Origin of the sequence: Croceicoccus hydrothermalis, from assembly GCF_022378335.1 — a bacterium.
Lineage (GTDB): Bacteria > Pseudomonadota > Alphaproteobacteria > Sphingomonadales > Sphingomonadaceae > Croceicoccus > Croceicoccus hydrothermalis.
The window spans coordinates 1-55802 of the sequence record NZ_JAIQCI010000016.1; the positions used below are offsets into that span (position 1 = coordinate 1).

The window sequence follows — 55802 nt, forward strand, 5'->3', positions numbered from 1 at the left end:
TTCCTTCGTCACTACGACGAGACCCAAATCCTCCTTAATCTACAACCGTAAATCTGTGCCATTGGTGCTGACGGCGAACAGCGCATTGAGGATCGCGCTTTCCAGAGAGTACTCGAGTCGATTGTTACGAAATCCGATGCCGACAGCCAAGCGCGTCTCGCCGCCGGGAAGAGTGATAACCGGGCCTTCCGCACCCATTTCCAGCGAGGTGATCTGATGCAGGTAGCTTCCCGTAGAGACGCGCGCCGGACCTGTCTCTGGAATGAAACTGGTCTGGAAGCGGGTTCGATCGCGCCCGAAGACACCCGCGAGATTGGCCTTCCAACTCGGCCCAAGGTCAAACTGCAGCGACGGCGCTACGGAAAAGGTCTCGAGGTCGGGCTCACGCCGAATGCGCTGGGCCGGCGTGCCATCAATGGTGGTTGATTCGCGATACGAATAGAGCGCGTCGAGATTGGCCTCCACGCCTTCTGACAAGCTCTGGTGCGCCGAAAATGTTACGGCGTGGCGCCGGTTTGAGGGATAAAGCAAGGTTTCCGGTAGCAGTGATCCTGCATAGGCGCGCTCCCTCGCCTCAATCCCGGAATTGTTCGCGAAGTCGTAGGCGAAGACGAAGCCGCCACTGTTCCAGATTGTGCCTGCGACTATGTCGGCCTGTTGGCGAAAGTTGCCTCCATCGGTGCTCGCTCCAATCTGGGCCGAGGTTGTCACGCCCTCAAAGTCGCGGCGCAGGATGACGTTCACAACGCCGCCAACCGCGTCCGAGCCATAGAGCGCTGAAGCTCCATCGGGGACGACCTCGAGCCGGTCGACAATGGCGAGCGGAATGGCGGAGATGTCGACGCCCTGGGACGCCGAGTTGTATGGAAGGCGATGACCGTTGAGCAATGTCAGCGTCGCATCGGGCCCAAGCCCGCGCAGATTGGGAGACGATGCTGAATTTACATTTTCATTGCCGATGCCGCCGCCCGAACCAACCCCAGGGTTCTGACCGCCCGAGAAATTCTGGGGTAGGTTGCGGATCGCTTCGCCGAGGTCCACCTGGCCCGTCTCGACGATCGTCTCGCGATCAAGCTCGATGACTTCACCTACGACCCGTGCGCCTCGGATACGCGTTCCCGTGACAACGATCGCGGAACTCTCTTCGTCCAAAGCTGTATCGCCAACCTCGGCAGCGTCATCTTGTGCCTGTTCGCCTGGACTGTCTTGGGCGAAAAGAGGAGGAGCGGCACCTGCAAATGCTGCCCCGGTTAGAAGGACGGAAAGTGTGCGAATTGTCGACGACATTGATATCTCCCTGTTTTGGCGCGGACCGGCCGCTACAGAAGATGACGCTCACTTTTGCGAGCACCTTAGTTTCAATTGAAATTAAATTTTGAGTGGTCCCTTTTGGCCGGATGCCTGCAGTCACCAACTGTGACCCAGCGCTTGACGCAAATGCGCAAGAGCTTTCATCATGTGATAGTCGACCGTCGGCAGTGCGATGCCGAGTTCGATATGTATCTCTCGGTAGGATTTCTTCTCGAAGCGGTTCATCGCGAAGATACGCGCGCACTTTTCGGGGAGCTCTGCGAGCGCGATTTCCAGCGCTTGCCGGGTTTCACGGACATGCACGGCATCTTCTTGCGCAGCACGGCTTGGCGCGTCTGCGTTCTCCAGAAGTGGCTGGGTCCTGACCCGGCACTTTTGCCGCCGCGCCTCGTCCACCATCAAGTTGAATGCAATCCGCCTCAGAAAGCCCGCCGGATTGACGAGTTCCGTCAGCTGCTTGCTGGTCGCCGCACGCAGGAACACGTCCTGTGCCAGGTCGCGGGCGCGTTCGGAGCCCACGCGGCGCGCAAGATAGGCGATCAGTCCAGCCCGTTCCTCGCGGTAGAGGGCATCGAGTGTGCGGCGGCGACCGACCGTTCGGCTTACCTTTGCAGCGCAATATGCGGGACCCACGCACTGGGGAGATTGGTGCCGAATTTCGGCGGCAATTTGAGTCATGCTTCGAACTTGGAGGCGACCGCAACCTGAGTTCGCCGTGGCGAACTGCGTGCGGGTTCCAGGTCTGTGCCGCCGTCCGGGGCCTAGTTTGTGCCCCTTGATCGGTCCGGCCGCCGGGCCTGCGATGGACCGGCGTGCATGATGTCCGGCGGAAAGATCCACGCGGATGGTGCCAGAATATCAATCCGCGCGCTGTCAATCTGCCCAACATAGAAATGGCTTGCAAGAGGTAAGTAGAGCCGTTTTGGACCCGCTTGTGGCGGCGGTCGTCGCCTTCCCTAAGAAAGCAACGGTCTCGGCGAGCGCCTGATCAAATATGCCCAATATTGGGGAGGCGGCCCCCTAGGTCATGGAATGTCGGCGCGGTGCTGGCGCCTCTAGCGAAATCGGCGAGAAAGGAGGTGCTTCATGGATCGACCATTTGACAGCAACGACCGGACAGGCGCATTCGACTATTCGGATTTCGCGCAGGAATTCCTGCGCCGCAATGCCGCGTACCGGCAACAATACGCACGGATCGCCAGCGAAAGCGGTTTCGACCCGCAATCCCCAGCTTGCCGCCGAATGGCGCGTTCATGGGGCCTTGAATTTCCCGATTGATCCCGACCTTTCAGCTCGCAGCCATCCGGCGATCTGGCAAGCCGAGGAAAACGCTCATGTGGTAATTCTTGGCGGTGGGCGCGCAGTCAAGGCGGCGCGCGCAACGTGCGACCTGATCTCCAAGCGAACCAGCAATGCGGGAGATCATCTGGTCCTCGCCGGTGGTGGCGCTCGCCATCGGCTGCTCGTTATGGCCTCCGCCCGGTTGGGTGGAGACAATTATCTGATCCCTCGGGACCAGTCGTTTCCGATCAGGCTGGCGGCGCTCGATGCGTTTCACTGCTGTGTAGATGGTTCCGCTGCTCCCAGCGTGCGAAACCAGTTGCAGCCCACTGCCTATCAGTCCCACCGCTTCCACTTGCTGCTCGCCATACTTGATGCTTTATCCCGGGCGCCTGAGGGTGTTATGCTAAAAGATATCGCTGGAACCATTGTTTATCGGGGATTGTCCGCGCAGCGCGCCATTGACTGGAAATCGTCATCGCAACGCCGCCAGACCCAGCGTCTCGTGGTTGAGGCGCGGCGAATGGCGTCGCACGGCTATCTCGGCTTGCTTCGCCAAAGCCGGCTCCGCTCTTTTCAAACGCACTGAATGCACTATGGTTTTTCGTGGGGCATGCTGCTGAATTTTGCGGCGCGCCCGGATTGGAACCGGACCTTGAGGGTCGCAACTGCAACTGCTGGAACAGGTGGAATGGAACCGTCTGATCCGGCACCGAGCAGGCGGTCAGGTGGCGGCGTGTTGGATTGCGTGCTGCCGATCGAACGGCAGGTCTATGTACGCATATCTCGCGGAGGAATTCGCAACTGAACTTATCAATGTCCGTTCGGACACTGAACTCGACGGTGCGCTTAAACAGGTTTCCCGGCGCCTTGGCTTCGACCACTTCGCGCTTAGCCTGGAGATGCGTTCGACATCGTGCGAGGCACCGGGCCTGCTATTGCACGACTATCCCGACGAATGGGCGAAAGTCTATATTGCCTTCGACCTCGCAGGGCAGGATCCGGTGCGAAGAGCCTGTGACAAGACCATCATCGGTTTCGCCTGGGACTGGATTGACGAACTCGTCCCTCTCACGCGCGGCGACCGTCAAATGCTCAATGTCGGCCGGGAATGCGGAATTGGCAATGGTTATACTGTTCCGCGGCATTTGCCCGGGATAGGGCACGGCACCTGCACCTTTGCTGTTCGACCCGAGCGAGAACTGCCCCGACGGCGCTTCGCCGTCGCGGAAATGATCGGGACGCTGGCTTTGAGCTGTGCGCTGGGCCTGAGTTCAGAAAAGTTCGATGAGAAGGTCCCTTCCCTGACCGATCGGCAGCGGGAGTGTCTGCTTTGGGTTGCAAGAGGGAAGACTGCAGCTGAAACGGCCATGATACTCGAAATCAGCACCGAAACCGTCATTCAGCATCTTAAGATGGCCCGCGAGCGCTACCAGGTCCATTGTAAACAGTCCCTCGTCGTCGCGGCGCTGTTCGACGGGTTGATCGGGTTTGCCGACATTATCCGTTGGCGGGACACAGGCTAGTTTTCGCGCCACTGCCTCTCAATCACTCGAACATGGCCGTACTGCCTATTTCGCAACCGTTCAGAAAGCAATTTGACTTCTCTCGGCATTTCGATATTTTAATAGTTATCGAATCATTGGAGTGAGCGATGCAAGCCGACCGCGTGATCCGAGCCCTATCTGCTCTGGCACAGGAGCATCGCCTCGCCGCATTCCGCCTGCTCGTGCAGGCCGGGGAGCAAGGCGTTGCCGCTGGGGTGCTAGCTGAGAAACTCCAAGTGCCTCCGTCTTCAATGAGCTTTCACCTTGCCCAACTGGGCAATGCGGGGCTGGTCACCCAGCGGCGCGAAAGCCGCTCGATCATCTATTCGGCGGACTATGCCGCGATGAATGGCCTGATGGGCTACCTCACCGAGAACTGCTGCGGCGGCATGTCCTGTTCCCAGGATACCGAATGCTTTCCTTCTCCTCAACGAAAGAGCGCCTGATGAAACGCTTTCACGTGCATGTCGGCGTGACCGACATCGACCACTCTATTGCCTTCTATTCAAGCCTGTTCGGTGCCGAGCCCGACGTGGTGAAGGCCGACTATGCCAAGTGGATGCTGGAAGATCCGCGCATCAACTTCGCGATTTCGATGCGCGAGGCTGCTGCCAAAGGCATCGAGCATGTCGGCTTGCAGGTCGAGGACAAGAGCGAACTCGAAGAGGTCTATGGCCGCCTCAAGGCTGCTGACCGCCCGGTGCTCGAAGAAGGCGCGACGACTTGCTGCTACGCGCAGTCGGAAAAGAGCTGGATCGCCGATCCAGATGGCGTCGTCTGGGAAGCTTTTCTGACCGATGGCGAGAGCACGACCTATGGCGGCAGTCCTGACCTCGACCAGCTCGCATCTGCCATTGCCACTTTGGGCGCCTGCTGCGCGCCGCAACTGGCACCTGCCAAGACGTCCTGCTGCTGAGGTAACTGATGTTAGATCAACCGCTGAACGTGCTGTTCCTGTGCACGGGCAATTCCGCTCGTTCGATCCTGGGTGAGGCAATCCTCAACCAAGACGGTGAGGGTCGATTCAAGGCCTACAGCGCCGGAAGCAATCCGATCGGCACAGTGAATCCCTGGGCGATCCATACGCTCAAGACACTGGGCTATCCGGCAGATGGCTATTCCTCAAAGAGCTGGAGCGAGTTTGCCGAAGGACCAGAATTCGATCTGATCTTCACCGTCTGCGACAGCGCGGCGGCCGAGACTTGCCCAGTATGGCCGGGTCGTCCGACTTCCGCGCACGGGGGCATTCCTGATCCGGCGGCGGTCGAGGGCAGCGATGCAGAGAAGGCAGCGGCCTTCCTCGATGCGTTTCGCATGCTGAAGCGCCGTATCGACCTGATGCTGGCGCTGCCGATTGCCAGCTTCGAGCAGATTGCCCTGCGCGAAAAGCTGCAAGCCATTGGCCACGAGGCGGATGAACAATGACCGCTGCAGCTGCTGACATGGACGCCCGCGCGGCGGGGCTAGGCCTGTTCGAGAAATGGCTTTCGGTCTGGGTCGGCGGCGCGATCCTCGCCGGGATTGCGCTCGGCAATGCAGCGCCAGAGCTATTCGCCTCGCTAGCGGGCATCGAATACGCCTCGGTCAATCTTGTCGTCGCAGTACTGATCTGGGCGATGATATTCCCGATGATGGTGGCGGTCGATTTCGGCGCGGTGCGTCGCGTCGGTGACAAGCCAAAGGGCCTGATCATCACGCTGGTAGTGAACTGGTTCATCAAGCCTTTCACGATGGCTGCACTTGGCGTGTTGTTCTTCGAGGTCGTCTTTGCCGACCTGATCGCGCCTGCCGATGCCCAGCAATACATCGCCGGGCTGATCCTGCTGGGTGCGGCCCCTTGCACCGCGATGGTCTTCGTATGGTCGCAGCTCGCCAGGGGCGATCCTGCCTATACGCTGGTGCAAGTCGCGGCGAATGATCTCATCATGATCGTGGCCTTCGCGCCCATTGTCGCGCTGCTGCTGGGCGTGACCGACATTGCGGTCCCGTGGGAGACGCTGCTGCTCTCGGTCGCGCTCTATGTGGTCGTGCCGCTCGCAGCCGGTGCCATTGTGCGGCATCGGCTTCTCGCGACCCATGGCGGCGATGAAGCGGCGGTGTCCGAATTCACGGGGCGCATGAAGCCGCTCTCGATCATCGGCCTGCTGCTGACGGTGTTGCTGCTGTTCGGCTTCCAGGCGGAAACCATTGTCGCCCGACCGCTGTTGATCGCGCTGATTGCAGCGCCCATTGTTGTCCAAAGCTACGGCATCTTCTTCATCGCTTATGGCTGGGCCAAAGCGTGGAAGGTCCCGCACGCAGTAGCCGCGCCCTGCGCTCTTATCGGCACGTCCAATTTTTTCGAACTGGCGGTGGCGGTTGCGATCGGCCTGTTCGGCCTAGGGAGCGGAGCTGCTTTGGCTACGGTGGTAGGCGTCCTCGTAGAAGTGCCTGTCATGTTGTCGCTGGTAGCGATCGCCAATCGGACGCGTGGTATATTCCATTTGGCTTGATGCGGATGTGCCTCATACCGGTCTGGGGGCGAGCAAGATGACGCCGGCGCCTACAAGGCAGATCGCCACGCCCAGAGTGTCCCACCGATCGGGCTTCACGCCTTCTGCGATCCAAAGCCACAAAAGCGCGGACAGAATGTAGACCCCGCCGTAGGCAGCATAAGTTCGACCTGCATGCTCGGCATCGACCAGCGTTAGCAAATAGGCAAAAAGGACGAGTGAAGCCACGCCCGGAACGAGCCACCAAGCCGACTTGTCCATACGCAACCACGCCCAGAAAGCGAAACAGCCCGCAATTTCAGCAATTGCAGCACCGAGATATGCGAGAAAGGTCATCATCTGACCTCTATCGAGATTTCGACTGTCGATCGCAAACGGGATTACCCGGTTGATGGCTTTACTGGACCAAGCGAGGCGCAACTACGATAGCATGGAGCCAAGATCGGAGCCCACGCTCGGATACACCGATACCATTTTCTTGAGATCGCTTGTTGTCAGTCCAAGTCGGATGGCCAAACCGAAGAAATTAATGATTTCGCCATATTCGGGTCCGAGCAGATGGGCGCCCAGGATAGTGTCGCTGTCCTTATCGATTATAACCTTGGTTGCAGCGCAGCTTTCGCCAACGCGAAGGTTGGAATACCAGTCGCCGGTGTCATTCTCGACGACGCGGATATCGTGCCCGGCCTCTCGTGCATCCTGTTCGAGCATGCCAACGCGGGTTAGCTCCGGTACGGTAAATACAGCGCTCGGAACTCCCGAATAATCCGGCTTGGTCCGGTTGCCCTTGAGCATATTGGACGCAGCTACCTTGCCCTCGAAAACCGCGACAGGCGTAAGCGGGGCACCCTGCGTATCGGCGGCATCCCCGGCAGCGTAGATTTTCGGGTTGGACGTGCTTTGCAGGTAGGCGTTGACCGCAACGCCCTTGTCACCTGCCTCGACATTGGCTGCGGCCAGATCGAGCTGATCAATTGCCGCGACGCGGCCCGCGCCTTGGACGACGAGATCGGCGCGCAAATCTTTCGTTTCGCTACCCGTTTCTACCGTGACAAGAAAGTCCGTCCCGTCCTTCTTGATGGATTTGAGTGACGTGCGCCGTCGCAGTTGGACGCCGACTTCCTCGCCTCGCGCGACGAGTCTTTCAACAAGATCGGCATCGAAACCTTTAAGCGGTCTCTCGCCGCGATCGATCATGCACACCTCGCTGCCGGCGCGTGCTGCGATATGGCCAAACTCGAACGAGATGAAGCCGCCGCCGATGAACAGGATGCGTTCGGGCAGCGCATCAAGCCGCATGAACTCGGTGCTGTCGGTAAGGTGTTCGGAGCCGGGAACATCTATCGTCTGCGGCTTGGCACCCGTTGCGATCAGGAAATGGTTTGCCTGAAACTGCCCCTCGCCGTCGATTTCGACGGTATCTTCGCCGACGAAGCGCGCTTTCCCGTGAAGGGTAGTGACGCCGTTGCTCTCCAGACCGTTTTCGATCCGACCGGGCATTTTGTCGGTGAACGTCTGCGTGAAGGCGACCAGATCGGGCCAGTTGATGGCGATGTCGTTCGGTTCGATGCCCTTGCCGTGCATGAGCCGCGCTGCGTCGATGATTTCCGCCCCGCGGCGGAGCATTTTCTTCGGATCGCAGCCGCGCAGGGCGCAGGTGCCGCCATAAGGCAGTGCGTCGACCACCGCGACCGACCAACCGGCTGAGGCGCATTTGTTGGCGGCATTTACGGCCGCCATACCAACACCCAGCACTATAAGATCGAAGTTTCGCGTACTCATCTCACCGCCCTCCGCAACATGTGGCGCCCTTGCGATCGGCACGCGTTTCCTGGATCGGCGGGCAGGGGATGGTGCCGAATGAGCAGAAGACACAGCAATCGCCCGCATTGGGGCGGAGTTTCACACCGCAACCATTGCAATCGTAGAAAAACCAGCAGGCATCCGTCGGCATTCTTTCGAGCTTTTTGTACCCGCAAGTAGGGCATGTGATCTCGGACTTCAGTTCGATCATAGCGCGCTCTCTGAAAGGATCGCCGGATATCCGGCCTCGGTCGACGCCGCGGCGATCGCGCTTGTGGTTGTTCGCTCAGGATCGAACTGCGCAGTCGCCGTCCTGGTCTCGTAATCGATAGTCACCTCGTGCACGCCTGCCACGCCTTCCATCGCGCGCCGAACCGTTATCGGGCAGGTCGCGCAGGTCATATTCTCGACCGCAAAACTTGCCGATTGCAGATGCGCGGAATTTTGTTGAACCCGTTCGTCGGAGTTTGGCGGAAACAAGGTCGCTGCCCAGATAGCCGCTCCGGCCAGTCCCAGTATCGCAACTGCGACGATCATCGTCTTCTTCATCTTTCGAACTCCTAGTAGAATTGCGGCGCCCACCACTCGACCGTGGACGAGGCAGCGACCAATACGGTCGCCAGCCACAGGGAGCTTTTGACGAGCAGGTTTGCTCCGGGCCGCGCGCAATATGTTCCGTCTTCGCAAGGTTCGGCTTGCCGAAAATAGACGTGCCGGAATCCAAGGGCCAAAAAGACAACCGCAATGGCGATAAATACCCATTTGTACGGTTCGAGCGCAGTGAGATTGCCGATCCACGCGCCGCTGATGCCAAGGCTCAGCAATAACAGCGGGGCAATACAGCAGGACGAGGCGAGTATCGCGCCGAGCGTCCCGCCGCTCGCCCATAAGAGCTGCGCGTTCTTGTGCATTTGATCGACCATGGAAACCAATGTACTCCCTGTAGTAACTACAGGTTCAAGCACTAATTGGCATATGGCTCATGACAGCATCGCAAGTGATCAAACGGGGAGAACTGGCCAGACGGTCGGGCTGCAACCTTGAGACAATCCGCTACTACGAGAACATCGGTCTGCTTCAGCCTCCCGAGCGTACGGCAAGCGGGCACAGGCTCTATCCACCCGGCGACCAGGCGCGGCTCGGCTTTATCTTGCGCGGCCGCGATCTGGGTTTTTCGATCGAGGAGCTCAAAAGCCTGCTCAGCCTCGTTGATTCGCACCCCTACAGCTGCGGCGAGGTTCGGGATCTGACCAATAACCATCTGGCCAGCGTGCGAGCTAAAATTGCTGATTTGACTAGGTTGGAGCGCACGCTAGCCGATGTATCAGCCCGCTGCGAAGGCAGTGATGTTCCGGAATGCCCCATCATAGATACGCTCTTTGGTCATGGTCCTGGCGCCCGATAGTGAAGCTATGCCGTCGGAACGGGTGCGCGTCTTGAAGCTATTTCGATCGAAGCCGGATGCGACGAGGCGAGGGAACGAATATGCGCCCTGTCCGTCCCCTCACTACAGAGCCTCGTCATTTAACTTTTGATAGCTTTCCATGCCGACCACCATTCTGATTGTCGAAGACGAATTCCTCATAGCTGTCGAAATGGAGGCGGTGGTTCACGATCTCGGTCATGAATCCGCAGGCATAGCCGACGACATGCAATCGGCATTGGCAAAGGCTTCAGACGCGATCGATGTGGCGCTCGTCGATGTCAATCTGGCCGATGGAGCCACTGGTCCGAGGATCGGCGAGAAGCTTGCTGCGGATTTCGGGATCGAGGTTATTTTCGTAACCGCCAATCCCGCACAACTCGGCGAAGGGGTGAGCGGAACGCTGGGCGCGCTGGAAAAACCGGTCGATCTTAGCATTCTCAAGCAGGTTCTCGACTATGTCATTGCGGTCCGGAAGGGCGAAAAAATCGATCCGCCAGCCCGTCTTAGGCTCTTCTTTAACTAGGCTCCTGCAACCTGCTTTTTCGGACATCCATGACGAGTTCAACGCCATCGTCATGCCAGGTTCTCTCGTAATTGCCTCCTAGCTGTTGCTTCACGGCCAACTCGATGAGGCGACTTCCGAAACCCGTTTGAGGCTCACTCGCCTTGTCGATGTGAGCTCCGTGTTCCCTCCAGCGGAAGCGGACCATCTCGTCCTCGGTTGAAAGGTCCAGCGAAATCCTTCCCTCGGGATTGGACAGAGCTCCGTACTTCATCGCGTTGGTAGCCAGCTCGTGGAACACCAATGCAACCGGCGTGGCGGCGCGGCTTTCGACCGCGATATCGGGGCCGGAAATAGCAATCCTTCTTTCGGAAAAGGCAGGATAGGTCTCGAAGATCGTCGCAAGCAGCGTGGCGAGGGTCACTTCCTTGCCCTCGGGCTGGGACTTTTCGCTGTGGGGCCGGACGAATTCGTGCGCGCGCCCCAGCGCGGAAATCCGGCCCAGCAGGTCGCGCGACGCTTCACCGAACGCTTCATTTGCGCGCGCTGTCAGGCTGATCAAACCGGAAACAATCGCGAAGATGTTCTTGATGCGATGGCTGAGCTCTTGACTCAGGATTTCGTTTTGGAGGGCGGTGCGCTTCTGCTCGTCGATATCCGTACAAGTGCCGATCCAGCGCTGGATCTCACCCTCCTCGTTGAGGATCGGCAGCGCACGACCGATCATCCAGCGATAATCGCCGCTGTGATGCCTCAGGCGATATTCAACCTCGTACGGTTCGCCGGTAGCGAGGCTGTGGTTCCATTTCTTCCATGCGTCGGCCTGGTCATCCTCATGGAACATCCCGGCCCATCCTTCGCCGTCGGTTGATCCGACAGGGACACCCGTGAATTCATACCAGCGCGCATTGTAATAATCGTGGGAGCCGTCGGGAAGAGTCGACCAAACCATCTGCGGCATGGTGTCGGCGAGCGCATGGAAAGCAGCTCCGGCGGATTGCAGCGCATGCTCTGTAGCCAGGGGCAAGACATCCGGCGCCGAGGAGGATTCGCGGCTGCCAAGCTGGAAATTCGTGATGACTTTTGCATTCATAGCCAGCTTGTGACCTTCTCGGGATGAACAGAATCGGACCGATAGGATACCTGTCGTATCTTGTTGATTTTCAAACGCTGAAGCTCATCGCACAGGTGGGGCGGTCAGTAAACTCGCCCTGTAGAGCGCCAGATGTGGCCCTCCCCAATTCTTGGTATGTCGCTGCCTATCCGGATTTGATGAGATGCGAGCAGTCATCAAGTTCACAGGTAATCTTCATGCAGCAAAGCAGCGGTATAAGTGGTGCAAGCCTGGTCGATCCGGCACTTCGCGCCATGTTCGAGGCGCGCAAGCGCGTGTTCGTGGATCTTCTTGGGTGGGACGTTCCGGTGCTCGACGAGACCTTTGAAATCGACCAGTTCGATACGCCCTCGGCCGCCTATCTCGTCCTCACCGGCGAAAATTGCGAGCATCGTGCATCGGCCCGGCTCCTGCGTTCTGATGGACCTCATATCTTGCGCGATCTCTTTCCACAGCTGTGCACCGGACCGGTTCCGCAGGATGAGACATTTCGCGAGATTACCCGTTTCTGTATCGATCCCACGTTGCCGCGCGCTGATCGCCGGGGTGTCCGCAACCAGCTCGTCTCCGCACTCGCCGATTTTGCGCTATCGGAAGGGATCTCTGGTTATTCGGCGGTCGCCCCGGTGCCCTGGTTCCGGCAGATCGCTCAGTTCGGCTGGCGCTGCCAGCAGCTGGGGCCGAACCTTTTCATCGATAGACAGGAGCTTGTCGCTCTTCGCATCGACATCGACCAGGATACACGCGCGCAACTCGCCAACGCAGGGATCTACTGCCGCAATCCTCAGCCGGAAGCCTATGGTGGTATGGAGCTGGCAGCATGACTGCGCCGAGCGAGGCGTATTGGCTCGATCAGCTGCAAGAGGATGGCTATTGCATCATTCCGCAGCTTGTCGCCGAGCAACAGATCGCCGCACTCGATGCCGACCTGGAAGCTGCGTTTGCGCAGGCGCCACTCGGCAAGGGAGACTTCTATGGGCATCGGACCAAACGGTTTGGAAGCCTCCTTCGCCGCTCGCAGGTCGCGGGCGATCTGGTCCTGCAGCCGCTAGTCCTATCGCTCGCCCGCGCAATTCTCGGCAGCGCCTGCGACCGGATACAGCTCAATGTCGCCCAGGCGATCGCGATCCATCCCGGCGAGATAGAACAGTTTCCGCATTGCGATCAGGATATGTGGGCAGGCCGCAAGGGCGATCACGAATATCTTCTCAACGTCATCTGGCCGCTGACCGAATTTACTCGCCTCAATGGCGCGACACGCATCTACCCCGGGACGCACAGGAAGCCTGTCGACAATCTCGAAAGTCTCGACGATCCCATAGTCGCAGTTTGCAAGCCCGGCGATGCCATCTGCTTTCTCGGCTCCACCGTCCATGGAGCGGGGCCAAACCAGACCGAGGATGTCCGCCGCGGTGTCGTAATCGGCTACAGTCTCGGCTGGCTCAAACCCTACGAGAATCTCTGGCTGGCCTATCCGCCAGCAGTAGCAAAAGAGTTCTCGCCCGAACTCGCCGAACTGGCCGGTTATGTGCAGCACCGCCCGAACCTGGGTAATTTCGAAGGGCAATGCCCGTCGGTTCTGCTGCGTGACGAGGTGCCCGAATTCCCGCAGGCAACCGATAGTCTGCGCCCCGACCAGAAAGAAGCGGTTCGTGAGTTCGCCGAGACGCGCCGCAGCGGGCGATGAGTCCCGCTCACGTCCTCGAGCCTACGTATAGGCGGCTTAAAAATGCATTGCTGGAAGGGCGCTTCCGGGCCGGTGCGAAGCTCGAGGCGATGCGACTGGCTGACGATTTCGGAGTAAGCATGACGCCGGTAAGAGACAGCCTGAACCAGCTTGTCGGCGAAGGGCTGGTCGACCTCACGCCCGGCGAAGGATTTCGCGTACCGCTGCTTACCGAACAGGCCTTGCGCGACATCCTGCAAGTCAACGCGCTGCTTTTGGAGCACACTTCCGACACCGACCGCAAATCACTGGAAATCGACGAAGGATCCAACGTCACTCAGGGTGCTTATGCCGACCGATTGGCGCATGTCTTCAGAGACATCGCGGCAAACTCAGGCAATCGGTTTCGCGTACATTTGGTCGAACGCATTAGCGACAGACTCCACCCGATACGTGAACTCGAGCCGGAGATTTGGCCTGGGGCGTCGCATGCCCTTGAGCAAATTGAGCGAACAGCTCAGCAGGGTTTCGATGGCTCAACCCGGGCGGTACGCGCATATCATCAACACATCGAGGCTCTGGTACCCGCTTTGGTCGGACGTTTGAACCAGCAGACCGCCTAGCCCTCGCCAATGAGTTAGGTGGTCTCTCCACTCTCGGACAGAACCGTCGCGAGGTGATCATTCCAGGCATCGAGTGCCTGGCGCTTCTCGTCCTTCCAATCGTGGCGCTGGTAGATGCCGGCGACTCCGGCACGAGATCCGCCGACGTGGTTGAGAACGGCTTCGGTGACTTCAAACCGAACGCCAAGCCGCTGAAAGTTCGTAGCGAGGGTTCGTCGTAGATCATGAAGGCGCCAGGCGTCGAGCGGCTCTTCGCGACGTTCCTCGATCAGGCTGTCGAGCTTCACCTTCCCCTTGGCGTATCCCGTAAAGCCCGCCCCACTAGCTGTCGCAAAGACGCGGCCTTTGCGTGGCCACTTCTCGCCGCGAGCCTCCCGGTCGAGCTCGGCGATTGCAAGATCGTTGAGCGGAATGGAGTTTGGTTCTCCGTTCTTGGTCCGAGATCCGGGCAGGGTCCACAATCTTTCGCTGCGACTGAGCTCCTGCCATTGCATCCCGGAGACTTCTTCACGGCGCTGTCCGGTCACGATCAGAAGTCTGACAATTGGACCAAAGCATCGATGACATTCCGGTGCCGCGTCCCAGATATGGCGGAGTTCGCCATCCTTGAGCCAGCGCTCTCGTGGCTTGACCGGAGGCGGCGTTTCCATGCCCTCCATCGGACTGCGATCGATATCTCCGCGACTCACGGCCCAGCGAAACAGGCGGCGCATAACGGCAAAGACATTTCGCCGGTTTGCCACCTGCTTGGGCGGCATCTGATCGAGAACCGATACGACGTCGATCTTCGTAATCGCTGGCAGCGCCTTCATTCCGAATGTGGGCTTGAGGTAGAGGCGAATGGATCGTTCCACGAGGCGACGCCATCCCTCGCGTTTGCAGGAGCGAGTGAAGAGGTCAGCGTAATTCGAGAAGGCGAGGTCGACAGCTTCCCGTCGGCGCTGCTTTTCCGCATCAACCGGATCAATGCCCTGCGCAACAATCACCAACAATCGCTCAGCCTCCAAGCGTGCAGTAGTCGGTGTCCAGGGCGATCCATGTGATCCGATCGTGAAACGACGGGTCTTCGCTTCTCGTCCGCCCATTCGGAACTGGATTATGTAACTGATTGATCCAGCAGCTGTAATCTTGACGCCAAAGCCCTTAAGATCGGTGTCCCAAAGATAGTTTTCCTTTGGTCCAACCGGGAGCGAATCGACCGTGCGCTTGCTGATTTTTCCTGTTGCCATGCGATACCTCGTGGCCTTTTTCTGGCAATCACCGGGTAATCACGCAAGCGGAAAAAGGGGCGAATTGGAGGCAATCCTGGCGTAGATGTTTTTGGCTAAGTCGTTGTTTTTACAACATCAGCGTAGTCTAGCGTCGCCTGAATCGAAAGTACCAGACCTCATGCCCCTGGCGCCGGGCCTTGGCCTCATATCGTGTTTCGGGCCAGCCGCCGGGCCGCACCTGAAAATCGGCGGGCGTCTCGCACAGCCATTCGAAGGCCGCGGCATGACGCTGCATCACCATCAATGCGTGGCGAAGATAGATCGGATGGTCCGTGCCGAACCGGAATTCGCCGCCCGGCCTCAGCTTGCGCGCGATGAGATCGACCGGGCCGTCGTTCATCATCCGGCGCTTCGCATGGCGCGCCTTCGGCCAAGGGTCGGGATGCAACAGATAGCAGAACGAGAGCGCGCCATCGGGAACCCGGTCGAGCACTTGCAACGCATCCCCCATGTGCAGCCGCACGTTCGGCAGCGACCGTTCGCGCACATGGAGCAGCGCGCCCACCACGCCGTTCACGAAGGGTTCCGCCCCGATGAAGCCATGGTCCGGAAGCATGTCGGCACGCCCGGCCATATGCTCGCCCGAACCGAAGCCGATCTCGAAATGCAGCGGGCGATCGCTTCCGAACAGGCCGGCTGCGGTGATCGGCCCGTCGTCCGGCACCGCGATCTGCGGGTAGAGTTCGTCGAGCAGCTCCTGCTGCCCGCTGCGCAGTTTCTTCCCCTTGGACCGGCCATAAAGCCGGTTGAGCGTGAGGGGGTCGCCTTCCTTGTTCGCCGTCATGCCGCGCCGATAGCGGGTGGCGCGGCCTGCGTCGAGATGCGACGGTGCGGGTTTTGCGCTCCGCCCGCCTTATCTTCGCCCGCTCCCTCCATCCCGCGTCGCGGTCGCGAAGGGAAGGGGGCGAGGGTCAGGCGGCCTCCGCCTCCTGCGCCGGATCGCGCAGGACATAGCCGCGGCCCCACACGGTCTCGATATAGTTTTCCCCATCGCACGCTATCGACAGCTTCTTGCGCAGCTTGCAGATGAACACGTCGATGATCTTCAACTCCGGCTCGTCCATGCCGTTGTACAGGTGGTTGAGGAACATTTCCTTCGTCAGCGTCGTGCCCTTGCGCAGCGACATCAGCTCCAGCATGGCATATTCCTTGCCGGTGAGATGCACGCGCGAGCCTGCCACCTCGACCGTCTTGGTATCGAGATTCACGGCCAGCTTGCCGGTCTTGATCACCGATTGCGAATGCCCCTTCGACCGGCGAACGACGGCATGGATGCGCGCGATCAATTCGTCCTTGTGAAAGGGCTTGGTCACGTAATCGTCCGCGCCGAAGCCGAAGCTGCGGATCTTCGAATCCATTTCGGCGATCCCCGAAAGGATGAGAACCGGCGTCTGTACCTTGGCCACGCGCAGTTTCTTGAGCACGTCGTAACCGTGCATGTCGGGCAGGTTGAGATCGAGCAGGATGATGTCGTAATCGTAGAGCCGCCCGAGATCGAGCCCCTCCTCCCCAAGATCGGTCTGATAGACATTGAAGCCTTCGCCGCCCAGCATGAGCTCGATTGCCTTTGCCGTGGTCGGTTCGTCTTCGATCAACAAAATCCGCATGATGTCGCTTCCCTGTTTCGTATCGCCCCGCCCGCGGCCACCGTAGTCCCCGGTCCGGAAGAGCCAGTGCCCCGAATTAACCATACAAATGATGGGCGACAAAGGTTAATAAGGTGTGAAATGGACCCAAGGCACTGAAGCCTAGGTGGATCGCGACTTCAGATCCGTTCCAGCCCCCCGAATTGCGCCGTTTGACGTCAGGTCCGAAACGGAGGAATGTGGCCGCGCGATGCGCCCTGCGAGGGGTGGATCACCCGCCGGCGGCGATGCGCTTGAGTCGGCGACGCTGTACCGAGGAGCCGATGCCGATGGCCTCCCGATATTTCGCGACCGTCCGCCGGGCGAGCGTATAGCCACGATCCTTCAGACATTCGACCAGCGCATCGTCCGACAGGATCTTCTTCGGGTCCTCCGCATCGCAAAGCTGGCGGATGGCGGCCTTTACGGCTTCGGCGGAGGCGCCACCCTCGCCGTCACTATGGGCGACCCCCGAACCGAAGAAATATTTGAGCTCGAACGTGCCCCGCTCGCAATGCAAAAACTTGTTCGATGTCACCCGGCTGATCGTCGATTCGTGCAGTTCGACCTTTTCCGCAACCTCGCGCAGGGTCAGCGGGACGAGCGCGGATACGCCGCGGCGGAAAAAACCGTCCTGCCTCCGCACGATTTCATGCGCGACCTTCAATATGGTGCGCTGCCTCTGATCCAGCGCGCGGGTGAGCCAGTTCGCGTCGGTCAGCTTTTCACCCAGCCAGCCTTGCGCGGCGCGGTCGCGGCAATGACGCTTCATCTGCACGTAATAGTCGCGATTGACGACCAGTCGCGGAAGCGTGCGCCTATTGATCGCCACGCCCCAACCGTCTTTTGCCCGGCGGATGAGGACATCGGGCACCACCGGCATCGCCGCCCCGCCGCCGAAACGATGGCCGGGTTTGGGATCGTAACGACGCAATTCGGCGATCATGTCGGCAAGGTCGTCGTCGTCGACGCGGCAAATGCGGCGCAGCTGCGCAAGATTGCCATGCGCGAGCAGGTCGAGATTGGCGAGCAGCGCCGCCATGCACGGGTCGTGACGATCGGCCTCCTTCGCCTGTAGCGCGAGACATTCGGACAGTGAGCGCGCACCCACCCCTGTCGGGTCGAGCGTTTGCAGCAGCATCAACGCCCGTTCCGCCTCGGTCAGATCGATGCCGAGCGAGACGGCGATGTCGGCAAGATCACCGACGAGATAGCCCGCCTCGTCGAGATGGTCGATCAGATGGCCGGCCACGAAGCGAAGCGCCGCCGTCCCGCCCGCGGCGCCGATCTGCGCGTGGAGATGCTGCGCCAGCGTGGCGGCATCCTCGGCGCGTTCGGCGATGTCATAATCGCCATCGGACGCGGCGCCCGCGCCCATGCTCCCCTCGCGCGCGCCGATCCCGTCGCCGGTGTCGAAATCGCGATCCGCCGCATCGGGCGCGATATCGAGTGCGTTGGCGCCGTCGGTGCTGCCCGCGTCGGGCAATTCGGCCTCGGCCGGAGCGGAAGCCGCAACCTCGCCCGTCTCGCCCAGTTCGAGCAGCGGATTATCCGCCACCGCGTCGGCAATGTGGCTTTCAAGCTCCAGGTTCGACAGCGTCAGCAGGCGGATCGCCTGCTGCAATTGCGGTGTCATCACCAGCGATTGCGATTGCCGTATGTCGAGGCGGGGGCCGATGGCCATGGATCGTCAGCCGCACGGATCCGGCAGGTGGGCGTGCGCCGACATCACAGGGTGAACCCCTCGCCAAGATAGAGCCGCCGCACGTTTTCATCGGCAACGAGCGCCTCCGGGCTGCCGGCAAAGAGGACCTGCCCGCCATAGATGATGCAGGCCCGATCGACGATTTCGAGCGTTTCGCGCACGTTGTGATCGGTGATGAGCACGCCGATGCCGCGCCCTTTCAGATCCTTCACCAGGTCGCGAATATCGCTGATCGAAAGGGGGTCGATGCCGGCAAACGGTTCGTCGAGCAGCATGATCGACGGTTTCGCCGCAAGCGCGCGGGCGATTTCGGCGCGGCGCCGTTCCCCGCCCGAAAGCGCCATCGCCGGGCTTTCGCGCAGCCGGGTCAGCCCGAATTCGTCGAGCAGCCGCTCCAGCTCGGCGGCGCGGACCTGTTTGTCCGGCTCCACCAGTTCGAGGACGCAATTGATGTTCTGTTCGACGCTCATCCCGCGAAAGATGCTGGTTTCCTGAGGGAGATAGCCGAGGCCCAGGATCGCGCGGCGATACATCGGCAGGTTGGTGATGTCGTTCCCGTCGAGCAACACCCGGCCCGAATCGGGCCGTGCGAGCCCCATGATCGAGTAGAAGCACGTCGTCTTGCCCGCGCCATTCGGGCCGAGCAGGCCGAGCACCTCGCCCTTCGCGACGGACAGCGATATGTCGGTAAGCACCGCCCGCTTGTCATAGCTCTTGGCGATGGACAGCACCTCCAGCCCGCCTTGCGGCACGGGGGGCGCGGCGGTCTCTTCGGGGTCTATGGCGGGGTCGAGAGCGATCTCGGTAGCGATGGCGTCAGATCCTTGGGTTGCGGCGGGGTATCGGTCACGATCGGTTTGCGACGCATATCATGGCCTGCAAACCATTAAAGCCTTCTCAACGCCGTCATGCAATCGGTTTGGCAGGATTCGTGCATGGGAAACCTTCCGTGAAATCAGGCTGCGCGCCCGGAACAGCCGCAAATGCAGCGGCATTGACCTTGGCTGCGAAACAAATGATACTCGAACCACGAATAAACGGGAAAGGATCGTGCGGCATGGCAGGATCGCAAACACGAATCGAACGCAGCGCCCGCTTGCATCGAAGGCGGGAACAACCGTCATCGCGGGTCAACGCGCCCCGCGGCTGGCCGAGGAAGATCAGCGACAATATCGCCTACGCGCTTCTGGTGTACACGGTCCTGCAGATCTTCGTCACGGTAAAGCAGCTCAAGGAATTTTCCGGCACCCTTCTGCCCTATATGGCGCTGGTCATTCTGGTGCTGGCGATCATCCCGATCTGTCTGAAGCTGGAGCGGCGATGGGCCGGGATGTCGGACACCGCGGCGCATGATCCGCAATATCGCGGGGCCTATCGCCGCGATCAATTGCTGATCTTGGCAGGGGCGATCGGGCTGCCGTTCGCGATCGCGGGGCTTGCGCGGATGTTCCAGGGGTGATGCGCACGACGGGTTGAACGCGGCGGCGGCGCTTGCCCAGCGTGCTTGCCCCGCTTGCCTGCAATGCCTATCCCGCCGGTTTCGAATTCAGGAGAAACCGGCATGTCGAGATCCAACCCGTGCTGAACGCCGAGCAGGCCGAGAGCCGATGCCACGATCTTATCGCCCGCGTGCGGCGGCTGGGCGCGGATGCGGCCGATGCCGTCTATCTCGGTGATTTGTCCGAAACCGTGCATGTCCGGCTCGGCGCTCTCGAAGAGGTGGAGCGTTCCGAATCCGAGCATTTCGGCCTGCGCGTCTTTATCGGGCAGAAAAGCGCCACCATCGGGTCGAGCGCCGCGGACGAGGCCGCGCTCGACGAATTGTCGCGCCGGGCCGTCGCCATGGCGGAGGCGGCACCCGCCGACCCCTATGCCGGGCTGGCGCCTGCCGACATGTTGATGGACGGAACGCCCCCCGCGCTCGATCTCCTGTCGCCGCCGCCGGGTCCGGACGCGCTGCGTGAAGCGGCGGAACGGACCGAGGCCGCCGGCCGCGCGCGATCCGGCATCACCAATAGCGACGGCGCCGCGGCAAGCTATGGCCGCGCCATCGCCGCGCTGGTGACCAGCCACGGTTTTGCAGGGCATTACGAGCAGGCGCGCCATTCGCGGTCGATCTCGCTCGTCGCGGGGAAGGGCGCGGGGATGGAGCGCGGCTATGCCGGGCGCAGCGCGCGCCACGGCGAGGACTTGCCGGACGAGGAGGAGATCGGGACGCTTGCGGCCGATCGCGCGCTCGAACGGCTCCACCCCGGCACGATGAAGAGCGGGCCTATGCCGATCGTCTTCGATCCGCGCGTGGGCGGGACGCTGCTCGGCCATCTCGCCGCGGCCATTTCGGGCCACAGCATCGCACGCCAGGCAAGCTTTCTCCTCGAATGTGAGGGGAAGCGCATATTCCCGTCCGCCATCACCGTGACCGACGATCCGCTGCGCCATCGCGGCCTGCGTTCGCGCCCCTTCGACGGGGAGGGATTGCCGACCGCGCCGTGCGATCTCGTGGCCGAAGGGCGGCTGACGGGCTGGCTGCTCGACAGCGCATCGGCGCGCAAGCTTGGCCGCCGTCCGACGGGCCATGCGGCGCGCAGTGGCGGCGGTTCGCCCGCCGTCGCGACCAGCAACGTGACCCTGAACGCCGGCGATGTGTCGCGCGATGCGCTCATCTCCGACATTCGTGACGGCGTGCTCGTGACCGAGCTGATCGGGCAGGGGGTCAATCTCGTGACCGGGGATTACAGCCGCGGCGCATCGGGCTTTCGCATCGTGAATGGCGCGATTGCCGGGCCGGTGTCGGGCTTTACCATCGCCGGCAATCTTCTGGACATGTTCGCGCAGATGACCGCCGCCGACGATCTCGACGATATTCGCGCCGTCAACGTGCCCAGCCTGCGCGTCGACGGCATGACCGTGGCGGGGGGATAACGACGATGCGCCGCATGATGCTTGCCGCCGCGCTGCTGCTTTTCGCCGCGCCTGTCCATGCCGCCCTGCCCGATCTTTCGAGCGGCGGCGCAGCCGAACCGGCGGCCCCCGCGCAGGAGATCGAGGCCGAACAGGGTGCGGAGCAGGACATTCGCATCGCCGCGCGCATCCGCAATATCTTCGCTGCGATCGAACCGCTCGCCAACGTGGGCGTCGAGGTGGAGCAGGGCGTCGTTACGCTCACCGGGAATGTCGCGCAGGCAGAGGCCGCGCAGCAGGCCGAGGACATCGCATCGCGCGTGACGGGCGTCGTCACCGTGTCGAACCGGATCGAGCGCGACCTTGCCGTCAACAGCAACCTTGCGCCCACGCTGGGCGGGATCGTGGACGAGGCGCGCGGCCTTGTCCGGATGTTGCCGCTGATCCTTGTCGCGACGGTGGTCGCGGTTCTGGTGGCGCTGCTGTTCGCGGCGATCTCGCGCATGCGCTGGCTGCTCGACAAGGTGACGCCGAATGCCTTCGTCACCGAATTGCTGTCGAGTGCGATCAAGTTCATCGGCGTGTTGTTCGGTCTTTACCTCGCGCTGAAAATCCTCGGCGCGACGGCATTGCTGGGCGCGGTGCTCGGCATCGGGGGCGTCATCGGCATCGCGGTGGGCTTTGCCGTGCGCGACACGATCGACAATTATATTTCGTCCGTGATGCTGTCGCTGCGGCAGCCGTTTCGTGCCAACGACCACGTGATGATCGAGGGGAATGAAGGCCGCGTCGTGCGCCTCACCAGCCGGGCCACCGTGTTGATGACGTTGAACGGCAACCATCTGCGCATTCCCAATTCGACCGTCTTCAAATCGGTCATCCTCAATTACACCCGCAATCCGCAGCGGCGTTTCGAATTCGATCTCGGCGTGGATGCGGACGACAATCCGGTGGACGGCATGGCCACGGGTATAGAGGCGCTGCGCGGTCTCGATTTCGTGCTCGACGAACCCGAGCCGACCGCCGTCATCCGCGAGGTTGGCGATTCCAATATCGTCATCAGCTTTCGCGGCTGGGTCGATCAGGAAGAGACCGATTTCCTTAAAGGACGGTCCATCGCGATCAAGGCGGCGAAGGACGCGCTGGAGGAGGCAGGCTTTGCCCTGCCTGAGCCGATCTACCGGCTGCGTTTCGATTCCGGCAGCCCGCTCGCATTGGGCGAAGGGGCCAGCATATCGCAGGTGCCGGGCCCGGCGCCCGCCGCGCCGCCCCCTGCCACGGCGCGCAAGCGGGCGAGCGGCGAAAGCGAGGCACAGGCGCGGAGCACGCGGCCCGAAAACCACATCGCGGAGCTGGTCGATCGTGAGCGCGCAGTCACCGGCGAGGCCGATCTGCTCGATTCCAGCCGTCCGGTCGAATGATCGCGCCGACACCGGGGGCACTCAATACGAAAAAGCCCGGCGGTTTTGATGCCGCCGGGCTTTTTCATGGGATGGGTGAGGGGCGCCTCAGCCCCTGATTTCAGCCCTTTTCGTTCTTCGCCTGCTTCTCGCGCTCGATCGCCTCGATCACGATGCGGCGCGCTTCCTCGGCGCCGCCCCAGGTGCCGACGCGGACCCATTTTTCCTTTTCCAAGTCTTTGTAATGGGTGAAGAAATGCTCGATCTGCTTGAACACGATTTCGGGCAGATCGTCCTTTTCCGATACCTTGGTGTAGTAGGGGAAGGTCGAATCCTCGGGCACGCAGACCAGCTTTTCATCGCCGCCATGCTCATCCTCGAGGTTGAGCACCGCGATGGGACGCGCGCGCACGACGCAACCGGGCACGAAAGGGCTGCGCGCCACGACGAGCGCGTCGAGCGGATCGCCATCGGGCGAGAGCGTGTGCGGCACGAACCCGTAATTGGCGGGATAGCGCATCGGCGTATGCAGGATGCGATCGACGAACAATGCGCCCGAATCCTTGTCGAATTCATATTTCACCGGTTCGCCGCCAACGGGAACCTCGATGACGACATTCAGGCTGTCGGGCGGGTTGGACCCCGTCGGGATCAAGTCGATACGCATGTGGGCTTTCGTCCTCTGTCTATCCGGCGCTGCGTTGCAGCATGTGACCCGGCAGGGCTGTAGCGCGGCATGCCGCCTGCGCCAAGAGCGCATTTCGCGCGCTCGCCCCGTCCCGGCTCACGCATCGCCGCGCCGGATTTTCAATTCTTGGTCGTGGGCTCGAGCAGGCGATCCAGCAATTGTTCGCCATCTTCCCCATCCACCGGTTCGAGCCAGGGGTAGCGCAGGCCCTCGTCATAGGCGAGCGGCACGGTGAGGTAACGGCCCCCCCGCTCGATCAGCAATTCGATCGGCCCGCCGCCATCGGCCGCGGCCGCGATGGCCCGCTTCATCGCGTCGCTGTCATAGGACTCGCCATTGACGGCGACGATATCCGCCCCGCCGACGATGCCCGCCTTGAACGCCGGACCGTCCCACAGGACCGAGGACACGGTGCCGTCATTGCCCACGTTGAGCCCAAGCGAATGCCACAGGTTGAGATATTTGGCGTTCGCCATCAACGCCTCGTCATAGGGGTTGGGCTCGGGCCGGAACGCCACGCGATATCCGGCAAGCTCCACCCCGCGCGTCGGCGCCGGCTGGTTCGGCAATTGCAGGCGCCGGCGCAGGAAATTCGCCCAGTCATAGGGATGAACCGCGTTGAGATCGGCGACGACATCCTCGAACTCATAGGTGACCTCGCCCCAGTCGCCGTCGCGCAGCCCGAAGAACCTCTTGTTGAAATCCTCGAGCGATTTCCGGCCGCCCGTCTCGCGCCGGATCAGCATGTCCGCCTCCAGCCAGGTGAGCGCACCCTCGCTGTAATATTCCTCGCCGCGGGCCTGGCTCGAAAACGGCTTGGCCTTGCGCGCGGCGAAGATGGGATCGTGTGTCGTATCCTCGACCGAGCGCCAGCTGCGCCCCGGCTGCGTCATGTAATTGGCGACGGTTCGCGCGATGTCGCCCTTGATCAGATCGGTCGTCTGCAATCCCGAACGTGCGGCCAGCACCATGTCCCAGTAGCTCGTCATCCCTTCATAGACCCAGAGCAGGTTGTCCTGCATCGGCTGACGATAGTCGGGGGTCCACAGGCGCGCAGGCCGGCGGAACTTGCCGTTCCAGCTATGCGTCATTTCATGGGGGAGCAGGCCGCGGCGGTATTCGGTCTTCTTCCACTCCGTAAACGTGTCGGGCGGAAGCGTGTTTTCCGAACTGCGATGATGTTCAAGGCCGATCCCGCCAAGCTTGTCGGTGAGGCCGAGCAGGAATTCGTAGTGATCGAACGGTTTCGAGCCGTAAAGCGCGATTGCCTCGTCCACGAGCCGGCGATGCGCGTCGATCTGCTCCTCGCTCGCCTCCAGATAGCGCGGCGCATCGGCAAACACCTCCAGATCGACATCCTGCCCCAGATCCCACGCACGGTGATGGGCGCCCGCGAAGATCGGCGAATCCACCAGCGTCTGATAATCCGTCGTCGCCCATCGCACGGTGTCGCCCGCGCGGCTCATACCGTCGAGCGCGGTCGCCACGGCCCATCCCTCGGGAAAGGTCACCGTCGGGCGGATCGCGACGCGGCGCACGTAATGCCCGGCGGGATAGAGGCTGACATCCTCGAACTTGAGGTTCATCATCTCGGGCGTCATGACGATGCGCCCCTCGTTCGGCTCCAGCGGGGAGGTATAGACGAGCTGCGCCACGACCTGCGCCGTGCCGGCGGGCACCTCGACATGAAAGGCGTAGACCTCAACCGGGTCGCGCGTCCATTTCAGATCCTGCCCATTGGCGGTGAAACGAATGCCGGTCAGCTCGGCCAGGAACCCGCGCGGCGCATGCTTGCCGGGAAGCCATTCGGGATAGAGCAGGGTCAGGCGGTCCGTCCCCGGCGCGAGCGGAATCGTTTCCGTCGTGCGGAATACGCCGCGCGTGATGTCGGTCGCATCGACGGCGAGGTCGATGGTGCCGCCCGGCCATGGCGTATCGACCGGATCGGGCACAGACGGCGAAATCGGCACGGCCTGGGGGAGCGAGCGCTGCTGCTCGGCCTGTGTCTGTGCCTGGGCGGGCATGGCGATGGCGCAAAGGGATACGGCGGCGAGAAGGGCACGGCCCGTGATGGTCTTTTTCATGCACGACGGTGTGCCGCGACCGCCGCCCATATGCAATACGCCTGTATGGGCAAGGGCGATGCTTTGCAGGAGCGGGCTTTGCGGGTAAAGGCCGCGCCATGACGGACAAGCGCATCGAGACACCGCAGGCCATTCGCGGAACGCAGGATATTTTCGGAGCGGAGGCGGAGGCCTTCGCCCATGTGGTCGAAACCTTCGAACGCATCCGCCGGCTTTACCGGTTTCGCCGGGTGGAAATGCCGGTGTTCGAAAAAACGACCGTGTTCTCGCGCAGCCTTGGCGAGACGACCGATGTCGTGTCGAAGGAGATGTACAGCTTCGAGGATCGCGGCGGCGAATCGCTCACCCTGCGTCCCGAATTTACCGCGGGGCTGACGCGGGCGTTCCTCACCAACGGGTGGCAGCAGCACGCGCCGCTGAAACTCGCCACGCACGGCCCGCTGTTCCGTTACGAGCGTCCGCAAAAGGGGCGCTATCGCCAGTTTCATCAGATCGACGCCGAAATCATCGGCGCCGCCGAACCGCAGGCGGACGTGGAATTGCTCGTCATGGCGGATCAGCTTTTGCGCGAGCTGGGCATTGCGGACGGCGTGACGTTGCAATTGAACACGCTGGGTGATGGGGAAAGCCGGGAGAACTGGCGCTGTGCCCTCGTCGAATATTTCGGCGACCACCGGGCGGAGCTTTCCGAGGATTCGCAGGACCGGCTCGATCGCAATCCGCTGCGCATCCTCGATTCCAAGGATCGCCGTGACCGTGCCTTTGTCGCCGAGGCGCCGCAGATCGACGCGTTTCTTTCACCCGAGGCGCAGGAATTTTTCGCCGCCGTCACCGCCGGGCTCGATGCCGCGGGCGTCGCGTGGAAACGGGCGCCGTCACTGGTCCGGGGGCTCGATTATTATCGCCACACCGCGTTCGAATTCGTGACCGACCGCCTGGGCGCGCAGGGGACCGTGCTGGGCGGTGGACGCTATGACGGGCTGGTCGAGGCGCTGGGCGGTCCGGCGACCCCGGCGGTGGGCTGGGCCGCGGGGATCGAGCGGCTGGCCATGCTGGTGGGGGAACGGGGGGAGCCTGCCGCCGACGTCGCGGTCGTGCCGATGGGCGCGGCGGCAGAGGCGGCGGCCGCGGGTATCGTCGCCGATCTGCGCCGCGCAGGGCTCACGGTCGACATGGCGTTCAAGGGCAATATGAAAAAGCGCATGAGCCGCGCCAACGACAGCGGCGCGCGTCATGCCGTAATCCTCGGCGACGAAGAACTCGCCGCGGGCGAGGCGACGGTCAAGACGCTCGCCACCGGGGCGCAGGCGCGTGTGCCGCTCGCCGGTCTTTTGCCCGTGCTGAAGGGCTGAAGCCTTGCGCGTGTCCGACGAACGCCTAGCGCAGATTGCCGGGCGCTTTGCCGAGCTTGAGGCGCGGCTGGCCAGCGGTACGCTGGAGGGGGAGGCTTTCGTCACCGCCAGCCGCGATTATGCCGAACTCGAACCCGTCGCGCGCGAGGCGGCCGGCGTGGCCGCCATGCGCGAAGAACTCGCCGAGGCCCGCGCGATGGTTACAGACCCCGAAATGCGCGCCATGGCAGAGGAAGAGATCGCCCGCATCGAGGGCGAATTGCCGAGCGCGGAGGACAGGCTCGCGCTCGCCCTGCTTCCTCGCGACAGCGCGGATGCGCGGCCCGCAATGCTCGAAATCCGGGCCGGTACCGGCGGGGACGAGGCGGCGTTGTTCGCAGGCGACCTCTACCGCATGTACGAACGTTTCGCGGCCGAGAATGGCTGGCGCATCGAGGCGATCAGCACCAGCGTATCCGATGTCGGTGGCTTCAAGGAAATCGTCGCCCATGTCACCGGCACCGGCGTGTTCGCGCGGATGAAGTTCGAAAGCGGCGTCCACCGCGTGCAGCGCGTGCCCGTCACCGAAAGCGGCGGACGCATCCATACCAGCGCGGCCACCGTCGCCGTTCTTCCCGAGCCGGACGAGGTCGACGTGCAGATTGCCGATGCGGATGTGAAGATCGACATCTACCGCGCATCGGGCGCCGGCGGACAGCATGTGAACACCACCGATTCCGCCGTCCGCCTGACCCATATCCCCAGCGGCATCGTCGTCATTCAGCAGGACGAACGCAGCCAGCACAAGAACCGCGCCAAGGCGATGCAGGTGCTGCGCGCCCGCGTCTACGAAATGGAACGCGCCAGGGCCCATGGCGAGGAAGCGGAGGCGCGCAAGGCGATGGTCGGGTCCGGCGACCGGTCCGAACGCATCCGCACCTATAATTTCCCTCAGGGACGCGTGACCGATCACCGCATCGGCCTGACCTTGCATAAGCTGCCCGAAATTCTCGAAGGGCCGGGGCTTGCCGAAATGATCGATGCGTTGATCGCGGAGGACCAGGCCAAACGCCTGGCCGCGCAGAATTCATGACGGCATATCAATTACCCGCGCCCGGACGAAACCGCGTGCCCAATGGAACGTTCGATGCATGACGATGGAAGACAACGCCCACGAAACCCGCACCGGTCCAAACGCCGAAAGCGCCGCCACCGGCCGAACCGTCGCCGAACGCACCATCGCCGGCGCATTGCGCGACGGGGCGGCGCGGCTTGCCCCGGTGTCGGACAATCCCCGGCTGGACGCCGAATGGCTCATGGCAGAAGCGATGGGTACCGACCGCTCCACGGTCTTGCTGCAATATATGGACCGGGTCGCGCCCGAACGTTTCGACGATCTGGTCGACCGGCGCGCGTCGGGCGAACCGCTGGCGCACATTACCGGGCGGCAGGAATTCTACGGGCTCGAACTCGCGGTGTCGCGCCATGTCCTGATTCCGCGGGCCGATAGCGAGGTGCTCATCAACGCGGCGCGCGACGTGCTTGCCGACAGGCCGCCCGCGCGTATTCTGGACATGGGGGTGGGGTCGGGCGCGCTCCTGCTCGCGGCGCTGTCGTCCTGGGACGAGGCGCGCGGCGTCGGGATCGACCGGTCGGGCGCGGCGCTCGCCATGGCGCAGCACAATGCGGAGCAGCTCGACCTTGCCGCGCGGACCGAGCTTCGCCTCGCCGACTGGACCGAAATCGGGTGGGAGAGCCGGGTAATGCCCGCCTACGACCTGGTGCTCGCCAATCCACCCTATGTCGCGACGCGCGATCCGGCGCTGGCCGACGATGTGCGCCGGTTCGAACCCGAAGGCGCGCTTTTCGCAGGGGAGGATGGGCTGGATGCCTATCGCACCCTGATCCCGCAATTGCCCGACCTCATGACGCCGGGCGGTGTGGCCATGGTTGAGATTGGTTTCAACCAGGCCGATGCGGTGATCGATATCGCCGCCCGTTCGGGCCTGCGCCACGCGCTGCATCACGATCTTTCGGGTCATCCGCGCGCGCTCGAACTGTGGGTCGAACAGTTTGGCGACGAGGAGCTGGGCTGACCCGCCCGGTGTGTCCGGGCCGCGATTTTCGGGCCTAATGCCGATAGCGATTCACCCGGCGGTGAAGCTGGCGCAGATCGTGGCCGTTCGCGAGCCGCGCCGTCGGGAGGGGCAGGCCGCGTGCACCGTTACCGGCCTGCTCGAAAACCAAGCTGCGGGACCGAGCCGGTTGCGCATTGACGCAGCGAGCGTCGCGCGGCGCGTATGGAGCGTCGCGTGCCGAAATCCGGGTCATGCCGCCATTGTGACGGGTAAAACATGGCCTGTTCGGCAAAAAGGCTTGGCAGGCGGGTCATTTGTCGATAGTCCTGCTGCGTGTCAGGGCATCGGACGACATGGCTTCCCGCTGCCCCGGCAATCCTGATCATCGCAGCATGTCGCGGGCCGAAAACGGCTTGCGGGCAGGATGCGAGATTGGCCCGGTCGCTTCGAAATGCGAGACAAGAGCGTCGCGGCCGACGGTTTGGCGAACCCGGGCAAGGTCCGGGGTGCTTCCGGAATGGTTTCGCGCGGCGGTGAAGAAAGCCGAACCGCGCCGGACAGAGGAACGGCTTCAATTGAACAATAATCGCGGAAACAATCGCCGGCGTGGCCGGAACAACAACCGTCAACAAGGTGGCGGCCAGTTCCAGAACCGTGTCGACAGCAGGGCGCGCGGCAATGCGCCGCAGCTTCTCGACAAGTACAAGAAACTCGCCGAGGATGCGGCCCGCAATGGCGACCGTGTGCAATCGGAATATTACCTGCAATTCGCGGACCATTATTTCCGCGTAATCGCCGACGGCAAGGCCCGTCAGGAAGAGCAGCGCGCCAAGCGCGACGACAATCGCGGCGATCAGGACGACGGCGACGCCAACGCGCCCCGCAATGCGCGCGGCCGCGACAACAATGATCGCGATTACGATGAGGAAAATCAGTCGTCGCGCGACACCGACACCGACGATGTCGGGGCGGGCAAGCCCGACGACAATGCCGAAGCCAACGCCGACACCGACGCGAAGCCCAAGCGCAAACCGCGCAAGACGCGCGGCGACGTTGACGGTCAGGAGGACGGCGCCCCCGCGGAGCCGCGCAAGCGAGCCCCCCGCCGGCGCAAGGCGGAGACCGAGGACGCCGTCGAAAATGGCGGCGCCCTCGATCCGCAGGCCTTGCCCCCCGCGATCGGTGCCGTCGATGCGGAGGAGAAGCCGAAACGCGTCCGCCGCCCGCGCAAGCCGAAGTCCGAGGACGGCGACAGCGACGAGATGAAGCAGGCGGTCGGCTGATCGCCCCGCTTCGGCGGAGCATTCGCGCCAACGGGCCCGCACCTCGACATGTTTCGCGTTTTCCATAAGATTCCGGCACCCCTGCTCGCGCTTGTCGCGGGCGGGACCGCGCCGCTCGGGTTTCAGCCGCTCGGTTGGTGGCCGTGTACGGTGGCGGGTTTTGCGGTGCTGTTGCATCTGCTGCACCGCGCCGATCGGATGCGCCGCGCGGCATTGATCGGGTGGCTCTTCGGGGTCGGGCTGTTCAGCGTCGGCAACAACTGGATCGCGACCGCTTTCACCTATCAGGCGGCCATGCCGGCGTGGCTCGGTTGGGTCGCGGTCGTGCTCCTCGCCTTCTATCTCGCGGTCTATCCGATGCTGGCCGGGCTTGCGGCATGGCGGCTGTCGGGCGGTCCGCGAGAGCAGGCGCCGGGGCGCGGTTTCGGCCTCGTCGCGATATTGGCCGCAAGCTGGACCGTTTGCGAGTGGTTGCGCGGATGGGTCTTCACCGGATTTGCATGGAATCCCGTCGGCATGGTCACGCTCGGCGGGTACGATGCGCCGGGGCTTGCCGGCATCGCGCCCTGGCTTGGAACCTATGCGCTGTCCGGGCTGGTGGTGATATTGGCGGGGTCGTGCTGGCTCGCCATGCGGGGCGGCGAAGGGCGTGGAGCAGCGGGCCGTGGCATGGTCGCACGCGCGACCATGGTGCTCGTGCCGATCCTGCTGTTCGTGGTGCCGTGGCCGGCGTGGCACGGCGGGGAGGGCGATCTTCGCTTCACCCTGGTGCAGCCCGACATTCGTCAGGACGTGCTGAACGATTCCGCCTGGTTCGAGCGTAATTTCCGCAAGACCGCGGCCCTGACGACGCGCCTCGCTGATCGTCCGTCCGGCGATGGCCCGCGGCTCGTGCTGTGGCCGGAATCGGGCGTGCCCGATTATCTGCGCGCGGGGTATCCGGAGCGCTATTACCGCATGACGACCTTTGCCGCCGATCCGCGGCTTGCCCGTGCGCGCATCGCGGATGTCATCGGGCCGGACAGCATGCTTTTGACAGGGGCCGTCGATCTGGTCATCGGTCCGGATGAGCGGGCAAGCGCGGTGCGCAACGTCGTCACCGCCATCGGCCCCGATGCGCGTATCCGGGGCAGCTATGCGAAGGCGCATCTTGTCCCCTACGGCGAATATCTGCCCATGCGCAACGTGCTGGAACCCATCGGCCTGTCGCGCCTCGTCGAAGGCGCGCTCGATTTCGAGGAGGGGCCGGGACCGCGCACGCTCGATCTCGGCGCATATGGCCGTGCGGGTATTCAGATCTGCTACGAAATCATCTTTCCCGGCGCGGTCGTGGACCGTTCCGACCGGCCCGATTACATCGTCAATCCGACCAATGACGGATGGTTCGGGGCGTGGGGCCCGCCGCAACATCTGGCGCAGGCGCGGATGCGCGCGATCGAGGAAGGGCTGCCCGTGCTGCGCCCGACGACCACGGGGATCAGCGCGGTGATCGACGCCGGCGGCACGGTGCGCGCGCATATCCCGCAATTTCGCGAAGGGCGGATCGACGCGGTGGTTCCTCCCGCCCGCGCACCGACATGGTTCGCAAGGGCGGGCAATGCTCTTTCGCTTGGCTGGGCCTTACTATTCCTTTTGGCGGGAATGGTTGCCACTCGCCGCCCTCGCGTATAACGATATAAAGAAACCTTTATACTGTTTTGAGGCCTTTAGACTTTTCGAAGGATCGCCATGCGCAACAATTATCTTTTCACGTCCGAAAGCGTATCCGAGGGCCATCCCGACAAGGTCGCGGACCAGATTTCCGACGCCATCGTGGATCTCATGCTGTCGAAGGACGCGGAGGCGCGCGTCGCGTGCGAGACCATGACCACGACGCAGCTTGTCGTGCTGTCGGGTGAAATCCGGTGCAAGCCGATGTACGACGAAAGCCAGAAGGACTGGGCCGCGAACGGTTACTGGGCGCCCGGCGCGCTCGAGGAAATCGAGCAGACAGTCCGCGATGTCGTGCGCGACATCGGATATGAGCAGGATGGCTTTCACTGGGAAAAGCTGCGCTTCGAAAACTTCCTCCACGGGCAATCGGCCGAAATCGCGCAGGGCGTCGATTCGCGCGATGACAAGGACGAAGGCGCCGGCGATCAGGGGATCATGTTCGGCTTCGCCTGCGACGAAACGCCCGACCTGATGCCGGCGACGCTCGATTACAGCCACAAGATCCTGCACCGCATGGCGCATGACCGCAAAACCGGCGCGGTCCCGTTTCTGGAGCCGGACACGAAGAGCCAGGTCACCTTGCGGTTCGAAAACGGCGTGCCGTCGGCCTGCACCGCGATCGTCGTGTCGACGCAGCACAAGCCCGGATACGATCAGGGCGAGCGCGAGGCCGAGCTCAAATCCTACGTCAAAAGCGTGGTCGCCGACATCTTGCCCGGCAATCTTCTGTCGGACGAAACGGTCTATCACATCAACCCAACCGGCAAGTTCGAGATCGGCGGCCCCGACGGGGACGCCGGGCTGACGGGGCGCAAGATCATCGTCGATACTTATGGCGGCGCGGCCCCGCACGGCGGCGGCGCGTTTTCGGGCAAGGACCCGACCAAGGTCGACCGTTCGGCGGCCTATATCGCGCGCTATCTGGCCAAGAATATCGTGGCGGGCGGTTTCGCCACGCGCTGCACGATACAGCTGTCCTATGCCATCGGCATTGCCGACCCTCTGTCGATCTATGTCGACACGCATGGCACGGCGACAGACGGCATTACCGACGAAGCGCTGGAGGATGCGATCCGCAGCATCGAATCGCTACGCCGGCTGACGCCGCGCGGCATTCGCACCCGTTTGAAACTGAACCGCCCGATCTATCGCACCAGTGCGGCCTATGGTCATTTCGGGCGGCGGCCGGAAGGCGACACCTTCCCGTGGGAAAAAACCGATCTGATCGAGGAACTCAAGGCCGCGCTCGGCCGCTGAGCGGCGCGCAGCTTTTATTTTCCTACATCGGCGGCGCCGGGCATGGACGGGCTTTCTTCATCGCAAGGGAGCCTGCCTCGCCATGTCCGAAATCTGCAAAACCTGCGGCAATGTCATCGCCGCCCCGTCCGTCGCTTCGGATTATGACCCGGCCGCACCGCATATCACCCCGCGCATCGCGGCCGAGCTGATTGCGCACGAAGGCATCGTGACGGAGGCCTATCGCGATTCGGTCGGCGTGTGGACGTGGAGCGTGGGGCTTACCGATGCGTGCGGCCACGGTGTCCGGCGGTATCGCGACAATCCGCAGGATCTCGACCATTGCATGGCGATCTATGCCTGGGCGCTGCGCGAACGCTACCTCCCCGCCGTGCTCGATGCGTTCGGGGACCATGAGCCGGCGGAGCATGAGCTTGGCGGTGCGCTTTCGTTTCACTGGAACACCGGGGCGATCCGCCGTGCCGAATGGATGCGCCGGTTCCGCGATGGCGATATCGCCGGCGCGCGCGATGCCATCATGAACTGGTGCCGGCCCGCGGTGCTGACGAAACGGCGGCGCTGCGAACAGGCGTTGTTCTTTGACGGGACGTGGACGAACGACGGCCATGCCACCGTGTACGACGTGGCGAAGCCGTCCTACCGCCCGACCGCGGGCCGGCGGGTGGAAATTCTGTCGCGGTTGGAGCAGCTCAGCCTCTGACTCCTGCGGTCGCTGAATATTCTTGCCAGAATTGCGGAACCGGTCATTAATCCGGATGCCGGTTTCGCGGCGGGATTGTTCAGGACACGGGGAAGAATATCCGGAAAAGCTGGGTCGCCACGGCGGCCATGGCCATTTGCGCGGTGCCGGGAACCGCGATGGCCGAACGACCCATCGCCGATTTTACGGAAGGCGACCCGGTCGGCTGGGTGCGGATGTCCCCCACCGGCAACAGGCTCGCCGCCGAAATGGACCGCGCCGGCGAACGGCAGATCGTGATCTTCTCGCTCGATGGTCAGCGTGAGCCCGTCATCATCGGCAAGCCCGCGAACACCGATGTCGGGGATGTCAGATGGGTCAACGACGACTGGTTGATCGCGACCGTCGGGCGCAAGGGCAATTACGAGCTTCACGAGGTTTACGTCTCGCGCACCATGGCATTCCGGGCCGACGGCACCGCAATGCACATGCTGGAGCCGCGCAATGGCAATCTCGCCGATTCGGGCGGCGACGTGGTCTGGATCGCGCGGGACGGCACGCCGCGCATCCTGCTATCCTATCGCGAAACGATCTTCATCGGCGAGCCGGGCTTCTTCCCCAAGGTCGCGATGGTCGATGTCGCGCAGAACAAGTTCGCGCGCGTGACCTCCGAAATGGAGGGGGTGTGGAACTGGTATGCGGATGGCAATGGCGATGTCCGGCTCGGCGTGGGTGACGAGCAGCAGGGCGTGAAACGCCGCCTCGTCTACCGCGAGGGCGGCAGCGGCCTGTTCAAGGAGGTCGCCAGCGCGACCGGTGACGAGGAGCTGATCGCGCCGGTCCTGTTCATGCAGGATGGCAAGGCGCTCACCATCAGCAATGTCGATGGTTTCGATGCGCTCTACGAACTCGATCTCGGCACGATGCGCCGCGGCGCGAAAGTGTTCGGCATCGCGGGCGCCGACGTGTCGGGCGTCATCAGCGATTCGAAAAATCAGGAATTGCGCGGCGTCACCTGGGAGGGGCAACGCCGGCAGGTGCAATGGCTCGACCCGCAATATCGCGAGATTCAGGCGCTGCTCAACGCCACCCTGCCCGGGCAGAACCCGGTGATCCTGTCCAGCAATCTCGATGGCACGAAGCATGTCGTCCATGCGGGCGGGACGGGGCCGGTGACGGGGTATCTGATCTTCGATTCGGCGGCGAAGAAGATGACCGTGCTGTCGCGCACGCGCAACGAGGCGAGCTGACCGGCCGCGCGCACCTATCGCTACACCGCGCGGGACGGGCTGGAGATGGAGGCGATCGTCACCGTGCCGCAGGACCGCGAGGCGAAGAACCTGCCGGTGATCGTGATGCCGCGCGGCGGTCCGCGCGCCCGCGATTACGAAGGCTGGGACAGCTGGGAGCAATTCTTCGCCGACCGCGGCTATGCGGTGATTCAGCCCAATTTCCGGGGATCGACCGGCTATGGCGTCGCGTTCGAGCGGGCCGGCCTCGGGCAATGGGGGCTCAGGATGCAGGACGATGTCGACGATGCGCTTGCGTGGGCCGCGGCCAAGGGGATGGTCGATCCCGCCCGCGCCTGTATCGTGGGCGGATCGTATGGCGGATATGTCGCGATGCGGGCCGCGGAGCGCAATCCGGAGCTTTACCGCTGCGCCATCAGCTTTGCCGGCGTCGCCGATCTCGGGAAGATGATGAGCCATGACAGCGCATCCTATTTCGGGCGCGGGTTGCGGGCATATTGGAAAGGGCAGGTGTCGGACCTTGCCGGCGTATCACCGATCAACAATGTGCAGGGGTTCGGCATCCCGGTGCTGCTCGTGCATGGCAAGGATGACGTGCGCGTGCCCGTGGATCAATCGCGCGACATGGCAAAGAAGCTGCGCGCGGCGGGCAAGGACGTCACCTATATCGAACAGGCAAAGGGCGACCATCATTTCTCCCGCGATGAGGATCTGGTCGAATTTCTGAAGGCTGCGGAGCAGTTTCTCGACACGCACAACCCGGCCTGATCGGCACATGAAAAAGGGCGGCCGCGCGGACAATGCGCGGCCGCCCCCTATTTGAAGCCAGGCGGGGATCAGGCGTCTATCGCGCTTTCGATCAGCCCGGTCAGTTCGGCATCGTCGGGCGCGGTGGAGGGGGCGAACCGCGCCAGCACCGCACCATCGCGCCCGACCAGGAACTTCTCGAAATTCCAGAGCACCTCGGGGTCGTTGTTGGGGATCATGCCCGCCCGTTCCAGCCGCGCGCGAAAAACATCGGAATCGCCGCGCTTGTTCGGAACGGCGGCGACGAGCTCCTTGTATAGCGCCTGCTTCTCCGGCCCGACGACGCTGGCTTTTTCGAAGACCGGGAAATTCACCCCGTATTCGGTTTCGCAGAATTGCGCGATCTCGTCGTCGGAGCCCGGTTCCTGTGCACCGAAATCATTGGCGGGAAAGGCCAGCACCTCGAACCCCTTGTCGCCATATCGTTCCTGAAGCGCCTTGAGCCCGGCATATTGCGGCGTCAGCCCGCATTGCGAGGCGGTGTTGACGATCAGCAGGACCTTGCCCCGGTGGGCGCCGATGCTGTCGGCGCTGCCGTCGTTGCGGGTGAGCGGGATATCGGAAAGCGTCGTGGCCATGGTTTTGCTCCTCGGCGAATCAGGAAACGTAGTGGGCGGTGGTCTTTTCGGCGATCTCTTCCGCCGTGACGCCCGGCGCCATTTCGACGAGCCGGAACGGGCTGTCGTGGTCGGGGCGCTGAAACACGCACATGTCGGTGACGATCATGTCGACGACATTCTTCCCCGTCAGCGGCAGAGTGCATTCGGGTATGAACTTGGGCGTGCCGTTCTTCGATGTGTGTTCCATGACGACGATGATCTTCTTCACCCCGGCGACCAGATCCATCGCGCCGCCCATGCCCTTGATCATCTTGCCCGGGATCATCCAGTTGGCGATGTCTCCGTTCTGCGCCACTTCCATCGCGCCCAGCACGGTGAGGTCGATATGCCCGCCGCGAATCATCGCAAAGCTTTGCGCGCTGTCGAAATAGGCGGAACGGTCGAGCTCGCTGATCGTCTGCTTGCCCGCATTGATGAGATCGGCGTCCTCCTCGCCCTCGAAAGGGAAGGGGCCGATGCCCAGCATGCCGTTTTCGGATTGCAGCGTGACCTCGATCCCGGCGGGGACGTGATTGGCGACCAGCGTGGGAATGCCGATGCCGAGATTGACGTAGAAACCGTCCTCGAGTTCCTTTGCGGCGCGGGCGGCCATTTCGTCGCGGGTCCAGGGCATGCGTGTCTCCTCAGATGGGTGGCTGGCGCGGCCAGCGATTATGCGTTCGGCGTGCGGGAAAGCCGCGGCGTTCAGGCGCTTTCGCGGGTCCGGGTCGTGACGAACTCGATCTTCTTGTCATAGGGCGCGCCCACGATCATGCGCTGCACATAGACGCCGGGCAGGTGGATGTGATCGGGATCGAGGCTTCCGGTCGGCACGACTTCCTCCACCTCAACGACGCACACCTTGCCGCAGGTCGCCGCCGGAAGGTTGAAATTGCGCGCGGTCTTGCGGAACACCAGATTGCCCGTCTCGTCCGCCTTCCACGCCTTCACGATGGAAAGATCGGCGAAGATCCCGCGTTCCAGCACGTAGTCCATTTCGCCGTTCGGCCCGTCGAAACGCTTGGTCTCCTTGCCTTCGGCCACTTCGGTACCGAACCCGGTGCGGGTGTAGAAGCCCGGAATGCCCGCGCCGCCGGCCCGCATCCGCTCGGCAAGCGTGCCCTGCGGACAGAATTCCACCTCAAGCTCGCCGGCGAGGAACTGGCGCTCGAACTCCTTGTTCTCGCCGACATAGGACGAGATCATCTTCGCGATCTGCTTCGTGCGCAGCAGCTTGCCAAGCCCTTCGTTGTCGATACCGGCATTGTTCGACGCCACGGTGAGCCCGCCCACCCCGCTTTCGACGACGGCATCGATCAGCCGTTCGGGAATACCACACAGGCCGAAACCGCCCGCCGCGATCAGCATGCCGTCGTGCAGGAGCCCGTCGAGGGCGGATGTGGCGTCGGGAAAAAGCTTCTTCATGGGCTGCGGCCTTTCATCGTGAAAGCGTCGGTCTTGCCGAAAAGGGCGTTCGGACCCCGGCAATAGTCGGCAAATCGGCGCGTGTCACGCCCGCCCCTCTTGCACCTGCAATTTGCGGGGACCATGGGAAGGGGATGGAGCGAGACGACGACGAAGCGGCACAGGCACGAAGGCCAGACCGAACCGACTGGCAGGATGCGCTGAACCGGGCGAGGGCGCATGCGCCGTTTCTGTCCGACCTGCTCGGCCGCGAAGCGGAGCTTGCCGCCATGCTCGATGCCGGGCGCGGGGCCGATGCGCTGGCCGCGGCGCGGGTCGCGGGCCAGGATGCGGGCGATGTTGGCGTGGCGCTGCGGCGGCAACGCCGGGCGCTTGCGCTGGTGCTCGGCATTGGTGATCTTGCAGGGGCGTTCCCGCTGAAAATGGTGATGGCGGAGTTGTCCGCATTTGCGAGCCGCGCGCTCGACGCCGCGATCCGCGATGCCGTGGCGCATCGCGTGCCCGACAGGGCGGCGGACGCGGACCCGGTGGGCATGACCGCGCTGGCGCTGGGAAAGCATGGGGCGGGGGAGCTCAACTATTCCTCCGACATCGACCCGATCCTGCTCTACGACCCCGAGACCTTGCCCCGCCGCGCGCGCGACGAACCGGGCGAGGCGGCGCAGATCGCGGCGCGCCGCGTGGTGCAGACCATGTCGGCGATGACGGCGGAGGGATATGTCTTTCGCATCGACCTGCGCCTGCGTCCCGCGTCCGAGGTCAGCCCGCTCTCCATCCCCTTTGCCGCCGCGCTGACCCATTATGAAAGCAGCGCGCTGGCATGGGAGCGCGCCGCGTTCATCCGGGCGCGCTCGGTTGCGGGCGACGTCGCGGCGGGGGAGGATTTTCTCGACGCGATCCGGGCGTTCGTCTGGCGCAAATCGCTCGATTTCGGGGCGATCGACGAAATCGGCCGGCTGGTGCGCCGGATCCGCGACAGCCACGAGGGCGCCGAACGCCCGGGGCCGGGCTACGATCTGAAACGCGGGCGCGGCGGCATCCGCGAGATCGAATTCTATGCGCAGACGCATCAGCTTATCCACGGCGGGCGCAACCCGTCGCTGCGTCTGCGCGGCACGCGCGCGGCGCTCGACGCGCTGGCGGCGGCGGGGATCGTCACGGGCGACGACGCGCGCGAGATGGGTGAGGCCTATGACAGGCTGCGCACGATCGAACACCGGTTGCAGATGGTGAACGACCGGCAGACCCACGCGCTTCCGGATAGCGAGGAGGCCATCGACAATGTCGCGCGCCTCGACGGGATGGCGGGCGGCGCGGCCCTCATCGCCGAGATCGCCACGATTGCCGCCACGGTGCGGCGGCGGTTCGACCGGTTGGTGGCCGCGCATGGCGGCGGCGATGCGCCCACCATGCCCCAGGCGGGCGAGCCGTTTTCAGACCCCGCACCGCCGCCTGCCGCCGCAAGCCTTCGATCGCTGGGCTTTGCCGATGCCGAAACGCTGGCGGCGCGGATCGAGGGGTGGAAGGACGGCAAGGTCAAGGCGCTGCGCTCGGATGCCGCCCGCGCCGCCTTTGCCGCGATACAGCCGCAATTGCTGGAGGCGCTGGCCGCCGCGCCCGAACCCGACCGCGCGTTCAACCGGTGGGAACAGGTGCTGACGCGCCTGCCGTCGGCGATCAATATCTTTCGCCTGCTGGAGGCGCGGCCCGCCCTGCTCGAAACGCTGGCGCGGATATTGGCGCTGGCGCCGGGGCTGGCCGACATGCTGGGCCGGCGCGGCGATCTGCTCGATACGCTGATCGACCGCAGCGCCTATGACCTGCCGCCCGACGCCGATACGCTGACGCATGATTTTGCAGGGGGCGCCAATGCGGCGATGCTGCGCGACGATTACGAGGCCGTGCTGGACCGGGTGCGGCGCAAGGTCGGCGATCTGCGCTTTGAACTGGGCGTGCAATTGCTCGACAATGCGCATGATCCGCTCGCCATCGCAGCCGGGCTTTCGCGCATGGCGGAGGCGGCGATCCGCGTATTGTGCGATGCCGCCGCGGCCGAATTTGCAGAGTCGCACGGGGGAATCGGGGGCAGCGGGCTTGTCGTGCTGGGGCTGGGCCGGATGGGCGGCGGGGTGATGACCCATGCGAGCGATCTCGACCTCGTCTATCTCTTCACCGGTAGTCACGAGGCGGAATCGGACGGTCGCCGTCCCCTTGGCGCGACGCAATATTACAACCGGCTGGCACAGCGGGTGACCGCCGCGCTGTCCGTGCCCACGGCGGAGGGCAAGCTGTTCGAGGTGGACACCCGCCTTCGCCCTTCGGGCATGCAGGGTCTGCTGGCGGTGAGTACCGACAGCTTTACCCGGTATCAGCGTGAGGATGCCTGGACGTGGGAGCATATGGCGCTCACCCGCGCGCGGGTCCTGCACGCGCCTGAGGGTGTGGCGGAGACGCTGAACGGCGCCATTCGCGATATTCTGTGCCGGGATCGCGACGCGCATGAATTGCGCACGGCGGTGTTGACCATGCGGGCCGAGATTTCCGCGCACAAACCGCCGACGGGCCCGCTCGATGTAAAGCTGTCGCGCGGTGGGCTCGTCGATCTCGAATTCCTCGTTCATTTCCTGCAGTTGCGGGAGGGCGCGTTCTTCACCCCGGATCTCGGCGGGGCGGTGCGCATGCTGGCGCAGGCGGGGCTGGTCGACGGGGCGCTGCTGTCCGCGCATGATTGCCTGACGCGCATGCTGGTGGTGATGCGGCTGGTCGCGCCCGATGCCGCGGTGCCGCCGCCCGCCGCCCGCGCGATCATGGCCGAGGGATGCCGGTGCGCGGATTGGGATACGCTCTTGACCACGTTCGACACCGCACGCCAAACCGTGGCAAGGGCATGGTCCGCGATATTCGATGAGACGCTGGAGCTGACATGACCGATGTGACGCACGGACGCCCGGACGTGGGCGATATCTTCCCGCAAATGACCCTGAGCACGCCCGACGGCGGCGAGTTTTCGACCGCGTCGCTGGCCGGCAAACCGGCGGCGGTGTTCTTCTACCCAAAGGACAACACCCCCGGCTGCACGACCGAGGCGAAGGATTTCACCGCGCTCGCGTCCCAATTTGCCGACGCCGGCGTCGCCATCCTCGGCATCAGCAAGGATCCGCCCGAAAGCCACGCCAAATTCATCGCGAAGCAGGCGTTGGGCATTCCGCTCTATAGCGACACGCCGCCGGACGCGGGCGATGGTCTGGCCGAGACGCTCGGCATCTGGGTCGAGAAGAACATGTATGGCCGCAAACATATGGGCATGGAACGCACGACATTTTTGATCGGTGCGGACGGGCGCATCGCGCGCGTGTGGCGCAAGGTGCGTGTGAAGGGTCATGCCGATGCCGTGCTGGAGGCGGCGCGCGCGCTTTGACCGGAACGCGGCGCTCGGTAGGGGAAGCGGTGCGCGCCGTCCTGTTGACAGGAGGCGCGCAGGCAAAGGTCATGGCGACCCGCGCCTTGGTGCGCGAATGGCGGGCCGGGCGGCTCGATTTCCGGTTCGACTGCGCCATGCCGGACGAACCGGCGCGCCCCGACCGGCCCGAATTGCGCCCCGCGCGCGACATGCCGAAACGGGGGAAGGGCGGGTCCGAGCGTGGCCGCATCGCATTATGGCACAGCCTCGCGCATATCGAATTTACCGCCATCGACCTCGCGCTCGACATGGTCGGGCGATTCGGCGGCGGCATGGGCCGCGATTTCACCGACGATTTCCTGTGCGTCGCGGCGGATGAGGCGATGCATTACGCCCTGCTCGATCGGAAGCTGAAGACGATGGGGAGCCATTACGGCGCGCTGCCCGCCCATGCCGGATTGTGGGAAGCGGCGCTCGATACGCGGCACGACGTGGCGGCGCGGCTGGCGATCGTGCCCATGGTGCTGGAGGCGCGCGGCCTCGACATCACGCCGATGACGCTGGAACGGGTACGCACACAGGGGGACGCGAATGGCGCACGCATCCTGTCGCGGATACTTGACGACGAAATCCGCCATGTGCGGTTTGGCACCAAGCATTTCGTCGATGAGGTGAAAAAGCGCGGAAAAACGCCCGAATCCTACTGGCAGACATTGGTTCGGGAGCATTTTCGGGGGCGGTTGAAGCCACCGTTCAACGACTCGGCGCGGGAGTCAGCCGGTCTGTCGCGCAGCTTCCTCGACGGTATTGCCTAGTTAACTGCTTTCCCTTTACCCAATACTCACGAGAGCGGCGGGGGGTTCCGACAATCTCGAAATTTTTGAACCTGCGGATGCGCTTCCCATCGCTCGAAGCCATCGCCTGCAGGCGTAATCAGATGTCTTTCCGGCCTTTAGGGGGGTCGAGGCGTCTCGGAAAAAAAGGGTATCGTAATGACGACACTTGGACAGATTTCGAATTTCTGGACGAAGCGCGGCGCGGTGTTGAGCGCGGTCGCGGTTGCATCGATGGCGATGGCCCCTGCCCCGGCCCTGGCGAATGCCAGTGCGACGGCAGCGGCCAGCGCCGACATGGCCGCCTCCGTCCACACGCCTGCGACGCAGGGTATCGGCGAAGGCATCGAAAGCGACGGCACGTTCCGCACGCTTTTCGCCAGCTGGAAGACGCTCGACAATTCGAACAAGCCCGTCGTCCCGACCAAGCCGGTGATGTCCATTCCCAGCCGCCTGCCGGTTGAGAACTCCCGTTTTTCGAGCAGCTTTGGCATGCGCGTCCATCCGGTGACGGGTCGCCGCACCGGCCACCATGGCATCGATATGGCCGCGCCCACCGGCACGCCGATCTATGCAACCGCCGATGGGCAGATCGCCGATGCACGCTGGAACGGCGGGTATGGCAATTACATCCGGATCGAGCATGGCGGCGAGATGGAAACGCGCTATGGCCACATGTCCCGCATGGCGGTGTCCGCCGGGCAGGCCGTGAAGAAGGGCGATCTCATCGGCTATGTCGGCAGCACGGGTCGTTCGACCGGGCCGCACCTGCATTACGAAGTGCGCATCGCCGGCGAACCGGTCGATCCCGAGCCCTATCTGCACGCCGATACGTTCGAGCAGGCCTTCGCCAGCGCGCGCTGATCATCAGACATAAGGGATCGTCATTGGCGGTCCTTCGAAAAAGCCCGGCGCCATACGGCACCGGGCTTTTTCGCATCGGGCGTCGACGCGGCAAAGGCCGGTGACGACCCGGCCTTCGCTGTATGTGGTGGCCCCCGCTGCACGACCCGTGGCGGCGGGGCAAGCGACGTTGAGATGTGTCAGCTTGCCTCGCGCATGGACGCAAATTCCGATTGTACGAGCGAGCGGCGCGTCTGGCTGTCGTCGATACGGCGGATGCGCTCTTCGAGATCGCGGGCCATCTCGCCCAGCTTTTCATCACCGAAATATCCGGCGGATCCGGCGAGCTTGTGCAATTGCGCCGAGAGATCGTCCCAATCGCCATCGGAATCGTCCTGCGCGATCTTGGCCATGACGTCGAACAACGCCTGTTTGCGGGCGGCATATTTTGCGGAGAGCGAATTGCCGCCCGTCTGCACCACCGGCGGGCCAAGCAAATCCGGCTTCGCCGCGGGCGTGTCCCCGGTCTTGGTCGATTGAAGCTCGATTTGGCGGGCACCACCGGGCGAGGGCGAGGGTTGTTCATCCCCCGAAACCGACGGCGACGCGGCTGCGGCATCATTGGCATCCGAGTGAACGACGGGCATGTCGTCGTTGGCGGCCTGGCTCTGCCCCTCTTCGCCGAAATTGGCGTTTTCGCCGTTATCCTCGCCGTCGAAGAGATAGAGATCGATGGCGTTGCGCAGCGACTCCATCCGTAACGGTTTGCCAAGATGTCCCTGCATTCCGGCACTTTTGCAGGCCTTGATATCGTCCTGATAGCAGTTCGCGGTAAGCGCGAGGATCGGCAGATCCTGGCGCGTATATCCCTCCATGCGCAGGCGGCGCGTCGCCTCCAGCCCGTCGATTTCGGGCATCTGCATGTCCATCAGGACCAAGTTGTACGGGCGGCCCTCCGCATCGGCCTGTTTCACGCGTTCGATCGCATCGCGCCCGTTCACGGCAAGATCGGCGGTGAGATTGAGCTTGCTCATCATGCTCATCACCAGTTCCTGATTGATGTCGTGATCCTCCGCGACGAGCACGCGCGGGCGGTCCGCGAATTCGGGTTCCGGCGCCTGCATCGGCTTCGATCCGGTATCGACCATCGCGAGCGTGAGTGCGGGCTGTGCGTCGAGTTCGGCGTCGTCGTCCGCAGCGATCAGCGGTATGCGCACGGTAAAGGACGTGCCGCGCCCCTCTTTCGACTTCACGGTCAGCGTCCCGCCCATCATTTCGGTAAGCTGGCTGCTGATCGAAAGGCCGAGGCCCGTGCCGCCGAAGCGACGCGCGATCGACCCGTCGGCCTGATCGAACTGGTTGAAGATCGTGCGCAGCTTGTCGGGCGCGATGCCGACCCCGGTGTCCGCCACTTCGAGGACGAGAATCTCCTCCTCATCCTCGAAATCCGCGCGGGCGTCGATGCGCACCTCGCCATGTTCGGTAAACTTGACCCCGTTGCCGACGAGATTGAGCAAAATCTGACGCAGACGCAGAGGATCGCCGATGATCGATTTGGGCAGGCGAGGATCGATGCCGAACGACAGCTCCACCCCTTTTTCCCGGGCGACGGGTTCGAGCAGGCGAACGCACGATTCCACCTTGTGCCGGATGTCCATCGGCACCGGCTGCAATTGCAGCTTGCCCGATTCGATTTTTGACATGTCGAGAATATCGTTCAGGAGGCGCATCATCGCCTGTCCCGAATCGGCGATCATGCGCACCTGTCGTTGTTGCGCTTCGTCGAGCTCGGTTTCCATCAGCAATTGCGTGAAGCCGATCACGCCGTTCATCGGCGTGCGGATTTCGTGGCTCATATTGGCGAGAAACCCCGATTTGGCCTGGACCGCAAGCTCGGCCCGTTCACGCTGTGCGGTGAGTTCGGCCTGAAGACGCTTGTCCTCGGTCACGTCGCGGATCGAGGCGATGATGGCGCCTTGTTGATGTGTTTCGGCATCGCGCGCGACCGCGATCTGTCCGGAAAGCCAGCGCGTGTCCGTATTTTCGCCCGCGGCGGCGATTTCCATTTCGAGTTCGCACCCCTCGGCCTCTCCCGAACGGAGGAGCGCGAGCCGCCCCGTGAGATAATCGGACTGCGACGGGCCGAACATGTCGGAAAATTGCCGTCCGATGAGCTGTTCCGGCGGCATTTTCAGGATTTCGCCCGCGAACAGCGAGGCGTAGATACATTCGCCCTCCGCGCCGATCATGAACAGCGCATCGTCGATATTGTCGGCGACGATCTGCAACTGGCTTTCGCGTTCGGCGAGGCGCTCCTCCGCCAGCTTGCGTTCGGTGACGTCGATATTGGTGCCGATATACCCTGTAAGCCGGCCGTCGCTGTCGAACTGTGGCGCACCGGCGGTCGTCACCCAGATTTCGGCCCCGTCCTTGTGAAGCCAGCGCCATTCGGCCGAGAAGCGTTCCTGTGCGTTCACCGCGCGCAGCCATGCCTCGGCCACGCGATCGCGATCCTCGTAATGGATCGCATCGTACCAGCCAGGGCCCATGGCCTCTTCGTTCGTCAGCCCGACCAGTTCGAGCCAGCCGGGGCTGACATAGGTGGCATTGCCCTCGACATCGGAACACCAGATGCCCGCGGGTGCGTGGTGCGCAAGCGTCGCGAATTGCTGTTCGCTATGTTCCAGCGCCTCGCGTTCCAGGTAACGTTCGGTGACGTCGACAATGTGGCCGACCAGACCAAGCGACCGTCCGTCTTCGCTCCGTGCCGGGCGGGCGCGGATCTTGATGCGCAATTCCTTGCTATCCTTGCCGATGATGGATCGCTCGACATTCATCGTGTCGAACTCTCCCGACAGCATGCGGGAAAAATTGTGCCAGGCATCCGCGCGGTCTTCCGGCTTCAGGAAGTCGGTGAATTTCGTGCCGATGGATTCGGTGATCGCGCGCCCGGTGATGCGTTCCCACGCGGTGTTGAGCGACATCCAGCGTCCTTCGGGATCGATCCGGAACAGCACGTCATCCAGATTGTCGAGGACGTAGCGGTTTTCGTTACGGCTCGTGCGGAGCATTTCGCGGATCATGCGATTGCGGCGCGAAAGCGCGCCCACCGGCAGCGCGATCATCGTATTGGCCGCCAAAAAGGTGATGAGGGCGATGAATTGCATCCCCTGCCCACCGCGCACGAGCAGGACGGGACCGCTCCCCATCGCGGTGGCGACGATCGCGACGACATGGCTGAGCAGGATGGCGAGGGCGGTGCGCCGCAGTCCGATGAGTACGCCAGCCGTGATCAGCGTCGGCGTGACAAGGAAAAGGAACGGCATCGTCGTCTGCGCGAAGACCGCCGCGGTTCCGCATACGACAAAGGCAATGCTTCCCACAACGACCGAAAAGGACGCCGGGGCCAGTTTCGTGGTCCGCCTGCGGAAGCAGAGCAGGGGCGGGACGACCGCAAGCAGCATTCCGAAATGGCCGGTCAGGAAAAGGAGACTCGCCCCCCGCTCAAGCCCCAGCAGGACGTTGGCGACGGCGGACGACACCAACGCCCCCATCGCAAACGCGCCCAGCATCGGCGGGTAGCAATCGAGCTTGCGGATATCGGGCTGCGCATTGCAGAAACGGCGGATGAGATAGACGACAAGGCCTGTCTCGATGGTCATGATGGCCGTCGTGCGAACGACCGTGTCGATATCCTGCCCGATCGCGAAAAGCGTTCCGGCCATGGCGAATGCAAAGCCGACAATACCGAGCCGGTCGAAACGGCGGCTGTGCCCGATGATGTAGGCGACCGCCGCCGCATTGGGGAGCCATACGGGCGCAAAGATGCTGTCGTCGGGAATGGCCCGGGAAAGCAGAGTCAGAACGGCAACCGTCATCATCAGCAGCGTCAGCCGCGCCGCCGCCTTCTGTTTTGCCTTACTGATCATTTTCGCAAAAGACTCCGAAACCGATTCCAGAACAACCGCATCGGCGCGATCCTTCCACGAATAGGGTCAAGGTTTGCTCTTGCGCGGTATGGGGGGAGTTACCAATCCCTTGCTAAGCAACGGTTAACTCCCGCCTTTCGGTGGCGCCGAGGGGGTCTGGTCGCCCCTCGGCCTGCCGCCTTCGGTCCTCAGCCCAGAAGCCGCGTGGCGATGGCGCGCACATCCTCGCCCATGTCCTCGCGTTCCAGCGCGATGGCCAGCGTCGCCTCGACAAATCCGGTCTTCGAACCGCAGTCGAAGCGCCGCCCGTCGAAGGTCACCGCGTGGAAGGGTTGGTTGCCGATCATCTTCGCCATCGCATCGGTAAGCTGAATCTCGCCGCCAGCACCCTTTTCCTGATCCTGAAGGGTGTGCATCACCTGAGGCTGGAGGATATAGCGGCCCGACACGATCTTGTTCGAGGGCGCGTCCGCGACCTTCGGCTTTTCGACGAGGCCGGTCACCTCGGTCAGGGCGCCATCGACCTTGCCCGGCGCGATCACGCCATAGCTCGACACCGATTCGCGCGGCACCTCGAGCACGGAGATGAGATTGCCGCCGACCTTTTCATAGGCATCGACCATCTGTTTCAGGCAGCCCGGCTCCCCCCACATCAATTCGTCGGGAAGCATCACGGCAAAAGGTTCGTCGCCCACGATGTCGCGTGCGCACCATACCGCATGACCGAGGCCCAGCGGCTCCTGCTGCCGGACATAGGCGCAATTGCCGGGCGAAAGCCGCGTTCCGTCGAGGATGGACACATCCTTGCCGCGCTCCTTCATCGTCGTTTCCAGTTCGAAACCGATGTCAAAATGATCCTCGATCGCGCCCTTGCCGCGTCCGGTGACGAAGATCATCTGCTCGATCCCGGCGGCGCGCGCCTCGTCCACCGCATACTGGATCAGCGGACGATCCACGATGGGCAACATTTCCTTGGGCACCGCCTTTGTCGCGGGCAGGAATCTTGTTCCCATGCCGGCGACGGGGAATACGGCCTTGCGGATCGGCTTGCGCGAATTGTCGGTCATGGAAGCGATTCCTGTTGCAACTGCGAAATGGAACCCAAGCCATAGCCAAACCGCACGCGGGTGCACAAGAGCGTCGATGGATCAGGGCGGTCCGGACATCGCGCGGTTTGGGCGTCATCGCCTTGTAACCGCCGCAATTCCGGCTAAACAGCCGCGCATGGACAAGATCATCATCAAGGGCGGAAAACGCCTGACCGGCACATTGCCGATCTCTGGCGCGAAGAACGCGGCACTGACCCTGTTGCCGTGCGCATTGCTGACCGAAGAACCGTTGACCCTGCGCAATCTGCCGCGACTGGCCGACATTGACGGATTTCAGCATCTGTTGAACCAGTTCGGCGTGTCGACGACCATCGCCGGATCGCGGCCGGAGGATTTCGGCCGGGTCATGACGCTGCAAGCCCCGCGCCTCACCAACACCACCGCCCCTTACGAGCTCGTGCGCAAGATGCGCGCCTCGATCCTCGTGCTCGGGCCGCTGCTCGGCCGGGCGGGGGAGGCGAAGGTGTCGCTTCCGGGCGGCTGCGCCATCGGAAACCGGCCGATCGACCTGCATTTGAAAGCGTTGGAGGCGATGGGCGCCGAGATCGAGCTGGCCGCCGGCTATGTCCGGGCCGCGGCGCCCGATGGCGGTCTGCCGGGCGGCGATTTCGCCTTTCCGGTGGTGTCGGTGGGCGCGACGGAAAATGCGCTGATGGCTGCCGTGCTGGCCAATGGCACGACGCGGCTCGACAATGCCGCGCGCGAGCCGGAGATCGTCGATCTGTGCAATTTGCTCGTCGCGATGGGCGCACGTATCGAGAATATCGGCGAATCCGATCTTACCATCCATGGCGTGCCGCGCCTGCACGGGGCGACCTATCGCGTGATGGCCGACCGGATCGAGGCGGGCAGCTATGCCTGTGCCGCGGCGATCACCGGCGGTGATGTCGTGCTGAAGGGGGCGAACCCCGCCGAGATGCGCGCGACCACCCATGCCTTGCGCAATGCGGGCGTCAATGTGGACGAAATGGACGGCGGGATGCGCGTCTATTGCGACGGTCCGCTACGCGCGGTGAACCTGTCGACCGCGCCCTATCCCGGTTTCGCCACCGATATGCAGGCGCAATTGATGGCGCTGTTATGCCGGGCCGACGGGACGAGCGTTCTGAACGAGATGATCTTCGAAAATCGCTACATGCATGTCCCCGAACTCAACCGCATGGGTGCCCATATCGAGACCAATGGCCGCACCGCCGTGGTGCACGGTGTCGAACGGCTGACGGGGGCGGAGGTGATGGCGACCGATCTGCGCGCTTCGATGAGCCTCGTGATCGCCGGGCTCGCGGCGGAGGGGGAGACGGTGGTTCACCGGCTTTACCATCTCGACCGCGGGTATGAGCGGCTGGAGGAAAAGCTCGCGCTCGTGGGGGCGGATATCGAACGCGTCGGCTCGGATTAGGCCCGCCTCGACTGGTATTGGTCGTTTTGCGAAACCAGGCACGCCCTGATGCGTTTCACCGTCACTGGTCTTACAGGAGAATCGCAATGGGACTTATCAGAATGGGCGTGCTCGGCGCGCTCGGCTATGCCGGATACAAGCATTTCACGAAGAAGCACGACGAACCGGCCGCGTTCGCCGATGGTCAGCCGCATGCAACGCAGGGCGGCGGCACCGTCGTTCGTGACGCCGGTGCGGATTCGATGCGCGACAAGCCGTCGACCTGGACCAAGACGGACGAGGAAATGGACGAAAGCTTCCCGGCGAGCGATCCGCCCGCCAATTACTGACGCACGCTTTTTGCATTGCGCATGAAAAGGCGCGCCGTCCGCAAGGGTGGCGCGCTTTTTCAATGGTGGCGGCATATGCTCATCTGGCGACCGCATCGTCCGGCGCCGCGCGCTCACATACGAGCCAGACCCGGATCGCGCTGGCGAGACCCGGCGGGGTGTCGGCCATGATCCGTTCGGCGTCGATCGCCGCGACGAGCGCGTTGACCGGCAAACCGCGCCGCAGCGCCGCATCGCGCAGCATGCTCCAGAACACCGGCTCCAAGCTGATCGAGGTCTTGTGACCGGCGATTTCGACCGATCGTTTGACGGGCGGATGATAATCGGGGGTCACGGCAACGACCCTAGCGCAGCGGCCGTTAGTGGCAAGCCGAGAGGCATCGCACCCACGCAAAAGGCGGTCTCCACGCAAAAGGCGGGCGCATCGCTGCACCGGCCTTTCGCATGTTTTTACGTCGTTCAATCGATGCGGCGAACCTTGGTGTCGCGGTCCTCGGGCGCGATGGAGATGCGCAGGGTCTCGCCCGAATTGCCCGGGAAATCGACGAACATCGCCTCGACCAGATTGGGGACCAGATAGGGCAGGCGATCCGAACGGGACACTGCCTCCGCCTTGCCTTCGAAAAGCCTCTGCCCATCGACGCGGCGTTCGATCTTCAGGTCGATGCCGCTGGTATAGACGGTGTAGCTGGTGATGTTCGGCCCGGAATTGAAGAACGGATCCTGCCAGCCAAAGCCCCAGGGACCGCCACGATAATACGCCGCGCGCCGGCCGAAACCGCCATAGCCGTACCAGGGATCGAAGAACGGATCGCGTCCGCCGAACGAGCGGATCCTCTCGCGCCCGTCATTGACGCCGTAATCGAACCGGACCAGCAGGTCGGCCGTTTCGGGCGTCGCCTCGGTATAGCCGAGATCGGCCATTTCGGCGCCGACATAGCGGGCATATTGCGCGAATTCGAGCCCGCCGACAAGATCGGGATCGTCGGCGACCACGGCAAAGGTCTTGCCCTGAGGGGCGGGAAGCTGCGTCGCGAAACGCGACACGTCGGCCTGGAACGGGGTGGTGCATGCCGCAACGCCAACCAGCAGCAACGATGCTGCGATCGAACGTGCCGCGCGCTTGGCGAGGGATGTCATGGCGTGTTTCTCCGAACGTGCTAGTGGCGATGCGGCGCGGAATCGAAACGCCGTTGTGTCGCATATGATGCACGCTTTATAGAACAATGCCAATGAACCGCGATTTAACGAAAATACTAACAATTGTAATTTTTCGTGTTCGCGCAGTGACTTAAGGCTTTGCCCTATCGCAGCAGGCCGAGCGCGCGATAGGCCGCGTCCAACGTATCCGCCGATGCCGCCCGTGCCCGTTCCGCCCCGGCGCGCAGAATCGAATCCAGCGTCGCCGTATCTTCCTTCAGCGCGGTAAAACGCTCTGTAATCGGGCGCAGATGCTCGACCAGTAACTCGCCCAGCGCGGGCTTGAACTTGCCGAAACCTTCGCCGCCGAAATCGCGCAGCACATCGGTCACCGGCACCTCTGCGATCGCGGCATAGATGGAGACGAGGTTCTTCGCCTCCGTCCGCCCGTCGAGCCCGCCGATGTCGGAGGGGAGCGGTTCGGGATCGCTTTTCGCCTTCTTCACCTTTTTCATCACCGTGTCGGGATCATCGGCAAGGTTGATGCGGCTCATGTCCGACGGGTCGGATTTGCTCATCTTCGCCGCGCCGTCGCGCAGGCTCATGATCCGGGCGGCTTCGGGCGGGATATAGGGGTCGGGGAGGGTGAAGACCTCGGTGCCGCCGCCGAAATCATTGTTGAATTTCTGCGCAATGTCGCGGGCGAGTTCGAGGTGCTGTTTCTGATCGTCGCCGACCGGCACGTGGGTCGCCTGATACAGCAGGACGTCGGCGGCCTGCAGCACGGGGTAGGTGAACAGCGCGACGCTCGCCCCTTCGCGGTTCTTGCCCGACTTGTCCTTGAACTGCGTCATGCGGTTGAGCCAGCCGATCCGCGCCGTCCCGTTGAGCAGCCATTGCATCTCGGCATGGGCCGGTACCTGCGTCTGGTTGAACAGCACGGCGCGGTCCGTATCGACCCCGCACGCGATGAGCGCGGCGGCCATCTCGCGCGTGTTGGCGGTCAGCTGCGCCGGGTCGTGCGCCATCGAAATGGCGTGCAGGTCGGCGAGGAAGAAGAAGCACTCGCCCTCGTCCTGCAATTTCACCCAATTGCGTATCGCCCCCAGATAATTGCCGAGGTGGAGATTGCCGGTGGGCTGAATGCCCGAAACGATGCGCATCGATGATCCTGTCGCTGAAATGCTTTGGTGTTAGGTTGCGGCTGTCTTCGGCTTCGCGCCGCGCCGCGTCAATTGCGAGAGGAGCGATTTGTCGATCGCCCCGACCGCCCAAGCGACGAGGAAGAACACCGCCGCGCCCGCGACGACCAGCACGCCGAGCGACCAGATACGCTCCACCACATTGCCGTCGTACCGATCCGCCATCGTCGGCATGATGAACCATAGCGCCACGCCCATCGCCGCGACGGCGACGATCTGCCGCGCGATCTTCCCGATGAGCCTGCCGTCGATGTGGAACCATTCCCGCCGGTGCAGCAGCAGGTAGAGCATGGCGGCGTTGAGCGATGCGGTGAACGCCGTCGCCGCCGCCAGCCCGACGATGCCGTAGCGCGGCACGACGTAGAAATTGATGGCGATATTGATGACAAGCGCGGCCGCCGCGATCCACACCGGGGTGCGCGTGTCCTCCCGGCTGAAGAACGCCGGTTGGAACACCTTGACCAGCACATAGGCCGGCAGCCCGGCGACCAGCGCGACAACGATATTCGCCATCGTGTCGCCGTTCGCCTCCGTCATCTGTCCGCCGACGAAGAACGCGGCCGTGAACGCAGGCGCACAGATCGCCAGCGCGACCGCGGCGGGCAGCGTGAGGAGCAGAGCGATCTCCACCGCATTGGCCTGGAGCCGCTGCGCCCCGGCGCGATCGTCGGTCTGAATATGGCGGGCGAGCATGGGCAGGATCGCCGTGCCCAGCGCGATGCCGACAATGCCGAGCGGCATCTGGTTCAACCTGTCCGCGAGTTTGAGCAGGGTGAGCGAGCCCTGCGGCAGCGAGGTCGCAAAGAACGTGTCGACGAACTGGCTGACCTGATAAATCCCGGCGCCGAAGGTTGCGGGCAGGATCAACACGGCGAGCCGCTTCACCTCCGGCGTGAATTTCGGCAGGCGCAGGATCAGTTTCACCCCCGAACGCCGCGTCGCCCACACCATATAGGCAAGCTGCGCCACCCCGGCGAGCGTGACCGCCACGGCCAGCGCATAGGCCACCACCATGTTGTCGCCATCGTTCCCGCGCAGGGCGTAACCAACGCCAATCCCGGCGATCAGCACCACGTTGAGCAGAACCGGCACGAACGCCCCCGGCGCGAATTGCGAGCGCGCATTGAGCACGCCCGACAGCATCGCCACCATCGACACCAGCGCGAGATAGGGGAAGGTGATCCGGGCCAGCGTCACCGACAGTTCGAACTTGCCGGGAATTTCCTGAAACTCGCTGGCGAGCAGCCACACGATGCCCGGCATGGCCAGCATGGCGAGCGCGGAAAAGCCGAGCAGGACCCAGATGAACACCGCCATCACGTCATTGGCGAATTTCTGTGCGGCAAGATCGCCGCCCTCGTCCCCCTCGGCATGAAGGCGGCGCGTGTACATCGGCACGAAGGCGACCGAAAACGCGCCCTCGGCAAACAGGCGCCGGAACGTGTTGGGCAGGATGAAGGCGAGCTGAAACGCGTCCGCCGCCATCCCTGCGCCCAATACGCGGGCGAGCAGCATGTCGCGCACGAAGCCAAAGACCCGGCTGAGTGCGGTCAGTCCTCCGATCGTGCCGACATTGCGGACAAGGCTCACGCCCGGCGTTCCCGTTGGGCCGGTGGAATCAGGCGTTACCGGCCGGCGGGGTGCCCGCGCCCATGCCGCCCTGTTCGGCCTGCCGCTGATTCAGCTGCTGTACGTAGAGCCCCTGGAAATCGACGGGGTCGAGCAGCAGCGGCGCGAAGCCGAGGTCGCGCACGGCATCGGCGATGATGCGGCGGGCAAAGGGGAACAGGATGCGCGGCGCCTCGGCATAGAGGAACGCGTGCGCCTGTTCGTCGGGCACGTTGCGCATGCCGATGAGCCCGCAATAATCGAGATCGACGATATAGCTCGTGCCCTCGTCCGCTTTGGCCGTGACGGTAATCTTAAGCGTCACCTCATGGACCTCGCCCTCGATGCCCTGCGCATTGATGTTGAGCTGCACGTCGAGCTGCGGCTGCGACTTGAACTGGTAGCTTTTCGGCGCGTTCGGATTCTCGACCGAGAGATCCTTGATATATTGCGAAATCAGGCCGATCGCGGGCTGATTGTCGGCGCCATTGGCCGCGCCCTGATTGCCGTCCAGATCGGTGAGGATGTTGCCTTCGTCGGCCATGTTCGATTCGCTTTCCGTGATGGGCGGGCGGGAAGCGCGCGGTTTGCGGCAGAAATCCGCCCCGTGCCCGCGTCCGCCGATGGGTTCCGGCGCGAGTTAGCACCGGCCCGCGCACGCTTCAACCGATACGAGAACCGGCGTAGCGCGACGTTCATGGCGTATATAGGGCGGACATGCGAAGGATACCCATGTAAAACCGCCGATATTGTCGATTTGTAATCCTTTCCTATTTAGGGCAGGCTAGTCTCAAATCCCGTCGCATCCGGAAAAATGCCGTGCGGCGCCATGCATGAAACGGATAGAATTTCGTGGTCCAAATCATCATCCTTGCCATGATTGCCGCTTTCCTCGGCTACAAGCTGTACTCGGTGCTGGGGCGCCGGGCGGAGCATGAGGAGGAAATGCTGGGCCGGCAGGTGCCACGCCCGCAGCCCCGCAACCCGCAGGCATTGCCCACAAGCGAACGGGCCGGTCCCGCGGGGGAACAGCCGCAATCCGCGCTCGAACGCGCGCTTTCGGGCGTTCCGCTCGGCGCGCAGCGCGGCGTGCGCGAAATCGCCACCGCGGACCGCAATTTCACCCCGGCGCTGTTCCTCGAAGGGGCGCGCGGTGCCTATGGCATGATCCTCGAGGCGTTCTGGAAGGGCGACCGCGAAACGCTCAACGAATTGTGCGACGACGATGTCTACGCCAGCTTCGCCGCGGCGATCGACGCGCGCGAAGAAGCCGGCGAATCGGTGCAGAACCGGCTCATCCGGATCGAGGAAGCCGAAATCGTTTCCGCCGAATACGATGCCCCGATGGCCCGGATCACCGTGCGTTTCGCCGCCGATATCGCGGCCATGACGACGAACCGCGACGGCGACATGATCGCAGGTTCGCTCGACGATGCGGTGGAAAGCCACGATGTCTGGACCTTCAGCCGCCGGGTGAACGCGGCGCGTCCGGACTGGCTGCTCGAAGAAACCGGCGAGGGCTGATCCCCTCGACCCTGTGCGGGAGCAGGCAGGTCATGCGCGCATTTTCCGTCCTGCCCGCGATGATCGCGCTTTCGGCATGCGCAGTGGTTCCCTCGGTCGAGGGGCCGCCCCGCACTCCGCCCCCCGCGACCACGCCCGCACCCGTCACGCAAAACCCGCCCGCACCGGTATGGCCAACGCCCTCGCTGCGCGCCGGCGCGGAGGCGGTGAGCGCGCTTGACGCCGGCCTTTATCGCGGCCCCGATATTGGCGCCTTGCTGGCCTCCGCCGGATACGACACCGTTCGCGAAGGCGAGGCGGATGCGGCGCGGCGGTCCTTCATCGAATCGTGTCCTGCGCTGCTGTCCCGGTCCGATAGCAGCGGAATCGCGGCCGACTGGACGCGCGCCTGTGCCGCCGCGCCGGACTACGCCGGTTCTGCGCCGCGGTTTTTCCGGGAGTTTTTCGAAACCGCGATCGTGGGCGGCAATGATGGCTTCGTCACCGGATATTTCGAGCCGCGCATCGCCGGCGTTCGCAACCGGCAGCCCGGCTTCGACGTGCCGGTCTATGGCATGCCGACCGATCTTGTCGCGCAAGCGGATTACAGGGGCGGTGGGCGCGCGCCGCTGGGCCGGTACGAGGA

General features: G+C 63.3%; 57 protein-coding genes (1 of these 57 running past the window's edge). 32 read left to right on the plus strand and 25 right to left on the minus strand.

Annotation, left to right across the window (positions count from 1 at the left end; translation table 11 throughout):
* Positions 1 to 39: 39 nt before the first annotated feature.
* Complete coding sequence (locus K4G67_RS10300) at positions 40 to 1287, minus strand: TonB-dependent receptor plug domain-containing protein (protein ID WP_239806300.1); 1248 nt, start codon at positions 1285 to 1287, stop codon at positions 40 to 42.
* Between the two features lie 120 nt (positions 1288 to 1407).
* Positions 1408 to 1989: an RNA polymerase sigma factor gene (locus K4G67_RS10305; RefSeq protein ID WP_082379135.1), complete on the minus strand. Its 582-nt coding sequence runs from the start codon at positions 1987 to 1989 to the stop codon at positions 1408 to 1410.
* 408 nt (positions 1990 to 2397) lie between these two features.
* Here K4G67_RS10305 and K4G67_RS10310 point away from each other — a divergent pair, with 408 nt between their 5' ends.
* The 7 genes from K4G67_RS10310 to arsB all read left to right on the plus strand — a co-directional run bounded on the left by K4G67_RS10310 (position 2398) and on the right by arsB (position 6631).
* Positions 2398 to 2589 carry a transcriptional regulator domain-containing protein gene (locus tag K4G67_RS10310; protein WP_029140658.1) on the plus strand — a complete coding sequence of 64 codons (192 nt, stop codon included), beginning with the start codon at positions 2398 to 2400 and terminating at the stop codon, positions 2587 to 2589.
* On the plus strand, positions 2573 to 3181 hold the full coding sequence (locus K4G67_RS10315; RefSeq protein WP_082379136.1) for a DUF2285 domain-containing protein: 609 nt from the start codon (positions 2573 to 2575) through the stop codon (positions 3179 to 3181). Before K4G67_RS10310 ends, K4G67_RS10315 begins: the two co-directional genes overlap by 17 nt.
* Positions 3182 to 3365: 184 nt before the next feature.
* A complete protein-coding gene (locus tag K4G67_RS10320; protein WP_239806301.1) occupies positions 3366 to 4118 on the plus strand; it encodes a LuxR family transcriptional regulator in 753 nt (250 codons plus the stop codon).
* 128 nt (positions 4119 to 4246) lie between these two features.
* Positions 4247 to 4585 carry an ArsR/SmtB family transcription factor gene (locus tag K4G67_RS10325; protein WP_010240699.1) on the plus strand — a complete coding sequence of 113 codons (339 nt, stop codon included), beginning with the start codon at positions 4247 to 4249 and terminating at the stop codon, positions 4583 to 4585.
* Positions 4585 to 5055 carry an ArsI/CadI family heavy metal resistance metalloenzyme gene (locus tag K4G67_RS10330; protein WP_010240701.1) on the plus strand — a complete coding sequence of 157 codons (471 nt, stop codon included), beginning with the start codon at positions 4585 to 4587 and terminating at the stop codon, positions 5053 to 5055. The genes K4G67_RS10325 and K4G67_RS10330 overlap by 1 nt, the downstream gene beginning before the upstream one ends.
* Positions 5056 to 5063: 8 nt before the next feature.
* Positions 5064 to 5564, plus strand: a complete 501-nt coding sequence (locus K4G67_RS10335; protein WP_476695956.1) for an arsenate reductase ArsC — start codon at positions 5064 to 5066, stop codon at positions 5562 to 5564.
* The gene (gene arsB, locus K4G67_RS10340) at positions 5561 to 6631 is read left to right on the plus strand and encodes an ACR3 family arsenite efflux transporter (RefSeq protein WP_239806302.1); all 1071 of its coding nucleotides are present in this window, start codon (positions 5561 to 5563) and stop codon (positions 6629 to 6631) included. Before K4G67_RS10335 ends, arsB begins: the two co-directional genes overlap by 4 nt.
* 12 nt (positions 6632 to 6643) lie before the next feature.
* Here arsB and K4G67_RS10345 read toward each other — a convergent pair whose 3' ends face one another.
* From K4G67_RS10345 to K4G67_RS10360, 5 genes are all read right to left on the minus strand, one after another.
* The gene (locus tag K4G67_RS10345) at positions 6644 to 6970 is read right to left on the minus strand and encodes a YnfA family protein (protein ID WP_054522830.1); all 327 of its coding nucleotides are present in this window, start codon (positions 6968 to 6970) and stop codon (positions 6644 to 6646) included.
* An 81-nt stretch (positions 6971 to 7051) separates the two neighbouring features.
* Positions 7052 to 8521: a dihydrolipoyl dehydrogenase family protein gene (locus K4G67_RS10350; RefSeq protein ID WP_239806303.1), complete on the minus strand. Its 1470-nt coding sequence runs from the start codon at positions 8519 to 8521 to the stop codon at positions 7052 to 7054.
* Positions 8415 to 8645 carry a GDCCVxC domain-containing (seleno)protein gene (locus tag K4G67_RS17565; RefSeq protein WP_082379137.1) on the minus strand — a complete coding sequence of 77 codons (231 nt, stop codon included), beginning with the start codon at positions 8643 to 8645 and terminating at the stop codon, positions 8415 to 8417. The genes K4G67_RS10350 and K4G67_RS17565 overlap by 107 nt, the downstream gene beginning before the upstream one ends.
* Complete coding sequence (locus tag K4G67_RS10355; RefSeq protein ID WP_239806304.1) at positions 8642 to 8983, minus strand: heavy-metal-associated domain-containing protein; 342 nt, start codon at positions 8981 to 8983, stop codon at positions 8642 to 8644. Before K4G67_RS10355 ends, K4G67_RS17565 begins: the two co-directional genes overlap by 4 nt.
* An 11-nt stretch (positions 8984 to 8994) precedes the next feature.
* Positions 8995 to 9357: a mercuric transporter MerT family protein gene (locus K4G67_RS10360; RefSeq protein WP_239806305.1), complete on the minus strand. Its 363-nt coding sequence runs from the start codon at positions 9355 to 9357 to the stop codon at positions 8995 to 8997.
* Positions 9358 to 9416: 59 nt separating this feature from the next.
* Between K4G67_RS10360 and K4G67_RS10365 the strand changes: the two genes are divergently transcribed.
* Both K4G67_RS10365 and K4G67_RS10370 read left to right on the plus strand, forming a co-directional pair.
* Positions 9417 to 9839 carry a MerR family transcriptional regulator gene (locus K4G67_RS10365; protein ID WP_239806306.1) on the plus strand — a complete coding sequence of 141 codons (423 nt, stop codon included), beginning with the start codon at positions 9417 to 9419 and terminating at the stop codon, positions 9837 to 9839.
* 139 nt (positions 9840 to 9978) lie between these two features.
* Complete coding sequence (locus K4G67_RS10370) at positions 9979 to 10383, plus strand: response regulator (RefSeq protein ID WP_010240358.1); 405 nt, start codon at positions 9979 to 9981, stop codon at positions 10381 to 10383.
* Here the strand turns inward: K4G67_RS10370 and K4G67_RS10375 are convergent.
* Positions 10376 to 11455 (minus strand): sensor histidine kinase, encoded by a 1080-nt coding sequence (locus K4G67_RS10375; RefSeq protein ID WP_054527743.1) that lies wholly within the window; start codon positions 11453 to 11455, stop codon positions 10376 to 10378. The genes K4G67_RS10370 and K4G67_RS10375 overlap by 8 nt on opposite strands.
* 23 nt (positions 11456 to 11478) lie before the next feature.
* Here K4G67_RS10375 and K4G67_RS10380 point away from each other — a divergent pair, with 23 nt between their 5' ends.
* Genes K4G67_RS10380 through K4G67_RS10390 form a run of 3 tightly spaced genes read left to right on the plus strand, consistent with a single transcriptional unit; the run spans position 11479 to position 13765 of the window.
* On the plus strand, positions 11479 to 12300 hold the full coding sequence (locus K4G67_RS10380; protein ID WP_224199573.1) for an acyl-homoserine-lactone synthase: 822 nt from the start codon (positions 11479 to 11481) through the stop codon (positions 12298 to 12300).
* Positions 12297 to 13163 carry a phytanoyl-CoA dioxygenase family protein gene (locus K4G67_RS10385; protein WP_088712523.1) on the plus strand — a complete coding sequence of 289 codons (867 nt, stop codon included), beginning with the start codon at positions 12297 to 12299 and terminating at the stop codon, positions 13161 to 13163. Before K4G67_RS10380 ends, K4G67_RS10385 begins: the two co-directional genes overlap by 4 nt.
* A complete protein-coding gene (locus K4G67_RS10390) occupies positions 13160 to 13765 on the plus strand; it encodes a GntR family transcriptional regulator (RefSeq protein ID WP_082134998.1) in 606 nt (201 codons plus the stop codon). The genes K4G67_RS10385 and K4G67_RS10390 overlap by 4 nt, the downstream gene beginning before the upstream one ends.
* Before the next feature lie 14 nt (positions 13766 to 13779).
* On the opposite strand, the gene K4G67_RS10395 is transcribed toward K4G67_RS10390, so the two are convergent.
* The 5 genes from K4G67_RS10395 to lptB all read right to left on the minus strand — a co-directional run bounded on the left by K4G67_RS10395 (position 13780) and on the right by lptB (position 19166).
* Positions 13780 to 14994 (minus strand): tyrosine-type recombinase/integrase, encoded by a 1215-nt coding sequence (locus K4G67_RS10395; RefSeq protein WP_183309189.1) that lies wholly within the window; start codon positions 14992 to 14994, stop codon positions 13780 to 13782.
* A 127-nt stretch (positions 14995 to 15121) separates the two neighbouring features.
* The gene (trmB, locus tag K4G67_RS10400; RefSeq protein ID WP_239806307.1) at positions 15122 to 15820 is read right to left on the minus strand and encodes a tRNA (guanine(46)-N(7))-methyltransferase TrmB; all 699 of its coding nucleotides are present in this window, start codon (positions 15818 to 15820) and stop codon (positions 15122 to 15124) included.
* Positions 15821 to 15947: 127 nt separating this feature from the next.
* Entirely contained in the window at positions 15948 to 16643 is a 696-nt protein-coding gene (gene ctrA, locus K4G67_RS10405; RefSeq protein ID WP_239806308.1) for a response regulator transcription factor CtrA, read from the minus strand.
* Between the two features lie 250 nt (positions 16644 to 16893).
* Positions 16894 to 18345: an RNA polymerase factor sigma-54 gene (gene rpoN / locus K4G67_RS10410; RefSeq protein ID WP_239806309.1), complete on the minus strand. Its 1452-nt coding sequence runs from the start codon at positions 18343 to 18345 to the stop codon at positions 16894 to 16896.
* A 44-nt stretch (positions 18346 to 18389) separates the two neighbouring features.
* A complete protein-coding gene (gene lptB / locus K4G67_RS10415) occupies positions 18390 to 19166 on the minus strand; it encodes an LPS export ABC transporter ATP-binding protein (RefSeq protein WP_239806383.1) in 777 nt (258 codons plus the stop codon).
* Between the two features lie 71 nt (positions 19167 to 19237).
* Between lptB and K4G67_RS10420 the strand changes: the two genes are divergently transcribed.
* The 3 genes from K4G67_RS10420 to K4G67_RS10430 all read left to right on the plus strand — a co-directional run bounded on the left by K4G67_RS10420 (position 19238) and on the right by K4G67_RS10430 (position 22688).
* Entirely contained in the window at positions 19238 to 19825 is a 588-nt protein-coding gene (locus K4G67_RS10420) for a hypothetical protein (protein WP_239806310.1), read from the plus strand.
* 119 nt (positions 19826 to 19944) lie between these two features.
* Positions 19945 to 21288, plus strand: coding sequence for a TldD/PmbA family protein (locus K4G67_RS10425; RefSeq protein WP_239806384.1), 1344 nt, complete (start codon positions 19945 to 19947; stop codon positions 21286 to 21288).
* A gap of 5 nt (positions 21289 to 21293) precedes the next feature.
* A complete protein-coding gene (locus K4G67_RS10430) occupies positions 21294 to 22688 on the plus strand; it encodes a mechanosensitive ion channel family protein (RefSeq protein WP_239806311.1) in 1395 nt (464 codons plus the stop codon).
* Between the two features lie 100 nt (positions 22689 to 22788).
* Here K4G67_RS10430 and ppa read toward each other — a convergent pair whose 3' ends face one another.
* Entirely contained in the window at positions 22789 to 23334 is a 546-nt protein-coding gene (ppa, locus tag K4G67_RS10435) for an inorganic diphosphatase (RefSeq protein ID WP_239806312.1), read from the minus strand.
* A 140-nt stretch (positions 23335 to 23474) separates the two neighbouring features.
* The gene (locus K4G67_RS10440) at positions 23475 to 25439 is read right to left on the minus strand and encodes a M61 family metallopeptidase (protein ID WP_239806313.1); all 1965 of its coding nucleotides are present in this window, start codon (positions 25437 to 25439) and stop codon (positions 23475 to 23477) included.
* Positions 25440 to 25537: 98 nt separating this feature from the next.
* Between K4G67_RS10440 and hisS the strand changes: the two genes are divergently transcribed.
* The 9 genes from hisS to K4G67_RS10485 all read left to right on the plus strand — a co-directional run bounded on the left by hisS (position 25538) and on the right by K4G67_RS10485 (position 35798).
* The gene (gene hisS / locus K4G67_RS10445) at positions 25538 to 26791 is read left to right on the plus strand and encodes a histidine--tRNA ligase (protein WP_239806314.1); all 1254 of its coding nucleotides are present in this window, start codon (positions 25538 to 25540) and stop codon (positions 26789 to 26791) included.
* Positions 26792 to 26795: 4 nt separating this feature from the next.
* A complete protein-coding gene (gene prfA, locus K4G67_RS10450) occupies positions 26796 to 27863 on the plus strand; it encodes a peptide chain release factor 1 (RefSeq protein ID WP_239806315.1) in 1068 nt (355 codons plus the stop codon).
* Positions 27864 to 27927: 64 nt separating this feature from the next.
* The gene (gene prmC, locus K4G67_RS10455) at positions 27928 to 28866 is read left to right on the plus strand and encodes a peptide chain release factor N(5)-glutamine methyltransferase (protein WP_239806316.1); all 939 of its coding nucleotides are present in this window, start codon (positions 27928 to 27930) and stop codon (positions 28864 to 28866) included.
* A 515-nt stretch (positions 28867 to 29381) separates the two neighbouring features.
* Positions 29382 to 30131, plus strand: coding sequence for a DUF4167 domain-containing protein (locus K4G67_RS10460; RefSeq protein ID WP_239806317.1), 750 nt, complete (start codon positions 29382 to 29384; stop codon positions 30129 to 30131).
* Positions 30132 to 30179: 48 nt separating this feature from the next.
* A complete protein-coding gene (gene lnt / locus K4G67_RS10465; protein WP_239806318.1) occupies positions 30180 to 31802 on the plus strand; it encodes an apolipoprotein N-acyltransferase in 1623 nt (540 codons plus the stop codon).
* Between the two features lie 57 nt (positions 31803 to 31859).
* On the plus strand, positions 31860 to 33101 hold the full coding sequence (metK, locus tag K4G67_RS10470) for a methionine adenosyltransferase (protein WP_239806319.1): 1242 nt from the start codon (positions 31860 to 31862) through the stop codon (positions 33099 to 33101).
* A gap of 82 nt (positions 33102 to 33183) precedes the next feature.
* Positions 33184 to 33801, plus strand: a complete 618-nt coding sequence (locus tag K4G67_RS10475; protein ID WP_239806320.1) for a lysozyme — start codon at positions 33184 to 33186, stop codon at positions 33799 to 33801.
* A 158-nt stretch (positions 33802 to 33959) separates the two neighbouring features.
* The gene (locus K4G67_RS10480; RefSeq protein ID WP_239806321.1) at positions 33960 to 35030 is read left to right on the plus strand and encodes a hypothetical protein; all 1071 of its coding nucleotides are present in this window, start codon (positions 33960 to 33962) and stop codon (positions 35028 to 35030) included.
* Positions 35031 to 35075: 45 nt separating this feature from the next.
* Positions 35076 to 35798 carry an alpha/beta hydrolase family protein gene (locus tag K4G67_RS10485; RefSeq protein WP_239806322.1) on the plus strand — a complete coding sequence of 241 codons (723 nt, stop codon included), beginning with the start codon at positions 35076 to 35078 and terminating at the stop codon, positions 35796 to 35798.
* A 68-nt stretch (positions 35799 to 35866) separates the two neighbouring features.
* Here the strand turns inward: K4G67_RS10485 and K4G67_RS10490 are convergent, their stop codons facing one another.
* The 3 genes from K4G67_RS10490 to K4G67_RS10500 form a co-directional block, all read right to left on the minus strand.
* Complete coding sequence (locus K4G67_RS10490; RefSeq protein ID WP_239806323.1) at positions 35867 to 36415, minus strand: glutathione peroxidase; 549 nt, start codon at positions 36413 to 36415, stop codon at positions 35867 to 35869.
* 19 nt (positions 36416 to 36434) lie between these two features.
* The gene (locus K4G67_RS10495) at positions 36435 to 37070 is read right to left on the minus strand and encodes a CoA transferase subunit B (RefSeq protein ID WP_239806324.1); all 636 of its coding nucleotides are present in this window, start codon (positions 37068 to 37070) and stop codon (positions 36435 to 36437) included.
* Positions 37071 to 37141: 71 nt separating this feature from the next.
* Positions 37142 to 37861: a CoA transferase subunit A gene (locus tag K4G67_RS10500; RefSeq protein ID WP_239806325.1), complete on the minus strand. Its 720-nt coding sequence runs from the start codon at positions 37859 to 37861 to the stop codon at positions 37142 to 37144.
* A 134-nt stretch (positions 37862 to 37995) separates the two neighbouring features.
* On the opposite strand from K4G67_RS10500, the gene glnE reads away from it, so the two are divergent.
* The 4 genes from glnE (at position 37996) to K4G67_RS10520 (ending at position 42958) form a co-directional block, all read left to right on the plus strand.
* Positions 37996 to 40788, plus strand: coding sequence for a bifunctional [glutamate--ammonia ligase]-adenylyl-L-tyrosine phosphorylase/[glutamate--ammonia-ligase] adenylyltransferase (gene glnE / locus K4G67_RS10505; RefSeq protein ID WP_239806326.1), 2793 nt, complete (start codon positions 37996 to 37998; stop codon positions 40786 to 40788).
* Positions 40785 to 41279 carry a peroxiredoxin gene (locus tag K4G67_RS10510; RefSeq protein WP_239806327.1) on the plus strand — a complete coding sequence of 165 codons (495 nt, stop codon included), beginning with the start codon at positions 40785 to 40787 and terminating at the stop codon, positions 41277 to 41279. Before glnE ends, K4G67_RS10510 begins: the two co-directional genes overlap by 4 nt.
* Positions 41276 to 42076, plus strand: coding sequence for a ferritin-like domain-containing protein (locus tag K4G67_RS10515; RefSeq protein WP_239806328.1), 801 nt, complete (start codon positions 41276 to 41278; stop codon positions 42074 to 42076). Before K4G67_RS10510 ends, K4G67_RS10515 begins: the two co-directional genes overlap by 4 nt.
* Before the next feature lie 177 nt (positions 42077 to 42253).
* Complete coding sequence (locus K4G67_RS10520; protein ID WP_239806329.1) at positions 42254 to 42958, plus strand: M23 family metallopeptidase; 705 nt, start codon at positions 42254 to 42256, stop codon at positions 42956 to 42958.
* Positions 42959 to 43137: 179 nt separating this feature from the next.
* Here the strand turns inward: K4G67_RS10520 and K4G67_RS10525 are convergent, their stop codons facing one another.
* Both K4G67_RS10525 and galU read right to left on the minus strand, forming a co-directional pair.
* Positions 43138 to 46866, minus strand: coding sequence for a PAS domain S-box protein (locus tag K4G67_RS10525; protein ID WP_239806330.1), 3729 nt, complete (start codon positions 46864 to 46866; stop codon positions 43138 to 43140).
* Between the two features lie 188 nt (positions 46867 to 47054).
* Positions 47055 to 47933: a UTP--glucose-1-phosphate uridylyltransferase GalU gene (galU, locus tag K4G67_RS10530; protein WP_239806331.1), complete on the minus strand. Its 879-nt coding sequence runs from the start codon at positions 47931 to 47933 to the stop codon at positions 47055 to 47057.
* 157 nt (positions 47934 to 48090) lie between these two features.
* Between galU and murA the strand changes: the two genes are divergently transcribed.
* On the plus strand, positions 48091 to 49374 hold the full coding sequence (gene murA, locus K4G67_RS10535; protein WP_239806332.1) for a UDP-N-acetylglucosamine 1-carboxyvinyltransferase: 1284 nt from the start codon (positions 48091 to 48093) through the stop codon (positions 49372 to 49374).
* An 86-nt stretch (positions 49375 to 49460) separates the two neighbouring features.
* Complete coding sequence (locus K4G67_RS10540; RefSeq protein WP_239806333.1) at positions 49461 to 49703, plus strand: hypothetical protein; 243 nt, start codon at positions 49461 to 49463, stop codon at positions 49701 to 49703.
* A 79-nt stretch (positions 49704 to 49782) separates the two neighbouring features.
* On the opposite strand, the gene K4G67_RS10545 is transcribed toward K4G67_RS10540, so the two are convergent.
* From K4G67_RS10545 to secB, 5 genes are all read right to left on the minus strand, one after another.
* The gene (locus K4G67_RS10545; protein ID WP_239806334.1) at positions 49783 to 50037 is read right to left on the minus strand and encodes a ribbon-helix-helix domain-containing protein; all 255 of its coding nucleotides are present in this window, start codon (positions 50035 to 50037) and stop codon (positions 49783 to 49785) included.
* A gap of 125 nt (positions 50038 to 50162) precedes the next feature.
* A complete protein-coding gene (locus tag K4G67_RS10550) occupies positions 50163 to 50843 on the minus strand; it encodes a DUF4136 domain-containing protein (protein WP_239806335.1) in 681 nt (226 codons plus the stop codon).
* A 164-nt stretch (positions 50844 to 51007) separates the two neighbouring features.
* Positions 51008 to 52006, minus strand: coding sequence for a tryptophan--tRNA ligase (gene trpS / locus K4G67_RS10555; RefSeq protein WP_239806336.1), 999 nt, complete (start codon positions 52004 to 52006; stop codon positions 51008 to 51010).
* A 30-nt stretch (positions 52007 to 52036) separates the two neighbouring features.
* Complete coding sequence (murJ, locus tag K4G67_RS10560; RefSeq protein WP_239806337.1) at positions 52037 to 53635, minus strand: murein biosynthesis integral membrane protein MurJ; 1599 nt, start codon at positions 53633 to 53635, stop codon at positions 52037 to 52039.
* Between the two features lie 28 nt (positions 53636 to 53663).
* On the minus strand, positions 53664 to 54197 hold the full coding sequence (gene secB, locus K4G67_RS10565; RefSeq protein ID WP_239806338.1) for a protein-export chaperone SecB: 534 nt from the start codon (positions 54195 to 54197) through the stop codon (positions 53664 to 53666).
* A 332-nt stretch (positions 54198 to 54529) separates the two neighbouring features.
* Here secB and K4G67_RS10570 point away from each other — a divergent pair, with 332 nt between their 5' ends.
* Together K4G67_RS10570 and mltA are read left to right on the plus strand one after the other, a co-directional pair.
* A complete protein-coding gene (locus tag K4G67_RS10570; protein ID WP_239806385.1) occupies positions 54530 to 55177 on the plus strand; it encodes a Tim44/TimA family putative adaptor protein in 648 nt (215 codons plus the stop codon).
* Positions 55178 to 55209: 32 nt separating this feature from the next.
* On the plus strand, positions 55210 to 55802 hold the start of the coding sequence (gene mltA / locus K4G67_RS10575; protein WP_239806339.1) for a murein transglycosylase A. The gene runs 640 nt beyond the window's last position; only the first 593 of its 1233 coding nucleotides appear in the window; its start codon is at positions 55210 to 55212; its stop codon lies beyond the right edge, outside the window.

Bases quoted from the DNA above. Each gene is read 5' to 3' on its own strand.
- K4G67_RS10390 (WP_082134998.1), top strand. From the start codon at position 13,160: ATGAGTCCCGCTCACGTCCTCGAGCCTACGTATAGGCGGCTTAAAAAT.
- K4G67_RS10550 (WP_239806335.1), bottom strand. From the start codon at position 50,843: ATGACATCCCTCGCCAAGCGCGCGGCACGTTCGATCGCAGCATCGTTG.
- K4G67_RS17565 (WP_082379137.1), bottom strand. From the start codon at position 8,645: ATGATCGAACTGAAGTCCGAGATCACATGCCCTACTTGCGGGTACAAA.
- K4G67_RS10385 (WP_088712523.1), top strand. From the start codon at position 12,297: ATGACTGCGCCGAGCGAGGCGTATTGGCTCGATCAGCTGCAAGAGGAT.
- arsB (WP_239806302.1), top strand. From the start codon at position 5,561: ATGACCGCTGCAGCTGCTGACATGGACGCCCGCGCGGCGGGGCTAGGC.
- K4G67_RS10570 (WP_239806385.1), top strand. From the start codon at position 54,530: ATGATTGCCGCTTTCCTCGGCTACAAGCTGTACTCGGTGCTGGGGCGC.
- K4G67_RS10365 (WP_239806306.1), top strand. From the start codon at position 9,417: ATGACAGCATCGCAAGTGATCAAACGGGGAGAACTGGCCAGACGGTCG.
- K4G67_RS10395 (WP_183309189.1), bottom strand. From the start codon at position 14,994: ATGGCAACAGGAAAAATCAGCAAGCGCACGGTCGATTCGCTCCCGGTT.
- K4G67_RS10525 (WP_239806330.1), bottom strand. From the start codon at position 46,866: ATGATCAGTAAGGCAAAACAGAAGGCGGCGGCGCGGCTGACGCTGCTG.
- ctrA (WP_239806308.1), bottom strand. From the start codon at position 16,643: ATGCGGATTTTGTTGATCGAAGACGAACCGACCACGGCAAAGGCAATC.
- murA (WP_239806332.1), top strand. From the start codon at position 48,091: ATGGACAAGATCATCATCAAGGGCGGAAAACGCCTGACCGGCACATTG.
- trpS (WP_239806336.1), bottom strand. From the start codon at position 52,006: ATGCGCATCGTTTCGGGCATTCAGCCCACCGGCAATCTCCACCTCGGC.
- K4G67_RS10520 (WP_239806329.1), top strand. From the start codon at position 42,254: ATGACGACACTTGGACAGATTTCGAATTTCTGGACGAAGCGCGGCGCG.
- K4G67_RS10380 (WP_224199573.1), top strand. From the start codon at position 11,479: ATGAACAGAATCGGACCGATAGGATACCTGTCGTATCTTGTTGATTTT.
- K4G67_RS10320 (WP_239806301.1), top strand. From the start codon at position 3,366: ATGTACGCATATCTCGCGGAGGAATTCGCAACTGAACTTATCAATGTC.
- K4G67_RS10370 (WP_010240358.1), top strand. From the start codon at position 9,979: ATGCCGACCACCATTCTGATTGTCGAAGACGAATTCCTCATAGCTGTC.
- glnE (WP_239806326.1), top strand. From the start codon at position 37,996: ATGGAGCGAGACGACGACGAAGCGGCACAGGCACGAAGGCCAGACCGA.
- lnt (WP_239806318.1), top strand. From the start codon at position 30,180: ATGTTTCGCGTTTTCCATAAGATTCCGGCACCCCTGCTCGCGCTTGTC.
- trmB (WP_239806307.1), bottom strand. From the start codon at position 15,820: ATGACGGCGAACAAGGAAGGCGACCCCCTCACGCTCAACCGGCTTTAT.
- K4G67_RS10350 (WP_239806303.1), bottom strand. From the start codon at position 8,521: ATGCGGGCGATTGCTGTGTCTTCTGCTCATTCGGCACCATCCCCTGCC.
- K4G67_RS10335 (WP_476695956.1), top strand. From the start codon at position 5,064: ATGTTAGATCAACCGCTGAACGTGCTGTTCCTGTGCACGGGCAATTCC.
- hisS (WP_239806314.1), top strand. From the start codon at position 25,538: ATGACGGACAAGCGCATCGAGACACCGCAGGCCATTCGCGGAACGCAG.
- K4G67_RS10540 (WP_239806333.1), top strand. From the start codon at position 49,461: ATGGGACTTATCAGAATGGGCGTGCTCGGCGCGCTCGGCTATGCCGGA.
- K4G67_RS10480 (WP_239806321.1), top strand. From the start codon at position 33,960: ATGGCCGAACGACCCATCGCCGATTTTACGGAAGGCGACCCGGTCGGC.
- ppa (WP_239806312.1), bottom strand. From the start codon at position 23,334: ATGCGTATCGACTTGATCCCGACGGGGTCCAACCCGCCCGACAGCCTG.
- K4G67_RS10360 (WP_239806305.1), bottom strand. From the start codon at position 9,357: ATGGTCGATCAAATGCACAAGAACGCGCAGCTCTTATGGGCGAGCGGC.
- K4G67_RS10485 (WP_239806322.1), top strand. From the start codon at position 35,076: ATGGAGGCGATCGTCACCGTGCCGCAGGACCGCGAGGCGAAGAACCTG.
- K4G67_RS10430 (WP_239806311.1), top strand. From the start codon at position 21,294: ATGCGCCGCATGATGCTTGCCGCCGCGCTGCTGCTTTTCGCCGCGCCT.
- K4G67_RS10325 (WP_010240699.1), top strand. From the start codon at position 4,247: ATGCAAGCCGACCGCGTGATCCGAGCCCTATCTGCTCTGGCACAGGAG.
- K4G67_RS10355 (WP_239806304.1), bottom strand. From the start codon at position 8,983: ATGAAGAAGACGATGATCGTCGCAGTTGCGATACTGGGACTGGCCGGA.
- prmC (WP_239806316.1), top strand. From the start codon at position 27,928: ATGGAAGACAACGCCCACGAAACCCGCACCGGTCCAAACGCCGAAAGC.
- rpoN (WP_239806309.1), bottom strand. From the start codon at position 18,345: ATGGCCATCGGCCCCCGCCTCGACATACGGCAATCGCAATCGCTGGTG.
- K4G67_RS10495 (WP_239806324.1), bottom strand. From the start codon at position 37,070: ATGCCCTGGACCCGCGACGAAATGGCCGCCCGCGCCGCAAAGGAACTC.
- secB (WP_239806338.1), bottom strand. From the start codon at position 54,197: ATGGCCGACGAAGGCAACATCCTCACCGATCTGGACGGCAATCAGGGC.
- K4G67_RS10510 (WP_239806327.1), top strand. From the start codon at position 40,785: ATGACCGATGTGACGCACGGACGCCCGGACGTGGGCGATATCTTCCCG.
- K4G67_RS10330 (WP_010240701.1), top strand. From the start codon at position 4,585: ATGAAACGCTTTCACGTGCATGTCGGCGTGACCGACATCGACCACTCT.
- K4G67_RS10375 (WP_054527743.1), bottom strand. From the start codon at position 11,455: ATGAATGCAAAAGTCATCACGAATTTCCAGCTTGGCAGCCGCGAATCC.
- K4G67_RS10300 (WP_239806300.1), bottom strand. From the start codon at position 1,287: ATGTCGTCGACAATTCGCACACTTTCCGTCCTTCTAACCGGGGCAGCA.
- K4G67_RS10305 (WP_082379135.1), bottom strand. From the start codon at position 1,989: ATGACTCAAATTGCCGCCGAAATTCGGCACCAATCTCCCCAGTGCGTG.
- K4G67_RS10345 (WP_054522830.1), bottom strand. From the start codon at position 6,970: ATGATGACCTTTCTCGCATATCTCGGTGCTGCAATTGCTGAAATTGCG.
- metK (WP_239806319.1), top strand. From the start codon at position 31,860: ATGCGCAACAATTATCTTTTCACGTCCGAAAGCGTATCCGAGGGCCAT.
- K4G67_RS10310 (WP_029140658.1), top strand. From the start codon at position 2,398: ATGGATCGACCATTTGACAGCAACGACCGGACAGGCGCATTCGACTAT.
- galU (WP_239806331.1), bottom strand. From the start codon at position 47,933: ATGACCGACAATTCGCGCAAGCCGATCCGCAAGGCCGTATTCCCCGTC.
- K4G67_RS10490 (WP_239806323.1), bottom strand. From the start codon at position 36,415: ATGGCCACGACGCTTTCCGATATCCCGCTCACCCGCAACGACGGCAGC.
- K4G67_RS10500 (WP_239806325.1), bottom strand. From the start codon at position 37,861: ATGAAGAAGCTTTTTCCCGACGCCACATCCGCCCTCGACGGGCTCCTG.
- K4G67_RS10420 (WP_239806310.1), top strand. From the start codon at position 19,238: ATGGCCTGCAAACCATTAAAGCCTTCTCAACGCCGTCATGCAATCGGT.
- K4G67_RS10440 (WP_239806313.1), bottom strand. From the start codon at position 25,439: ATGAAAAAGACCATCACGGGCCGTGCCCTTCTCGCCGCCGTATCCCTT.
- K4G67_RS10475 (WP_239806320.1), top strand. From the start codon at position 33,184: ATGTCCGAAATCTGCAAAACCTGCGGCAATGTCATCGCCGCCCCGTCC.